This window comes from Pseudomonas sp. CBZ-4 (assembly GCF_000346755.1).
GTDB lineage: Bacteria > Pseudomonadota > Gammaproteobacteria > Pseudomonadales > Pseudomonadaceae > Aquipseudomonas.
Genome location: NZ_ANNV01000167.1, coordinates 1 through 54786 on the forward strand (window position 1 = coordinate 1; position 54786 = coordinate 54786).

At 62.6% G+C, this 54786-nt stretch carries 62 protein-coding genes and 1 pseudogene (1 of these 63 only partly in view); 27 read left to right on the forward strand and 36 right to left on the reverse strand.

All coding sequences use genetic code 11. The features are described from left to right. Positions 1 to 217: 217 nt before the first annotated feature. Entirely contained in the window at positions 218 to 1393 is a 1176-nt protein-coding gene (locus tag B348_RS0125700; RefSeq protein ID WP_017738900.1) for an NnrS family protein, read from the reverse strand. A 134-nt stretch (positions 1394 to 1527) separates the two neighbouring features. Between B348_RS0125700 and B348_RS0125705 the strand changes: the two genes are divergently transcribed. Then, the gene (locus B348_RS0125705) at positions 1528 to 2211 is read left to right on the forward strand and encodes a Crp/Fnr family transcriptional regulator (RefSeq protein WP_017738901.1); all 684 of its coding nucleotides are present in this window, start codon (positions 1528 to 1530) and stop codon (positions 2209 to 2211) included. Further along, positions 2208 to 2399 (forward strand): hypothetical protein, encoded by a 192-nt coding sequence (locus B348_RS0125710; protein WP_017738902.1) that lies wholly within the window; start codon positions 2208 to 2210, stop codon positions 2397 to 2399. Before B348_RS0125705 ends, B348_RS0125710 begins: the two co-directional genes overlap by 4 nt. On the opposite strand, the gene B348_RS0125715 is transcribed toward B348_RS0125710, so the two are convergent. From B348_RS0125715 to B348_RS0125745, 6 genes are all read right to left on the reverse strand, one after another. Then, a complete protein-coding gene (locus B348_RS0125715; protein WP_017738903.1) occupies positions 2393 to 4234 on the reverse strand; it encodes a nitric oxide reductase activation protein NorD in 1842 nt (613 codons plus the stop codon). The genes B348_RS0125710 and B348_RS0125715 overlap by 7 nt on opposite strands. A 65-nt stretch (positions 4235 to 4299) precedes the next feature. Beyond that, complete coding sequence (locus B348_RS0125720; RefSeq protein WP_017738904.1) at positions 4300 to 5721, reverse strand: cbb3-type cytochrome c oxidase subunit I; 1422 nt, start codon at positions 5719 to 5721, stop codon at positions 4300 to 4302. A 3-nt stretch (positions 5722 to 5724) separates the two neighbouring features. After that, positions 5725 to 6165 (reverse strand): cytochrome c, encoded by a 441-nt coding sequence (locus tag B348_RS0125725; RefSeq protein WP_017738905.1) that lies wholly within the window; start codon positions 6163 to 6165, stop codon positions 5725 to 5727. Positions 6166 to 7147: 982 nt separating this feature from the next. Continuing rightward, positions 7148 to 7381 carry a cytochrome C oxidase subunit IV family protein gene (locus B348_RS0125735; RefSeq protein WP_017738907.1) on the reverse strand — a complete coding sequence of 78 codons (234 nt, stop codon included), beginning with the start codon at positions 7379 to 7381 and terminating at the stop codon, positions 7148 to 7150. Positions 7382 to 7387: 6 nt separating this feature from the next. After that, complete coding sequence (locus tag B348_RS0125740) at positions 7388 to 7951, reverse strand: cytochrome c oxidase subunit 3 (protein ID WP_017738908.1); 564 nt, start codon at positions 7949 to 7951, stop codon at positions 7388 to 7390. Next, positions 7935 to 8711 carry a CbbQ/NirQ/NorQ/GpvN family protein gene (locus B348_RS0125745; protein ID WP_017738909.1) on the reverse strand — a complete coding sequence of 259 codons (777 nt, stop codon included), beginning with the start codon at positions 8709 to 8711 and terminating at the stop codon, positions 7935 to 7937. The genes B348_RS0125740 and B348_RS0125745 overlap by 17 nt, the downstream gene beginning before the upstream one ends. A 193-nt stretch (positions 8712 to 8904) precedes the next feature. Between B348_RS0125745 and B348_RS0125750 the strand changes: the two genes are divergently transcribed. The 11 genes from B348_RS0125750 to B348_RS0125800 are packed head-to-tail and all read left to right on the forward strand — an operon-like array spanning position 8905 to position 17807. Then, a complete protein-coding gene (locus tag B348_RS0125750) occupies positions 8905 to 10578 on the forward strand; it encodes a cytochrome D1 domain-containing protein (RefSeq protein ID WP_017738910.1) in 1674 nt (557 codons plus the stop codon). Positions 10579 to 10602: 24 nt separating this feature from the next. Next, complete coding sequence (locus B348_RS0125755; RefSeq protein ID WP_017738911.1) at positions 10603 to 10917, forward strand: c-type cytochrome; 315 nt, start codon at positions 10603 to 10605, stop codon at positions 10915 to 10917. 16 nt (positions 10918 to 10933) lie between these two features. After that, complete coding sequence (locus tag B348_RS0125760; RefSeq protein ID WP_017738912.1) at positions 10934 to 11251, forward strand: cytochrome c; 318 nt, start codon at positions 10934 to 10936, stop codon at positions 11249 to 11251. Beyond that, positions 11248 to 12417 (forward strand): cytochrome D1 domain-containing protein, encoded by a 1170-nt coding sequence (locus tag B348_RS0125765; protein WP_017738913.1) that lies wholly within the window; start codon positions 11248 to 11250, stop codon positions 12415 to 12417. The genes B348_RS0125760 and B348_RS0125765 overlap by 4 nt, the downstream gene beginning before the upstream one ends. A 1-nt stretch (position 12418) precedes the next feature. Further along, complete coding sequence (locus B348_RS0125770; protein WP_017738914.1) at positions 12419 to 12877, forward strand: Lrp/AsnC family transcriptional regulator; 459 nt, start codon at positions 12419 to 12421, stop codon at positions 12875 to 12877. A 23-nt stretch (positions 12878 to 12900) separates the two neighbouring features. Further along, positions 12901 to 13389 (forward strand): Lrp/AsnC family transcriptional regulator, encoded by a 489-nt coding sequence (locus B348_RS0125775; RefSeq protein ID WP_032865208.1) that lies wholly within the window; start codon positions 12901 to 12903, stop codon positions 13387 to 13389. Then, positions 13382 to 13825: an Lrp/AsnC family transcriptional regulator gene (locus B348_RS0125780; protein ID WP_017738916.1), complete on the forward strand. Its 444-nt coding sequence runs from the start codon at positions 13382 to 13384 to the stop codon at positions 13823 to 13825. Before B348_RS0125775 ends, B348_RS0125780 begins: the two co-directional genes overlap by 8 nt. Beyond that, a complete protein-coding gene (locus B348_RS0125785) occupies positions 13800 to 14300 on the forward strand; it encodes an Lrp/AsnC family transcriptional regulator (protein ID WP_017738917.1) in 501 nt (166 codons plus the stop codon). Before B348_RS0125780 ends, B348_RS0125785 begins: the two co-directional genes overlap by 26 nt. Before the next feature lie 9 nt (positions 14301 to 14309). Next, positions 14310 to 15488, forward strand: coding sequence for a heme d1 biosynthesis radical SAM protein NirJ (gene nirJ, locus B348_RS0125790; protein ID WP_017738918.1), 1179 nt, complete (start codon positions 14310 to 14312; stop codon positions 15486 to 15488). A gap of 43 nt (positions 15489 to 15531) precedes the next feature. After that, positions 15532 to 16356, forward strand: a complete 825-nt coding sequence (gene cobA / locus B348_RS0125795) for a uroporphyrinogen-III C-methyltransferase (protein ID WP_017738919.1) — start codon at positions 15532 to 15534, stop codon at positions 16354 to 16356. Further along, positions 16353 to 17807 carry a nitrite reductase gene (locus tag B348_RS0125800; RefSeq protein ID WP_017738920.1) on the forward strand — a complete coding sequence of 485 codons (1455 nt, stop codon included), beginning with the start codon at positions 16353 to 16355 and terminating at the stop codon, positions 17805 to 17807. Before cobA ends, B348_RS0125800 begins: the two co-directional genes overlap by 4 nt. Before the next feature lie 7 nt (positions 17808 to 17814). Here the strand turns inward: B348_RS0125800 and B348_RS01000000130325 are convergent, their stop codons facing one another. The 5 genes from B348_RS01000000130325 to B348_RS0125825 form a co-directional block, all read right to left on the reverse strand. Continuing rightward, positions 17815 to 18504 carry a hypothetical protein gene (locus B348_RS01000000130325; RefSeq protein ID WP_017738921.1) on the reverse strand — a complete coding sequence of 230 codons (690 nt, stop codon included), beginning with the start codon at positions 18502 to 18504 and terminating at the stop codon, positions 17815 to 17817. 196 nt (positions 18505 to 18700) lie between these two features. Further along, the gene (locus tag B348_RS0125810) at positions 18701 to 19144 is read right to left on the reverse strand and encodes a CopD family copper resistance protein (protein ID WP_017738922.1); all 444 of its coding nucleotides are present in this window, start codon (positions 19142 to 19144) and stop codon (positions 18701 to 18703) included. Between the two features lie 75 nt (positions 19145 to 19219). Next, positions 19220 to 20536, reverse strand: a complete 1317-nt coding sequence (locus B348_RS0125815; RefSeq protein WP_017738923.1) for an OprD family porin — start codon at positions 20534 to 20536, stop codon at positions 19220 to 19222. A 162-nt stretch (positions 20537 to 20698) separates the two neighbouring features. Continuing rightward, entirely contained in the window at positions 20699 to 21244 is a 546-nt protein-coding gene (locus tag B348_RS0125820; RefSeq protein WP_026137068.1) for a putative natural product biosynthesis protein, read from the reverse strand. 62 nt (positions 21245 to 21306) lie between these two features. Further along, on the reverse strand, positions 21307 to 21687 hold the full coding sequence (locus B348_RS0125825) for a DUF2946 domain-containing protein (RefSeq protein ID WP_017738925.1): 381 nt from the start codon (positions 21685 to 21687) through the stop codon (positions 21307 to 21309). A gap of 181 nt (positions 21688 to 21868) precedes the next feature. On the opposite strand from B348_RS0125825, the gene B348_RS0125835 reads away from it, so the two are divergent. Beyond that, positions 21869 to 22477 (forward strand): SCO family protein, encoded by a 609-nt coding sequence (locus B348_RS0125835; protein WP_016976099.1) that lies wholly within the window; start codon positions 21869 to 21871, stop codon positions 22475 to 22477. Then, complete coding sequence (locus tag B348_RS0125840; RefSeq protein ID WP_017738927.1) at positions 22477 to 22944, forward strand: copper chaperone PCu(A)C; 468 nt, start codon at positions 22477 to 22479, stop codon at positions 22942 to 22944. Before B348_RS0125835 ends, B348_RS0125840 begins: the two co-directional genes overlap by 1 nt. A 103-nt stretch (positions 22945 to 23047) precedes the next feature. On the opposite strand, the gene B348_RS0125845 is transcribed toward B348_RS0125840, so the two are convergent. The 3 genes from B348_RS0125845 to B348_RS0125855 all read right to left on the reverse strand — a co-directional run bounded on the left by B348_RS0125845 (position 23048) and on the right by B348_RS0125855 (position 24512). Further along, entirely contained in the window at positions 23048 to 23440 is a 393-nt protein-coding gene (locus B348_RS0125845) for a hypothetical protein (RefSeq protein WP_017738928.1), read from the reverse strand. A gap of 82 nt (positions 23441 to 23522) precedes the next feature. Continuing rightward, on the reverse strand, positions 23523 to 23909 hold the full coding sequence (locus B348_RS0125850; protein ID WP_157356558.1) for a hypothetical protein: 387 nt from the start codon (positions 23907 to 23909) through the stop codon (positions 23523 to 23525). A 132-nt stretch (positions 23910 to 24041) separates the two neighbouring features. Next, complete coding sequence (locus B348_RS0125855) at positions 24042 to 24512, reverse strand: GNAT family N-acetyltransferase (RefSeq protein WP_026137069.1); 471 nt, start codon at positions 24510 to 24512, stop codon at positions 24042 to 24044. Between the two features lie 544 nt (positions 24513 to 25056). On the opposite strand from B348_RS0125855, the gene B348_RS0125860 reads away from it, so the two are divergent. The 3 genes from B348_RS0125860 to B348_RS0125870 all read left to right on the forward strand — a co-directional run bounded on the left by B348_RS0125860 (position 25057) and on the right by B348_RS0125870 (position 26627). Then, positions 25057 to 25452 carry a hypothetical protein gene (locus B348_RS0125860; protein ID WP_017738931.1) on the forward strand — a complete coding sequence of 132 codons (396 nt, stop codon included), beginning with the start codon at positions 25057 to 25059 and terminating at the stop codon, positions 25450 to 25452. A 230-nt stretch (positions 25453 to 25682) separates the two neighbouring features. Then, positions 25683 to 26171: a GNAT family N-acetyltransferase gene (locus B348_RS0125865; RefSeq protein WP_017738932.1), complete on the forward strand. Its 489-nt coding sequence runs from the start codon at positions 25683 to 25685 to the stop codon at positions 26169 to 26171. A 27-nt stretch (positions 26172 to 26198) separates the two neighbouring features. After that, entirely contained in the window at positions 26199 to 26627 is a 429-nt protein-coding gene (locus B348_RS0125870) for a MerR family transcriptional regulator (protein ID WP_026137070.1), read from the forward strand. Here B348_RS0125870 and B348_RS0125875 read toward each other — a convergent pair. The 3 genes from B348_RS0125875 to B348_RS0125885 all read right to left on the reverse strand — a co-directional run bounded on the left by B348_RS0125875 (position 26545) and on the right by B348_RS0125885 (position 29343). After that, positions 26545 to 27525 (reverse strand): NAD-dependent epimerase/dehydratase family protein, encoded by a 981-nt coding sequence (locus B348_RS0125875; protein WP_017738934.1) that lies wholly within the window; start codon positions 27523 to 27525, stop codon positions 26545 to 26547. The two genes, B348_RS0125870 and B348_RS0125875, sit on opposite strands and share 83 nt — an antisense overlap. Before the next feature lie 81 nt (positions 27526 to 27606). Continuing rightward, a complete protein-coding gene (locus B348_RS0125880) occupies positions 27607 to 28128 on the reverse strand; it encodes a GNAT family N-acetyltransferase (protein ID WP_017738935.1) in 522 nt (173 codons plus the stop codon). A gap of 18 nt (positions 28129 to 28146) precedes the next feature. Continuing rightward, complete coding sequence (locus B348_RS0125885; protein WP_017738936.1) at positions 28147 to 29343, reverse strand: YgcG family protein; 1197 nt, start codon at positions 29341 to 29343, stop codon at positions 28147 to 28149. Positions 29344 to 29470: 127 nt separating this feature from the next. Between B348_RS0125885 and B348_RS0125890 the strand changes: the two genes are divergently transcribed. Together B348_RS0125890 and B348_RS0125895 are read left to right on the forward strand one after the other, a co-directional pair. After that, positions 29471 to 30286, forward strand: coding sequence for an alpha/beta fold hydrolase (locus B348_RS0125890; RefSeq protein ID WP_017738937.1), 816 nt, complete (start codon positions 29471 to 29473; stop codon positions 30284 to 30286). Further along, complete coding sequence (locus B348_RS0125895; RefSeq protein ID WP_017738938.1) at positions 30276 to 31424, forward strand: PAS domain-containing sensor histidine kinase; 1149 nt, start codon at positions 30276 to 30278, stop codon at positions 31422 to 31424. The genes B348_RS0125890 and B348_RS0125895 overlap by 11 nt, the downstream gene beginning before the upstream one ends. 150 nt (positions 31425 to 31574) lie before the next feature. Here the strand turns inward: B348_RS0125895 and dapF are convergent, their stop codons facing one another. Beyond that, on the reverse strand, positions 31575 to 32381 hold the full coding sequence (gene dapF, locus B348_RS0125900; RefSeq protein ID WP_017738939.1) for a diaminopimelate epimerase: 807 nt from the start codon (positions 32379 to 32381) through the stop codon (positions 31575 to 31577). Between the two features lie 74 nt (positions 32382 to 32455). Between dapF and B348_RS0125905 the strand changes: the two genes are divergently transcribed. Then, complete coding sequence (locus tag B348_RS0125905; protein WP_017738940.1) at positions 32456 to 32959, forward strand: AAA family ATPase; 504 nt, start codon at positions 32456 to 32458, stop codon at positions 32957 to 32959. On the opposite strand, the gene B348_RS0125910 is transcribed toward B348_RS0125905, so the two are convergent. Further along, complete coding sequence (locus tag B348_RS0125910; RefSeq protein WP_017738941.1) at positions 32956 to 34533, reverse strand: murein L,D-transpeptidase; 1578 nt, start codon at positions 34531 to 34533, stop codon at positions 32956 to 32958. The two genes, B348_RS0125905 and B348_RS0125910, sit on opposite strands and share 4 nt — an antisense overlap. A 39-nt stretch (positions 34534 to 34572) precedes the next feature. Here B348_RS0125910 and B348_RS0125915 point away from each other — a divergent pair, with 39 nt between their 5' ends. Next, positions 34573 to 35286: a murein L,D-transpeptidase catalytic domain family protein gene (locus tag B348_RS0125915; RefSeq protein WP_017738942.1), complete on the forward strand. Its 714-nt coding sequence runs from the start codon at positions 34573 to 34575 to the stop codon at positions 35284 to 35286. A gap of 30 nt (positions 35287 to 35316) precedes the next feature. Further along, entirely contained in the window at positions 35317 to 36063 is a 747-nt protein-coding gene (locus B348_RS0125920) for a creatininase family protein (RefSeq protein WP_017738943.1), read from the forward strand. A 131-nt stretch (positions 36064 to 36194) separates the two neighbouring features. On the opposite strand, the gene B348_RS0125925 is transcribed toward B348_RS0125920, so the two are convergent. After that, a complete protein-coding gene (locus tag B348_RS0125925; protein WP_017738944.1) occupies positions 36195 to 36536 on the reverse strand; it encodes a hypothetical protein in 342 nt (113 codons plus the stop codon). A 32-nt stretch (positions 36537 to 36568) separates the two neighbouring features. Further along, entirely contained in the window at positions 36569 to 37213 is a 645-nt protein-coding gene (locus B348_RS0125930; protein ID WP_017738945.1) for a hypothetical protein, read from the reverse strand. Positions 37214 to 37345: 132 nt separating this feature from the next. Between B348_RS0125930 and B348_RS0125935 the strand changes: the two genes are divergently transcribed. Then, positions 37346 to 37591 carry a hypothetical protein gene (locus B348_RS0125935; RefSeq protein WP_017738946.1) on the forward strand — a complete coding sequence of 82 codons (246 nt, stop codon included), beginning with the start codon at positions 37346 to 37348 and terminating at the stop codon, positions 37589 to 37591. Between the two features lie 3 nt (positions 37592 to 37594). Here the strand turns inward: B348_RS0125935 and yfcF are convergent, their stop codons facing one another. Both yfcF and B348_RS0125945 read right to left on the reverse strand, forming a co-directional pair. Beyond that, on the reverse strand, positions 37595 to 38227 hold the full coding sequence (yfcF, locus tag B348_RS0125940; protein WP_017738947.1) for a glutathione transferase: 633 nt from the start codon (positions 38225 to 38227) through the stop codon (positions 37595 to 37597). 93 nt (positions 38228 to 38320) lie between these two features. Next, the gene (locus tag B348_RS0125945; RefSeq protein ID WP_017738948.1) at positions 38321 to 38857 is read right to left on the reverse strand and encodes a DUF924 family protein; all 537 of its coding nucleotides are present in this window, start codon (positions 38855 to 38857) and stop codon (positions 38321 to 38323) included. Between the two features lie 246 nt (positions 38858 to 39103). On the opposite strand from B348_RS0125945, the gene B348_RS0125950 reads away from it, so the two are divergent. Then, a complete protein-coding gene (locus B348_RS0125950; protein ID WP_017738949.1) occupies positions 39104 to 40258 on the forward strand; it encodes a DUF1624 domain-containing protein in 1155 nt (384 codons plus the stop codon). A gap of 133 nt (positions 40259 to 40391) precedes the next feature. Here the strand turns inward: B348_RS0125950 and metE are convergent, their stop codons facing one another. The 5 genes and pseudogenes from metE to B348_RS0125975 all read right to left on the reverse strand — a co-directional run. Further along, on the reverse strand, positions 40392 to 42680 hold the full coding sequence (gene metE / locus B348_RS0125955; RefSeq protein WP_017738950.1) for a 5-methyltetrahydropteroyltriglutamate--homocysteine S-methyltransferase: 2289 nt from the start codon (positions 42678 to 42680) through the stop codon (positions 40392 to 40394). A gap of 97 nt (positions 42681 to 42777) precedes the next feature. Further along, entirely contained in the window at positions 42778 to 43386 is a 609-nt protein-coding gene (locus tag B348_RS0125960; protein WP_017738951.1) for a LysE family translocator, read from the reverse strand. Positions 43387 to 43526: 140 nt separating this feature from the next. Further along, entirely contained in the window at positions 43527 to 44333 is an 807-nt protein-coding gene (locus B348_RS1000000131670) for a hypothetical protein (RefSeq protein WP_157356559.1), read from the reverse strand. 3 nt (positions 44334 to 44336) lie between these two features. Then, a complete protein-coding gene (locus B348_RS0125970) occupies positions 44337 to 46010 on the reverse strand; it encodes an AAA family ATPase (protein ID WP_157356560.1) in 1674 nt (557 codons plus the stop codon). Positions 46011 to 46329: 319 nt separating this feature from the next. Beyond that, positions 46330 to 46602 (reverse strand): annotated as a pseudogene (locus tag B348_RS0125975) (LysR family transcriptional regulator); the annotation flags it as partial. A 96-nt stretch (positions 46603 to 46698) separates the two neighbouring features. Here B348_RS0125975 and B348_RS0125980 point away from each other — a divergent pair. Next, positions 46699 to 47073, forward strand: a complete 375-nt coding sequence (locus B348_RS0125980; RefSeq protein WP_017738955.1) for a GFA family protein — start codon at positions 46699 to 46701, stop codon at positions 47071 to 47073. A 232-nt stretch (positions 47074 to 47305) separates the two neighbouring features. Here B348_RS0125980 and B348_RS0125985 read toward each other — a convergent pair whose 3' ends face one another. From B348_RS0125985 to B348_RS0126015, 7 genes are read right to left on the reverse strand one after another with little or no spacing between them, the layout of a single operon-like run. Beyond that, a complete protein-coding gene (locus B348_RS0125985; protein WP_017738956.1) occupies positions 47306 to 48625 on the reverse strand; it encodes an OprD family porin in 1320 nt (439 codons plus the stop codon). Between the two features lie 7 nt (positions 48626 to 48632). After that, a complete protein-coding gene (locus B348_RS0125990; protein WP_026137073.1) occupies positions 48633 to 49466 on the reverse strand; it encodes a phosphodiesterase in 834 nt (277 codons plus the stop codon). A 9-nt stretch (positions 49467 to 49475) separates the two neighbouring features. Beyond that, the gene (locus B348_RS0125995) at positions 49476 to 50507 is read right to left on the reverse strand and encodes an ABC transporter ATP-binding protein (RefSeq protein ID WP_017738958.1); all 1032 of its coding nucleotides are present in this window, start codon (positions 50505 to 50507) and stop codon (positions 49476 to 49478) included. Continuing rightward, a complete protein-coding gene (locus B348_RS0126000) occupies positions 50504 to 51298 on the reverse strand; it encodes an ABC transporter permease (RefSeq protein ID WP_017738959.1) in 795 nt (264 codons plus the stop codon). Before B348_RS0126000 ends, B348_RS0125995 begins: the two co-directional genes overlap by 4 nt. Beyond that, positions 51295 to 52113, reverse strand: a complete 819-nt coding sequence (locus B348_RS0126005; protein WP_017738960.1) for an iron ABC transporter permease — start codon at positions 52111 to 52113, stop codon at positions 51295 to 51297. The genes B348_RS0126000 and B348_RS0126005 overlap by 4 nt, the downstream gene beginning before the upstream one ends. Then, the gene (locus B348_RS0126010) at positions 52114 to 53118 is read right to left on the reverse strand and encodes an ABC transporter substrate-binding protein (protein ID WP_017738961.1); all 1005 of its coding nucleotides are present in this window, start codon (positions 53116 to 53118) and stop codon (positions 52114 to 52116) included. It lies immediately after the preceding gene. Next, positions 53102 to 54121 carry a LacI family DNA-binding transcriptional regulator gene (locus tag B348_RS0126015; protein WP_017738962.1) on the reverse strand — a complete coding sequence of 340 codons (1020 nt, stop codon included), beginning with the start codon at positions 54119 to 54121 and terminating at the stop codon, positions 53102 to 53104. Before B348_RS0126015 ends, B348_RS0126010 begins: the two co-directional genes overlap by 17 nt. 366 nt (positions 54122 to 54487) lie before the next feature. Here B348_RS0126015 and B348_RS0126020 point away from each other — a divergent pair, with 366 nt between their 5' ends. Continuing rightward, a protein-coding gene (locus B348_RS0126020; protein ID WP_017738963.1) for a carboxynorspermidine decarboxylase crosses the window boundary here: on the forward strand, positions 54488 to 54786 show its 5' end (the start). It continues 799 nt past the right edge of the window; 299 of the gene's 1098 nt are visible here — the first part of the coding sequence; it begins with the start codon at positions 54488 to 54490; the stop codon falls past the right edge of the window.

Genomic DNA, 54786 nt, shown 5'->3' on the forward strand with positions numbered 1-54786 from the left:
CGCAGGCAAGCCAGCTCCCACAGTTGCCGGTTCCCACAGTTGAAGAGTGGACACCATGAGAAATACCGGTCGGCTCTAAGGCCGCCGCGCTCTGGCTTTTGATCTGGGGTCCCTCCAAAAGTGACCCGCTGTAAGAGCGGAACCCTAAGTGGCCGTTACCTAAATAATGGATATGTACACAGACAGACCGCCATCGCAGGCAAGCCAGCTCCCACACTTACCCCGGATGCCCATCCACCCGCGCCCGCCACAACATCGGCCCATACCGCCACAAGTACAGCCCAAATCCGCAACACCAACACACCCCCGCCAACCACAACGCCGCCACAGGCCACACCAGCACCAGCAACACCCGGCACACACAGGCCAGATTCAGCAGCACAAAAGCCAGCCCCATCCCCCGTGGCGGTTGCAACGGCCGGCCGGTATGGCCAAGGGTGACCCGGGCGATCATCGCCAGGATCAGGCCGCCCATGGCCCCCACCGTCAGCGCATGCACCGCCAAACTAGGATTCAACGGCGCGCCGGAATGCCACAGCGCCATGCCCAGGCAGGCCAGCGCAAGCCAGGCGTACGCCAGGTGCAATGACCACAGCAATGGCACCTGCCACAGCTCACGATCCTGCCAGCGCACCAAACGCAGCAGGTGCCCCAGGCCCAGCACGGCGAACAGCGCGCCAAGCCACAGGCTGGGGAACAGCGCCACCCCGGTGGCGTAGCACAACGCAACCAGGATCGACCCACCGAGCAACAGATAATCCAACCACGGCCAAGGCTTGACCGCCTCAACCCGCCCCAAACCACGCTGGGTAAAAAACGGAATCACCCGCCCACCAATCAACCCCATCATCGCCGCCACCAGCCACAACCCGGCCAGCACCGCCTGGCGTTGCAGACTCGCGTCAACCAACGACACCCCATCCACCACCGCCAGCAGCACCAACACCAGCACAATCGGGTAGTTGCGCGTCTGCCGTACCTTCCACAGCGTCCAGCCCATCACCCCGGCCACGGCCAACGGAAAGCTCAGTTCCAGCAACGCCAGCAACGGCCACGGGACGTTCAGCAACCAACCCAAGCGCGCCGCCAGCCACAACGCCACCAGTACGGCCAAGGGCGCACCGCTGAGGCCCGGGCGCCCGGTCCAGGTCTGCACCGCCGTCAGCAGGAAGCCAGCGATGATCGCCACGCCAAAACCGAACAACAGCTCATGCCGATGCCACGCCAGCCAGCCGCCCGCCGGTTGCCAACCGCCGGTCATGCCGCCCAGCGCCAGCAGCCACAGGGGAATCGCCAGCGCCGCCAACAGGCACGCACCGAGAAAAAAAGGCCGGAAGGCCAGGCGAAACAACGGGGTAATCGACAATGCCTTGCGCCGATCCAGTACGTGCATGTTGCGGCTCCTCAACTCAGTTCTGTGGTGATGGTGCGCCTGTGCCCGCGTCTTGCCCTTGTCGCAGATCAAGCTGTGCCAAGGGCAGTCGGATTAGCCTTGAGCCCCCTTCCCCTTTGTGTCCCGAGGTATTGATGGTGCTCCATCGTGTCCATCACCAGATCCTGCGCAGTCACCACCTGTTCGAGCCCATGGACGAGGCCCAACTGAGTGAGTTGATGAGCAACAGCCAATTGCTCAATGTCGACAAGGGCGAGCCGCTGTTTCGCCAGGGCGAACCGGCCGATGCGTTTTACTTCGTGATTGCCGGCGCGGTGAAAATCTACCGCCTGACCCCGGATGGCCAGGAGAAAGTGTTCGAGGTGATCGGCGAGCGCCAGACCTTTGCCGAAGCGATGATGCTGATGGACACGCCCAACTATGTGGCGTGCGCCGAAGCGGTGTGCCCGACCCAGGTGTATCGCCTGTCCAACGCCACCTATATGCGCCTGTTGCAGAGCAACAGCCGCCTGACCTTCGCCTTGCTCGGCACGTTGTGCGTGCGTTTGCACCAGCGGGTCAACGAGATCGAGACGTTGTCGCTGAAAAACGCCACCCACCGCGTGGTGCGCTACCTGCTCACGCAACTGGTGCGCCTGCACAGCAGCGAGACGCGCTTTGAACTGCCCATGGCCAAGCAGTTGATCGCCGGGCACTTGTCGATTCAGCCGGAGACGTTCTCGCGGATTATCCGGCGCCTGATCGATGAAAAGATCATCACCCAGGACGGTCGCCACATCGCCATTCTCGACCGTTCGCGCCTGGAGCAATTCGAGTGAAAACCTGCCTCTACTGCCAGCATCCCAATGCCGTGGAGCGCGACACCTGCGAGCACTGCGCCATGCCGCTGCCGGCGTCCGAGGCCAGCCACCAGGCCCGGCGGCTGAGCCGCTTCCAGTGGTTTTGCCTGGGCCTGCTGCTGTTTTGCCTCGCGATGTTCTTCTGGTTGCCCAGGGGTATTTACTGACCTTCGGTCAACTGCCGGTACAGCTGCGGCAAGCGTTGGGGCAACTGCTGCGGCTGGCGGATCAGGGTGAAGCCATTCGCGCCGAACATGTACGGCAGGTAGTCGCCGGCCTGTTTGTCGATGGTGATGCAGAACGGGATCAAGCCCGCGCGTCGCGCCTGCAACACCGCGTGGCGGGTGTCTTCGACGCCATAGCGGCCCTCGTACAGGTCCAGGTCATTGGGCTTGCCATCGGTGAGCAGCAACAGCAGCTTGCGCCGCTGCGGGCAGGCGCCCAACAGCTGGGTGGCCTGGCGGATGGCGGCGCCCATGCGCGTGTAATAGCCCGGCTTGAGGCCCTGGATCGCGCCGCGTATGCGGTCGTCGTAGGGTTGCTGGAAGGACTTGAGCACCTGCAAGCGCACCTGATGCCGGCGCAGGGACGAAAACCCATACAGCGCAAACCGATCCCCGGCCCCGGTCAGGCTTTCACCGAACAGCAGCAAGCTGTCGCGGATCACGTCGATGACTTTTTGCGTGTCGTTCAGATGGGCGTCGGTGGACATCGACAGGTCCGCCAGCAGCAGGCACGCGAGGTCGCGCTGGCGGTGACGCTGCTCCATGAACAGGCCGCGCTCGGCACAGGCCGCGTGCTGGCGCTGCACATGGAAATCCAGCCAGGCTTGCAGGTCGAGTTCGCTGCCCTGGGGTTGCTGGCGCTGCCATTGGCGGTCGGTGCGCAGTCGCTGGAACTGGCGCCGCAGGCGCTGGGCCTGGGCTTGCAGGCGTGGGGGCAAGGGTTGCGGCGCCGCGTCGCGTGGCTGCATCAGTTGCAGGTTGACGAAGGCGTCTTGCAGGCGTTGTTGGCGATAGTCCCATTCGGGCAGCTTGATGCCTGCGCCGAGGGGGATGTCATCGACATCGGCGGGCGGCAGGTCGAGGTGCAGTTTCAGGCCACCGCTCTTGCGCACGCGTTGGCGCGACAGGCTCAACTGGTCGAGGTCTTCGGCGACGCGCGCGGCGTCCGGGTCGTGGCCGTCGTCGGTCCAGCGGTCGAGGTCGACGTGTTCGGTCCAGCTGAACAGGTTTTCCAGGCGGACCACCAGCAGGCCACCGTCGCGACGCTGGTCGTCCAGGCGTGTGGCGCGTTTGCGCGCGCCGTGTTGCTCGCCGGGATGGGCGGCGAGGTCGTCGCCTTCATCAAAGAGGTCGGCGCTTTGCGGCGTGTCCAGGTGCAACGGCGGGTACAGCCATAACGGCAGCGGCCAGGGCGCACATTGGCTGCGCGGCAAGTGGCGCACGCTGCCGGGTTCGCGCAGGGCCTTGCGCAAGGCTTTCTCCAACGCCGCTTCGTCGGGGCGCAGGCTGGCCGGGTCGGGGCGCAGGGCGATATGCGCGTCCACCAGGCGCCGGTAGCTGGGGCGCATGGCGGGATAGCGTTGCAGCAGCAGCCAGGTCCAGCGCTGGTTGTCCCGCGCCCAGTGGGTCATCGGGCCGGACTGTGCGGCGAGCAGGGCCAGCCAGCGGTAGAGTTCCAGGTTGAGCGCGGCGTGGGGGAACACCGCCAGGCGCGATGGCAGGCGCAAGCGGTTGCCGTCGCAGCACGCCAGCGGCGCCTGTTTGCAGGTGCCGGCGATGCGCATCAGCAGGTTGCGGCGCAGCAGCAGGTCGCGCTCGCCGGCAGCCTCCAGGGCGATGCCGCCGGCGCCGCCAAGGGCGCGAAACAGTAGCGCCAGACTGCGCTGGCGGTCGCGCAGGTGCACCTGCGCGGCGGGGAAATCCACGCTTGCACGGCGCGTGATAAAGCGGTGCCAGGCACTGCCGACCCACTCTTCCAACTCCAGGGTAAAGGCCATGGGCATTGCTCCAAACGTAAAACGGCCCGCTGTACCAGCCGGGCCGCCCTCTTGGGGATTAACGATCAGTGCACACTCGGCACCGGTTCACCGACCACCGCGCGCCGTTGCCGGAAGCTGTACAGGTAGCAGAGCAGCCCCAGCAGGAACACCACGCCGCTGGCCAAGCGCGCCCAGAACAAGGTGTTCAGATGCTCCACCGTGGCCATGAAGGGCAGTGCCACGCCGTCCACCGGCCAACGCTGCAACCACACCTGCACCGCGCCGGCGGCGGTGAGGAACAGGGTGATCATCACCATCGACAACACCATCAACCAGAAGCCCCAGACCTCAATGGTCTGCGCGCGTGCATCCGGCGCTTCACCAAGGCCACGCAGGCGCGGCATGGCGTAGCTGATCAAGGTCATCACGATCATGGCGTAGGCCCCGAAGAACGCCAGGTGCCCGTGGGCCGCCGTGAGCTGGGTGCCGTGGGTGTAGAAGTTGACCGGTGCCAAGGTGTGCAGGAAACCCCAGACCCCGGCGCCGAAGAATGCCGTCACCGTGGTGCCCTTGGCCCACAGCGTTGCGGCGCGGTTGGGGTGCTCGCGGCGCCGGCGTTTGACCATGGTAAAGGCGAACATCACCATCGCCAGGAACGGCAGCGGTTCCAGCGCCGAGAAGATCGAGCCGACCCACAGCCACACCTGCGGCGCGCCGATCCAGAAGAAGTGGTGACCGGTGCCGATGATCCCGGTGATCAAGGCCATGGCGATGATCACGTACAGCCACTTCTCCACCACTTCGCGGTCGACACCGGTGACCTTGATCAGCACGAACGCCAGCATCGAGCCCATGATCAATTCCCACACGCCTTCGACCCACAGGTGCACCACCCACCACCAATAGAACTTGTCCCGCGCCAGGTTGCCGGGGTTGTAGAAGGAGAACAGGAAGAACACCGCGAGGCCGATCAGCCCGGTCATCATCACCATGCTCACCGTGGTCTTGCGGCCCTTGAGCAGGGTCATGCCGATGTTGTAGAGAAAGCCCAGGCAGACCACCACGATGCCCATCTTGGTGATGGTCGGTTGCTCAAGGAACTCGCGGCCCATGGTGGGCAGCAGCTCGTTGTGGGTGAGCTTGGCCAGCGCCGCATAGGGCACCAGCAGGTAGCCGAGGATGGTCAGCACCCCGGCCACGGCAAACACCCAGAACAACAGGATCGCCAGTTTCGGACTGTGCAACTCGCGGTCCGCCTCCTCGGGCACCAGGTAATAGGCGGCGCCCATGAAGCCGAACAGCAGCCAGACGATCAGCAGGTTGGTGTGGACCATCCGCGCCACGTTGAACGGGATCAACGGGAAGAGGAAGTCACCCACCACGTATTGCAGGCCCATGATCAGGCCGAACAGCACCTGGCCGACAAACAGCATCAGGGCAAACACAAAGTAAGGTTTGGCCACGGCCTGGGATTGGAATTTCAGATAGGGGTTGGCGCTGCGCATGGCTCAGCCCTCCTTGTTCGGTGGCCAGTTATTGGTGTCGATCTTCGAGCTCCACTTGAGGAACTCGGCCAGATCACCCACTTCCTGGTCACTGAGATTGAATTGCGGCATGGCCCGGCGCCCGGGCACGCCCAGGGGTTGCATCTTCATCCAGGCGTGCAGGAACGGCTTGAACCCTTCGTCACCGCCCCGGCGCTTGAACACATTGCCCAGCTCCGGCGCAAAGTACGCGCCCTCGCCCAACAGGGTGTGGCAGCCGACGCAGTTATTGCGCTCCCACACCCCCTTGCCGCGCACAACCGATTCAGTGAGCTGGTCGACGTTGCTGCGGGTGGGAAAGGCCTGTTCGGTGTGGTAGGTCAGGGCCAGGAAAATCAGGAAGAAGAACACGCTCCCTCCGAAGTAGATATTCCTGGCCATGCCCTTGGTGAAGGTCTCTGACATGGTCGTCTTCCTCATGGCTTGGCGGGGGCCATGATAGGAAGGCGGGGGGTGAAAAGTGATTGATGGCGATCAAGAAGTGGGGATTGCGGGTGGGATGGGCCTACCCCCGATGGCCATAGGTATCTACACAACTACCGGACCTGACAAAACCCGAAGCGTTGGCTCTTGATCTGGCTTGTGATCTTGATCTTAGGCGCCCCGTTAACCACGCTGGCCGAACGCAGGCTTGAATCCGTGGGTAACCCGGCAGGACGCCGGGTTAGCCGTCCTGGGCCAAGGATGGCCCATGACGGCGGCCCACGGATTCAAGCCGGAGAGAGGGCACACCGAGCCAAGGCGAGGTGCCGAGTGGTGGGGCGAGGACCTTTTGCTTACTTTTGGGTCCTTCCAAAAGTGAGCCGCTGTAAGAGCGGAACCGTCAGTGGCCGTGACCGCAGCAATGGATATGTACTCCGACCCAAAAGCTCCGGCGCCATGCACATAGTAATCGCAGCGATGCGGCGACCCGACAAGCCAGCTCCCACCTCAGAGCGGTGTGCAACCAACAAAACTCAACCGCCTGACAGGCCGTCTTCGCGAGCAAGCCCGCTCCCGCAGTAGAGCCGGTTTACACCCGGTAAAAATCGCCCGACTGCCAGGCAGTCACGGGAGCAAGCTCCCTCGCCACAGGTCCAGCAGCCGCCCTCCGCCCCCATGCCTATGTACTCAACGCTCATCGCTTACTCCGTTAGTTTTCATAGGGATAAGTGCCCACGCGCGCTCCAAGCTTACTGCCCTCCGTACCTCCCAATAGGGTTGCGGTCGTTCATTGATAAATGCGTAGGGTCCTTGCATCGCGTGCACCTCCAAGACTGTGGCGCACGACTGTAGGAAGGCACTGCCGAGGGGGTGAGTCATCGTCCGGGGCGAAACTCATGTTTCGGAAGCGAACGACAAGTGAGCAGGCAATTGCCTACATAAACGAGCCACTGACTTAACGCTGTCAGCAGATAACACCGATCAGCAGCACCAGCACCACAGCCCATCCCAACAACATCAGGCGCCACCCCCAGGGCGCATGCCGCAACTCCATAAACCCGTCCGCAATCAGCCACGCCTTGGAGGCCGCCAACAACAGCACCACCAACCACAACCCCGCTGCGCCCGCCAGCACCGTCCCGGCACTCAGCGACACCAGCAGCGCCCAACACACCAGCAACCCCTGCGACGCACTCATCGGCCCTCACCCCATCACGTAGACCACCGGAAACAACACCACCCACACCAGGTCCACCATGTGCCAGTACAGCACCCCCGACTCCACCCCGCTCACTGCCACCCTTCCGCGCCAGCAGGCCATGGCCAGCCAGCCGAGGATCAGCTTGCCCAGCAGCACATGCAAAAAATGAAACCCCGTGAGCATCCAGTACAAGGTAAAGAACCGGCTGTACTCCAAGCCCAGTCCAACACCGGCAAGGTGGCTGTATTCGCCGAGCTTGATCGCGACGTACACCAGCGCTACCAGCAAGGCCGCCCCAAACAAGGCGGCGCCACGCCGTGACCGTTGCACGCGCACCTGTTGCACTGCCAACGCCGCGAGCAAGCCCGCGGTCAGCAGGCTCACCGTCATCGCCAGCCCGGTGGAGCTGTCCAGCTGGCTGCGGCCTGCGGCAAATACTTCAGGTTCAAGGCGCTGCGTGACGACAAATGCGAGGATCAAAATCGCAAACACCGTCAGCTCGGCAAGGATGAAAAACCACATCGCCAAGTCACCCGGCAGGCGGCGCGGTTCAGGCAAAGTGCACATCCACCACGTCCATCAATGCCGCGACGGTTTGCGGGTCGTCGCTCAGGGCCTGGGCCAGGCAGGCCAGGCAGGCTTCGCGCGGTGGCATGCCGGCGGCGATCAGGCGGGCGGTGAAGATCAGCAGGCGCGTGGAGGCGACTTCCTCCAGGTCGTGTTGATCGAGACGGCGCAACGCCTGGCCCAGGCGCACCACTTCAGCCGCCAGCGCACTGTCCACCTGGGCCTCCTGGGCGACGATGCGCGCTTCGTCCGCCGCCGCCGGATAGTCGAAGCGCATGGCCACAAAGCGCTGGCGGGTGCTGGGTTTCATGCCCTTGAGCAGGTTCTGGTAACCGGGGTTGTACGACACCACCAGCATGAACGACGGCGGCGCCTTGACCACTTCCCCCGTGCGTTCCAGGTACAACTCGCGGCGGTCGTCGGCCACCGGGTGCAGGACCACCGCCGTGTCCTGGCGGGCCTCGACCACTTCATCCAGGTAACAGATGCCACCTTCGCGCACGGCGCGGGACAGCGGGCCGTCCTGCCACCAGGTGCCCTGGGCGCCGATCAAGTGGCGGCCAATCAGGTCGGCGGCGCTGAGGTCGTCGTGACAGGCCACGGTGTACAGCGGCAACTGCAGGCGGTGCGCCATATGCTGCACAAAACGAGTCTTGCCGCAGCCCGTGGGGCCCTTGATCAGCACCGGCATGCGGTGGTGCCAGGCGTGTTCGAACAGCAGGCATTCATTGTCGACGGGTTGATAGAACGGCTCGGTCATCACACACATCCAAAGCAGGTTTGCGGCCACGCTAAGGGCGCCTGCGACAACCTGGCAAGCGCTACCCAAGGCAAACTTGATCGCCGTCAAGCGAGCATTGCAACACCTCGCCATAGTCTGGCCAGGCACTAAGAACCTGCGCCCGCACCCCGTTGCGCGGCACCGCAAAGGTCTCGCCTGAGGAGTAAATGGAATGCTGACTCGCCACACAAAAACCTTCACCCTGAGCCTCGCCAGCCTGAGCTGCGCGCTGGCCCTCGTCCTGCCCTTGAGCGCCCATGGCGCCGCCACGCCCGCCGTGGTGAAAACCGCCGGTGCGCCGGACATCAGCCAGGCCGACTTCGACGCCTCCAAGCAGATTTACTTCGAACGCTGCGCCGGCTGCCACGGTGTGCTGCGTAAGGGCGCCACCGGCAAACCGCTGACCCCGGACATCACCCAGTCCCGTGGCCAGGCGTATCTCGAAGCGCTGATCACCTACGGTTCCCCCGCCGGCATGCCGAACTGGGGCACCTCCAATGCGCTGACCAAAGCCCAGATCAGCAGCATGGCCACCTTCATCCAGCACACCGCGCCCACCCCGCCGGAATGGGGCATGGCCGAGACGCTCAAGACCTGGAAAGTGCTGGTCAAGCCTGAAGACCGGCCGAAGCGCCAGCTGAATAAACTCAACCTGGACAACCTGTTCTCCGTGACCCTGCGCGACGACGGCAAGATCGCCCTGATCGATGGCGACACCAAGCAGATCGTCAAGCTGATCGACACCGGCTACGCCGTGCACATCTCGCGGATTTCCGCCTCGGGCCGCTACCTGCTGGTGATCGGCCGCGATGCCAAGATCGACATGATCGACCTGTGGCCCGCCGAGCCGACCAAGGTCGCCGAGATCAAGGTCGGCATCGAAGCGCGCTCGGTGGAGACCTCCAAGTTCAAGGGCTTCGAGGACAAATACACCATCGCCGGCTCCTACTGGCCGCCGCAGTTCACCATCATGGACGGCGAAACCCTGGAGCCCAGGCAGATCGTCTCGACCCGCGGCATGACCGTGGACAAGCAGGAGTACCACCCCGAACCGCGCGTGGCGGCGATCATTGCCTCCCACGAATGGCCGGAGTTCATCGTCAACGTCAAGGAAACCGGCAAGGTCATGCTGGTCAACTACCAGGACATCAAGAACCTCACCATCACCACTATCGACGCTGCGCCGTTCCTGCATGACGGCGGTTGGGACAGCACCCACCGCTACTTCCTCACGGCAGCCAACAACTCGAACAAGGTCGCGGTGATCGACTCCAAGCAGCGCACCCTCACCGCCCTGGTAGACGTCGGCAAGACCCCGCACCCCGGGCGTGGCGCCAACTTCGTGCACCCGCAATACGGGCCGGTGTGGGCCACCAGCCACTTGGGCGATGGCGGCATCTCGGTGATCGGCACCGACCCGATCAAGCACGCGCAATACGCCTGGAAACAGGTGGCATCCCTCAGCGGCCAAGGGGGCGGCTCGCTGTTTATCAAGACCCACCCCAACTCCCATCACCTCTACGTCGACACCACCCTCAACCCCGACGCCAAGCTCAGCCAGTCGGTGGCGGTATTCGACATCAACCAACTCGACAAGGGCTACAGCGTGCTGCCGATCGCCGAGTACTCGGGCATCAAGCAAGGCGCACTGCGTGTGGTGCAACCGGAATACAACAAGGCCGGTGACGAGGTGTGGTTCTCGGTGTGGAACGGCCAGACCGAGGAGTCGGCGCTGGTGGTGATCGACGACAAGACCCTCAAGCTCAAGCAGGTGATCAAGGACAAACGGCTGATCACACCGACCGGCAAGTTCAACGTGTTCAACACCCAACACGACATTTATTGAGCCGCATCAACAAGAGAACCCGCCATGAAAAATATGCTCCTCGCATTGCTCGCCAGCACCGCCTTTATCGGCCTGCAACCGGCCCTCGCGGAGGACGGCCCGGCGCTGTTCAAGAGCAAACCTTGCGCGGCCTGCCACAGCATCGACAGCAAAGTGGTCGGGCCGTCGCTCAAGGAGGTCGCCGCCAGGAACGCCGCGGTCAAAGACGCGGCCACCACCCTCGCCAGCCATATCAAGAACGGTACCCAGGGCAACTGGGGACCGATCCCGATGCCGCCGAACCCGGTGACGGATGACGAAGCGAAGACGTTGGCCACCTGGATCCTGACCTTGAAATGACCCCAAGGAGCACGCCATGCAAGTTTCGATGATCGGTTCGGCCGCGGCGCTGCTCCTACTTATTCCCGCGCCCGTCAACGCGGCCGTGGATGCCCCGCGCCTGGAGCATCTGCTGACCCAGGACTGCGGCGCCTGCCACGGCCTGTACCTGACCGGCGGCCTTGGCCCGCCTCTGACGCCCCAGGCCCTGGCCGGGCAAAGCCGTGACAGCCTGATCGCCACCGTGACCCATGGCCGCCCGACCCGCGCGATGCCTGGCTGGGCGCCGCTGCTCAGCGCCAGCGAGATCGCCTGGCTGGTCGACCGTCTCTTGCAAGGAAGCCTCGCGCCATGATCCGTCCCCTGTGTTTATCCCTGTGCCTGTTGCTCGGCGCCTGCACCCAGCCGACGTTGCGCGGCACCGGCGACCTCGGCGTGGTGATCGAACGCGCCAGCGCCAGTGTGCAAATCATTGAAACCAGCGGCATGACCGCCCTGGCGCGCCTCGACGGCCTGGGCGACCTGTCCCACGCCTCGGTGGTGTTTTCCCGCGACCAGCGCTACGCCTATGTGTTTGGCCGCGACGGCGGGCTGACCAAGGTGGACCTGCTGGGCCAGCGCATTGAAAAACGCATCCTCCAGGGCGGCAACAGCATCGGCGGCGCGATCAGCCAGGATGGGCGCCTGATTGCCGTGTCCAATTACCTGCCCGGCGGGGTCAAGGTGTTCGATGCCGCCACCCTCGCCCAGGTCGCAGACATCCCCGCCACCTTGTTGCCCGATGGCAAGCGCTCGCGGGTGGTGGGCCTGGTGGACGCGCCCGGCCAGCGTTTCGTGTTCAGCCTGTTCGACACCGGCGAGATCTGGAGCGCGGACTTCAGCCACGGCACCCCGCCCACCATTACCCGCTTCAGCAACATCGGCGAGCAACCCTACGACGCCCTGATCACCGCCGATGGCCGCTACTACATGGCCGGGCTGTTCGGCGAAGACGGCATGGCCCAGCTCGACCTGTGGCACCCGGAACAAGGCGTCAAGGGGGTGCTCGCCGACTACGGCCGCGGCCAGGCCAAACTGCCGGTGTACAAGATGCCCCACCTCGAAGGCTGGGCCGTGGCCGATCACCAGGCCTTCGTGCCTGCCGTGGGCCGCCACCAAGTCCTGGTGATGGACGCACGCAGCTGGCAGCAGACCGCGGCCATCGCCGTGGCCGGCCAGCCGATCTTCGTCACCGCGCGGCCGGACGGGCGCCAGCTGTGGGTCAACTTCGCCTACCCGGACAACGACCGCGTACAGGTGCTCGACACCCAAACCCACCAGATCGTCGCCGACCTGCGCCCCGGTCCCGGCGTGCTGCACATGGAGTTCACCGGGCGTGGCGAGCAGCTGTGGCTGTCGGTGCGCGACGGTGAGCAGGTGCAGGTCTGGGACCCGTATCGCCTGACCTTGCTCAAGACCTTGCCGGCCTTGAGCCCCAGTGGAATTTTCTTCAGCAGCCGCGCGCAAAAAATGGGGTATTGAGATGGACCTTGACCTGCTCAGCCAGCAATTGATCGAACGCTACCAGCACGGCATGCCGCTGTGCGCCGAGCCCTATCGGGAAATGGCCGAGGTGCTGGGCTGCCGCGAAGCCGAGGTGATGGCCTGCCTGCAACGCCTGGAACTGGCCGGCGCCCTCTCGCGCATCGGCCCGGTGTTCGAGCACACCCGCGCCGGCGCCAGCACCCTGGCCGCCCTGGCGGTGCCGCTGGAACGCCTGGAACAAGTGGCCCGGCGGGTCAGCCAGTACCCGGAGGTCAATCACAACTATGCCCGCGAGCACCATTACAACCTGTGGTTCGTGCTCACCGGGCCGCACCGCCAGCACTTGGAACAGGTCCTCGACGAGTTGGAGAAAGACACCGGCCTGCGCCCCCTGGATTTGCCAATGCTCACCGCCTACCGCATCGACCTCGGGTTCTCCCTGGGAGCCCATCCGTGATCACGCCCCTGAACCACGAACAAATGCTCGACCTGCGCCAGTGCCTGGAACGCGGTTTGCCGGTGGTAAAGCGGCCCTATGACGACCTCGCGGAACGCATCGGCGCCCATCACGACCAGGTGTTGCAGCAGATGCAGCAGTGGCAGGAGCAAGGCCTGTTCCGCCGTGTCGGCCTGGTGCTCAACCACCGCGCCCTGGGCTTTGTCGCCAATGCCATGCTGGTGCTCGACGTGCCGGATGCGCTGGTGGATGAAGTCGGTACGCGCCTGGGCCGCGCACCGCGCGTCAACCTGTGTTACCAGCGCCCGCGCCGCCTGCCGCTGTGGCGCTACAACCTGTTCTGCATGGTGCATGGTCGTGAGCGCGATGAGGTCACCGCGCATATCCGCGCAGTGCTGGAGCAGCAACAGCTGAGTGACCTGCCCCACCACCTGCTGTTCAGTACCTGCGCCTACAAACAATGCGGCGGGCGTTTTGCGCCGCCACCGTCCCAGGTATGGGCCCATGGATGACCTCGACCGCCGCCTGATCAACCGCCTGCAACACGGCCTGCCGCTGGTGCGCCAACCCTGGCAGCAACTGGCGCAGGAGTTGGCCAGCCGCCCCTGCGAACTGCTCGACCGCCTGCATGATCTGCTGGAAGACGGCGTGCTGACGCGCTTCGGCCCGATGTTTGACATCGAACAGCTCGGCGGCGCCTTTACCCTCGCCGCCCTGGCCGTCCCCGAAGGGCGCTTCGAGACGGTGGCCGCGCAACTCAATGACCTGCCGCAAGTGGCCCACAACTACCGCCGCGAGCACCACTGGAACATGTGGTTCGTACTGGCCTGCGCCAGCGCCGCGGAGCTGGCACAGGCCCTGTCCCGCATCGAAGCCCTCACGGGGCTGGCGGTGCTCAACCTGCCGAAGGAGCACACCTACCATGTCGGTCTGTATTTCCCGGTCTGACAACGCCCTGGCCCTGCGCCTGATCGCCCTGACCCAAAGCGGCCTGCCGCTGGTGGAGGATCCCTGGGCGTGGCTTGCCGAGCAATTGGGCGTCAGCGTCGAATCGACCCTGGACCTGCTCAAGCGCCTGCAAGCCGAAGGTGCGATCCGCCGCATCGCCGCCGTGCCCAATCACTACCGCCTGGGTTATCGGCACAACGGCATGACCGTGTGGGACGTGGCCGACGCGCAGCTGCCGCGCCTGGGCGAACTGCTGGGCGCGCAGCCCTTCGTCAGCCATTGCTACCGCCGCCCGCGCCGCGCGGATTGGCCGTACAACCTGTTCGCCATGGTGCATGGGCGCAGCCGCGAAGAGATCGACAGCTACCGCGAACACCTGCGCTACCTGCTGGGCGATGCCTGCCGTGCCGACGAGATGCTGGTGAGCAGCCGCATCCTGAAAAAAACCGGCCTGCGCCTGCCCCCCTCGCACTAAGGAGTTGCCATGCTGCGGATCAGTCAGTACTTGCGCACAGTGGCCGGCCAATGCCCGCCACCCCGCACCTCGACGCCGGGCAGTGAGCGCCCGCCGGTGGTGATCTGGAACCTGTTGCGCCGCTGCAACCTCACCTGCAAACACTGTTACGCCACCAGCGCCGACAGCGTGTTTCGCGATGAGTTGGACACTGCCACGGCGCTGCGGGTGATCGACGATCTGCACGACGCCGGGGTGCGCGTGTTGATCCTGTCCGGCGGCGAACCCTTGCTGCGCGAGGACCTGTTCCAGCTCAGCGCCTACGCCCGGCAAAAAGGCTTTTTCGTCGCGCTGTCCACCAACGGCACGCTGATCGACGAGCACAACATCCAGCAGATCGCCGACGCCCGCTACGACTACGTGGGCATCAGCATCGATGGGCTGGAGGCCACCCACGATGCGTTTCGGCAAATGCACGGCAGTTTCCGGCGCTCGCTGCACGCCATCCGCCTGTGCCGCGAAGCCGGGATTCGCGTGGGCCTGCGCACCACGCTGACCCAGGAAAACCATGCCCAGTTGCCACAACTGCTGGCGCTGATGCGCAGCTACGACGTGCAGAAGTTCTACCTGTCGCACCTCAACTACAGCGGGCGCGGCAAACGCAGTCGCCTGCTGGACGCCCACCGCCAGATGGGTCGCGAGGCCATGACGCTGATTTTCCAGCAGGCCTGGGATGACATCGAACAGGGCGTGGCCAGCGACTTTGTCAGCGGCAACAACGACGCCGACGCCATCCTTTTGCTGCAATGGGTGCACCGCCACCTGCCCGAGCACTACCCGCAACTGGAACACCTGCTGCACGGCTGGGGCGGCAATGCGTCGGGCAGTGGCATCGCGAATATCGACAACACCGGCGAAGTGCACCCGGACACCTACTGGTGGCAGCACTCGGTGGGCAACGTGCGCAACACCCGCTTCCGCCACCTCTGGCTGGACCAGCCCGACCCGTTGCTGCTGCGCCTGCGCGAGCACCCGCGACAGATCGGCGGGCGCTGTACCGAGTGCCGCTGGCTGGCGATCTGCAACGGCAACACGCGGACCCGCGCCTGGGCCGATGGCGACCTCTGGGGCCCGGACCCCGGTTGTTATCTGAGCGACACCGAGATCGCACGCCACCCCCTCGACCTGATCCCGTGCGCTACCCGGTGACACAACCGCGGGCGCCTTCCTGATGATGAACCAAGGACGTCACATGCACCTTCCGACCGCCATACCCGCCAGTTTGCACAGCCCCTTCCACCCCGGCGAAGTCGCGTTGGTGGGCGCCGGCCCCGGCGACCCACGCCTGCTGACGCTGCGCGCCTGGGGCCTGTTGATGCAGGCCGACGCGGTGGTGTTCGACCGCCTGATCAGCGCCGAACTGCTGAGCCTGATCCCCCTCAGCTGCGCGCGTCACTACGTGGGCAAGGCCAGCGGCTACCACAGCCTGCCCCAGGAGCAACTCAACGCACTGCTGGCGGAGTTGGCCGAGCAGGGTCAACGCGTGGTACGCCTCAAGGGCGGCGACCCGTTTATCTTCGGGCGCGGCGCCGAGGAGCTGGAATACCTGCTCGCGCGCGACATTCCCTGCCAGGTGGTGCCGGGCATCACCGCCGCGTCCGGGTGCAGCGCCTATGCGGGGATCCCGTTGACCCACCGCGACCTCGTCAACTCCTGCCGCTTCGTCACCGGGCATTTGCAGCGCGACGGCGCCTTGAAACTGCCGTGGGCCAGCCTCGCCGAGCCCAGCCAGACCCTGGTGTTCTACATGGGCCTGGCGAACCTGGCGCTGATCGCCGAACACCTGGTGGCCGCCGGCTTGCCGGGCGATACGCCGGCGGCGCTGATCTACAACGGTGCGCGGGCCGACCAGCACGTAGCCCGTGGCACCTTGCGCCAGTTGCCGACCCTGGCCGCCGACTGCGAACCCGGTGTGCCGACCCTGACGGTGATTGGCGCAGTGGTCGACCTGTTTGCCGACGCCGCCCTGCACTACCCGGCCAGCCTGTCGGCGCGCCGCGCAGCGGTGGCGCCATGAAACGCCTGTGGCTGCTGCCGCTGCTGTGGGCCAGCGCCGCCCATGGCACGCCGGCCGAGGACTACCAGCAGTATTGCGCAAGTTGCCATGGCCTCAATCGCATCGGCGCCAGCGGCCCGGCACTGCTGCCGGAAAGCCTCGGGCGGATCAAGCCGGACGAGGTGCGCAAGGTCATCACACACGGGCGTCCCGCCAGCCAGATGGCCGCCTTCGCGCCGCAACTGAGCGCAGCACAGATCGACGCCCTGGCGGACTTCCTGCAACAGCCACCGGTCACGCCTGTCAGCTGGGAGGCGCAAGACATCCGCAACAGCCACCACCTGCTGGCCGACCTGGGCCAATTGCCGACGACCCCGCAACACCACGCCGACCCGCTCAACCTGTTTGTGGTGGTGGAGTCCGGCGACCATCACATCGACATCCTCGACGGTGATCGCTTCACCGTGCTGGACCGTTTCGCCAGCCACTTTGCCGTGCACGGCGGGCCCAAGTTCTCGCCGGACGGACGCTTCGTGTATTTCGCCTCGCGGGATGGCTGGATCAGCCTCTACGACCTGCACAACCTCACCCTGATCGCCGAGATCCGCGCCGGGCTCAACACCCGCAACCTCGCGGTGAGCAAGGATGGGCGCTGGGTGCTGGTGGGCAACTACCTGCCGGGCAACCTGGTGGTGCTCGATGCGCGGGATTTGTCGCTGGTCAAGACGCTGTCCACCGGCTCACGGGTCAGCGCCGTGTACACCGCACCGCCGCGCAACAGTTTTGTCGTGGCGCTCAAGGACGTGAACGAGGTGTGGGAGCTGTCCTATGCCGCCCCCGACCCCGGCTTCGAACCCCGGCGCATCGCGGCCCGCGACGTGCTGGATGACTTCTCGTTCACCCCGGATTACCGCCAGTTGCTCGCCACGTCACGCAAGGCCGGCGGCGGCCAGGTGATCGACCTGGATTCCGGTGCCGTGGTCACGGACATCCCGCTGGCGGGCATGCCGCACCTGGGCTCCGGCACCTATTGGCGGCGCAATGGCCAGTGGGTGTTCGCCACGCCGAATATCAGCCAGGGGCAAATCAGCGTGCTCGACCCCGTCACCTGGAAATTGATCAAACAGATCCCCACCCTGGGCCCGGGGTTTTTCATGCGCAGCCATGTCAACTCGCGCTATGTGTGGAGCGATGTGTTCTTCGGCCCGGACAACGATGCCATCCACTTGATCGACAAACAGACCCTGGAAATCGCCCACACCCTGCGCCCGGTACCGGGCAAGACCGCCGCCCATGTGGAATTCACCCGCGATGGGCGCTACGTGCTGCTGAGCATCTGGGCCAGCGACGGCGCACTGATCGTGTACGACAGCCAGACGCTTGAAGAGATCAAGCGCCTGCCGATGAACAAGCCGTCGGGCAAGTACAACGTGGGCAACAAGATTGAGTTTGCCGAGGGTACATCGCACTGAGGCCCGCTCACCACAACAGTGTGTCGCCCAGGCTGATATGGTCACAGTCACCGTGCACCGTGAACCCTTCGCCGGTACGGAGCAGGTCGCCGCGCTCCTGGGCCTGGGTGAAGTCATCGTCACTGCGAGCAAACTGCCCCTGGCCGATGTAGTGGTAACCCGCCGCGGCCAGGCGTTCGAAACTCAGCTGGCGCATGGCGCCGCTATGGGCTTGCGTCGGTTGCGCGCGGTACCGCCGAGGTGGCCGGGCGTAGTCGAACAGGTGCAAGCGATCCGGCGCCAGGGTGATCAGGCTGTCGAGCTTGGACTCGAAACTGGCCAGGGTCTGCCAGGCGGCGCCGTAGCCGAGGTCGACACTCACTGAACGAAAATCGAAGGTGCGCGCCGCATCGATCAACGACTGGATCGGTGCGGGGTTGCGGTAGCACAACGGCGAGGGTTCGACCCCGGCGCAGGCATCGGGCGCGCTGATGCAGACGTGGTTGAACCCCAGCTCGCGCAGCAGGCCGACGCTCGCCCAATCGGTGTGCCGGGGAGCGAGGTCAATGGCGTAGTCGCCGCGGTCGCGCTCGAAGAAATTGAAGCGTGCATGCAGGGTGCCCATCATCGCCTGCACCTCGGCGACGGCCGCTGCGCCGCGCCACTGGAAATGCGCCACGGGTTGGCGCTGGTCGAGGTGGCGGCCGATCCATTGCACCTCCTCGTCCAGGCTGCGCCGGCACGCGTCGTTCGCCGAACCGGCCGGCCAGTGCAGGGACGCTGGCGTTGGCGGCTGCTGCGTAGGGTACGCACCACATCGAGAGAAATGACACTGCGCATGACGGGCTCCTCCATGGACGGTGAGCCATTGTCCGGTGCGACACCAGGGCACCCCTTGATATGCATCAAGGGCTTTACCAACTGAGGTAAAACATGCTCTTGGCCAACAGCACAATCGCCACCATGTGCGCGAACAGGCTGAGGTGGATAAAGCGCAGGTACCGCGCACTGACACGGCCACGGCGCATGCGCAGCATCGTCAGCACAAAGTGCAGCAGCACGCTGCCCGCGAGAATCAGCTTGAGGCTCAGCAATGTGCCGAAAGCGCTTGCCAGCGGTGCCGCCAATATCGGCCGATAACGCAGCCAGACCATGCCGATGCCCGCGCCGAACAGCACCAGCAACACCCACGGCATCAACGCCCGCGCACGTTGGCCGACGCCTTGTTCGACCTGCACCATCACCCGCGCCGGCAGGTGCCGATGCAGGTGGGCGAGGATCAGCACTTCGAAAAACACCGTGCCGATAAAGATCAGCGCAGCGAACAGATGGGCCAGGAGAAACAGCAGGTAGAGCATGGAGGCCTCGCAGGTCGCGCCGGGCCTCCAGTGTCGCGCCCTGCACGGGGCCACGCCTTGATGCCGGTCAAGCCGTTACAGCAGCGGGATGCTGTAGCTGACGATCAGGCGCGTTTCGTCCTTGTCCGTCGTGTCGTTGCCGCGCAGGACCGCGCTGCGCCAGGTCAGGCCGAGGCCCTTGAAGGTGCCGGTGGGAATCACGTAGTCCACGCGCAGGTCGCGCTCCCATTCACTGTTGTCACGGCTGGCCGTGCGGATGTGGCTGCCGTGGATATAGGTGACGCTGGAACGCAGGCCCGGTACGCCGAGGCCGGCAAAGTCATAGGCATAGCTGCCGACGGTGGCTTGCTCGCCGGCATTGACGAATTTCAGCGACTGCGAGTTGGTGATCAGGTAGAGCGAGCGGCCCTGGCCCTGGTTGATATGGGGGAAGTCACTTTCACCCGTGGTTTTCTGGTAGCCGAGGCTGACCGAATGCCCGCTCAAGGCGTAGGTAAACAGCGCACTCCACAGGCGGTTGTCGACCTTGCCGGTGTTCGCGCCGGGGCCGTAGTAACCCGCGCTGACGTAGCCTTCATCGCGCCCGGCCGCGCTGGCGTTCTTGCCGTCGGCGGTGCTGTAGAAGTAGCGCAGGTCGCTTTTGAACTGGCCCACCGGCAGTTGCCAGTTGTGCACCAGGCCGAGGAAATGCTGCTGGTAGAAGTTCTCCAGGCTGGCGTAGTAGTACTGCACTTGCAGTTGCTTGCTGACCGCGTAGTCCACGCCGCCGTAGTAGAACTGGTTGCTGGACTTGCCCTTGACGGGGTCGTTTGCACCGGCAATCGACAGGCCCTGGCCGTTGCTGGAGTTGCGGTCGACGACCTGCTCCAGCTTGCCGGCGATCAGGTTGAAGTCCTTGAAGTCTTTGGAGTCGAGTTGGTAACCGCGAAAGGTCTGGGGCAACAGGCGGCCGTCTTCAGTGGTCAGCACCGGCAGCTTGGGTTGCAGGTTGCCGACCTTGAGCTGAGTCTGGGCGATGCGCATCTTGCCGGTGACGCCGGTCTTGCTGAAGTCATGGGCGGCCTTGCCATCGTCCAGCGGGAAGACGCTGCCGGGGGTGTTGTCGGCACCGGCCTTGCCGGCCCGGCCCGAGGCGTCCAGGCGCAGGCCGATCATCTGCTGCAGGTCCAGGCCGAAGCCGACGGTGCCTTGGGTGAAGCCGGACTGGTAGTTGAACATGAACGCCTGGCCCCACTCCTTGTCCGACGCGCCCCGGGCGTTGCGGGTGTCCTGGTTGTAGTAGAAGTTGCGCAGGTCGAGGCTGGCTTTGCTGTCGTCGATAAAGCCGGACGCAGCAGCGTGTTGCGCGGCCCCCAGGGAAACGGCGAGGGCCAGGCAAGTCTTGTGATTCATGAAGGCTCCGTAGAATAAATGAGGCGATCCCGTCGCAGCCCAGCCCTGTTCTTTGTCGGTCGGGTGGTGCTGCATTCAACGGGAGCGCGCACGGTATAGCCTGGGCCGCGCGGGAAACAGCCGGGGAAACCGTCATTCACTTTTACCGGTTGCGTAACAATCTCAGGGTATTGAGTGCCATCGGCTGAACGCTCCCTGCGCGTCTAGTGGGCACCAGGCGAAGTCCCATTCGGTGCCTGGCAAGGCTTGGTGTTCTGAATCCGCCCGGCGCGCGTCCTTCCAGTCGAACACGGTCGAGCCTTGCCAGGTCAGGACCACGCCACTGTCTTGACTGGTGTCGGCGTTGATCCAGCACGCCGCCGCAGCCGCCATGAAGGCTTCGATCGGCTCATCGTCAATCTGCGTCCGATACGGCGAGCCGAGCAGCCAGCGGCAGACGTTGACGTGGTAGGTCCAATCCAGCGGTGGCCGGTGGCGATAGGCCCAGGTCATGAAGCTGCGGAACAGGTTCAAGCCCTCGGGCGGGTCAAGCTTGAGCAACGCCGGGCAGATGTCGAACAGGGTGTGCCAATGGGGCAACAGGCGTGCATCGAGGTGCACGAAGCAGCGGGAATTGCTCGGGTAGTCGGGCAGCGCCGGCTCCAGGCGCAGGCGCCGGGACGCCTTGCTGACCAGGCGGTTGGCGCCGGCAGGCAATAGAGGGTTCATGAAACGCACTCACAGTCGTGACGATAGAACGCCGCCTGATCACAGGCGGCCCAAGGCACACGTCAGAAAGCGGGGGAAGCGCGGGGGTTGGCCGAGGGCCAGGAATAGCGCGGCGGCGCCTTGTTGCGCCGTTCATGGGCCGGGCGCGGGGTTTGCCCCAGGCCCAGCAGCCAGGCCAGACCGATCAGGAACACCAGGGCGACGGTCAACGCGTTGCACACCGGGCAGGCAAAGTAGTTCGAGATGTTGCTGGAAGCCGGGCTACCCAACCCTTTGTCGGAAATCGGCTGGCTGCCTTCCACCGAACAGAACTGCCCGCCGATGCCGTTGAGCTCCAGGCCCATCATCTGCCCATGGCCCAAACCGCACACGAACAGGTTCATCAGCACGCAGAAGTACAGGGTCCAGGCGATCAGCGAGCGGTCGGGAGGGCGCAATTTCATGGCGGCGACTCTACCACCCCAGGCGCACCGAGATGAAGCACGGCGCGCCCCTGTGGCAGAACGTCGCACATTACGCGGGCCGGCCGGGGTTGGTAGACTTGGCGCTCTCCTCCCTTACTCCTTTTCAAAGCCTGATGTGTAGATCCAGAGCAATGCAGGCGTTTCACAGGATGCGCAGTTGATGAGTACGTTATTCACCCGCCGCAAAGTGCTGACCGGCATGGGCCTGTTGGGCCTGGGCAGCCTGCTGGGCGGCTGTGACTACAGCCCCAAGCTGAACTTCAAGTACGGCAAGGACCTCAGTGACAAGATCATGGGCCGCACCTTCAAGCTCAAGAACACCGACGGCGAGACCGTCACCCTGAGCTCGTTCCGTGGCCTGATGCCGGTGGTGTTCTTCGGCTTCACCCAGTGCCCGGCCGTGTGCCCGACCACCCTGGCCCGCGCCGCCCAGGCCAAGAAGTTGATGGGCCGCGACGGCGAGATCATGCAAGTGGTGTTCATCACCCTCGACCCCGAGCGCGACACGCCGGAGATCCTCGACAAGTACGTCAAGGCCTTCGACCCCAGCTTCGAAGCGCTGTACGGCACCCCGGAAGAAATCGCCGTGGCCGCCAAGGAGTTCGGGATCTTTTATGAAAAGATCCCCGCCGGCGACACCTACACCCTGTCCCACACCGCCACCAGTTTTGTCTTCGACACCCGTGGCAACCTGCGCCTGGGGCTGCAGGCATCCCTTACCGCTAAAGAGTGCGCAGAAGACCTGCTCACCGTCATGGAGGTCTGCTAATGACTGCCGTTCAACACCTCAAGCGCCTGACATTCGGCCTTACCCTGCTGACCCTCGCCGCCCACGCCAGTGCCCAGGTACAAGTGAGCGACGCCTGGGTGCGCGCCACCGTGCCGGGCCAGCCGTCGAGCGGCGCGTTCATGACCGTCACCGCCGACAGCGACAGCAAGCTGCTGAGCGTGGCGACGCCAGCGGCCAAGGACGTGCAGATCCATGAGATGAGCATGAAGGACGACGTGATGCACATGGGCCCGGTGGACTCGGTCGCACTGCCCGCCGGCAAGGCCGTCACCCTCGACCCCAACGGCTACCACGTGATGCTGATGGGCCTGACCGGGCAGATCAAGGAAGGCGACCAGGTGCCGCTGACCCTGACCGTCGAGAACGCCAAGGGCGAGAAACAGACGATTGAAGTGAAGGCCCCGGCGCGTGGCCTGGACGGCATGGACCACAGCAAGATGCACTAAGGGCGGGAGCTGAGTGGCGCCTGGAGGGGAACGAGGGCGACCTGATAGACAGACATCGCCCTTGCGCCACGGGCTCGCCGGCCGCGCACTCAAATGGCCGCAATCAAGTGAACATGTCCGGCCCGAAGTCCTCGATGCCTTCGTGACGCAGCGTCTGCGGGAGCTGCTCCCTGAAGCGGCTTATCTTCTGCTGAAGCTCGGCGCTGTAGGTGCCGTCCGGGTTGTCGGGGGGGAAACTGAACTTGATTGGATATACATTCTCCGAGGAAAGGTAAGGGGCTTTCATCGGCCCCTCCACTTCCGATTGCAGAGGCTGTAAACCGAGGGTCTCGGCGATGTTGAAGGCGATATCCAGGGTCTTATCCACCTTGCTCGCTGCGACCAGCACCTGGTTTTTTTCTCTGGGTGGCGTGACTGCACTGGATGCTGGGGGGAGCGCTTGAGTTTGATGGACCGGGGGCTGCGCTGATAACGACAGAGAATTGATACTGGACATGCTCGGTTCTCATGATGGAAGGGTGCGGTGACAGGCCTGCGGCCTTCCTGATGGTGTGCGCACAAACGCCGCACGATCAGGCTCATCGGGCGTGGTTGGAAATGCCCGCCTCGTGCAGCTTCGCTTGGAACGCCTGACGCAACTCGCCGATCTTTTTCTGCAATTCAGGGCTGTAGCTGCCGTCGCGTCGATCGGGTAGAACGCTGAAATTGCTGGTGATGTACTGAGCATTGCCATCGCCGAAGTCTTTAAGCCCGCGCACGCCAAAGTTGTACTGGAGGTTGAGGCCTTTTGACTGGGCGAGGTCATCGAGCAACTGGCGCGCCTTGGGATGGTCGTCGCGTTTCACCGTGAATTCGAGGTCAGGGTTTACACCGTCGCTCCTGCGGGAACCTGCCTGCGTTGCGTGAGCCGCCGACTGAAGCGTCATCGGGTTGGACACAGATGCATTGACTTGAAAATTCTGCATGAAAATACCCACATGTTGACGGCCGGGACTGACCAATCCCTCTGTGGCGACAGAGACTCCTTTGGTTCCCGGCAACCCTCTGCCACCCGGCCTACCTCCATCGCCGCCCCGCCATAGCTCGACAGCACCCGCTCAACCCGCCAGTCGCTTGGTCATCGGTATACACGCCAATACCAGCCCCGACGGTGAATGGTAGACCGCCTGTTCATCCCCCACGTATCCATGGCTCCGATAGAAACTCGCGGCATTCAACGTCGCATCCAGCACCACCGTTTCAATCGCCATTTGCCGAGCCAGATGTTCCAGGTGATCGAGCATGGCCTTGCCATACCCGCGCCCGGTGAATGCGGGCAGCACAAATAGCGCGCCCACTTCATTGTTGTCCAGGTCAAGCATCCCGGTGACGACCGGCTCGCCCTGCAACCACCCCAGGTAAAAGGGTTTGTCCATGAGCGCGCTGTAGCCATCCTCTGCCGAGCCCCGGGTCCAAAGCGCCATTTGCTCAGCCGTGTAGGCACCGATGCATTGGTTGCGAATGGCTTGGAGGCGGATGTCAAAGGCGGTGCAGGCGTCTTGTGGTGTCGCCCGCTTGATCTCGAGCATGGTGTTCTCCCTTTTTACATAACGGTCTATCGCCATCCTTCGGGCAACAAACAGCATCACTCATCGACCAACCTTTGGGAACTCAACCCCGCTGAATACTCACGTAAGGAGATTGGGCGGCCTTTTCAATCGGACAATACAAATCCGCCCGGTTTGGTGACGACGCTCACTGTGAGCTTCTACCCCGACCGCCCCGACGGGACTTACAGCCCTAAACACTTGGAAAACGTGAACCGTTTTGGCGAGCAAGTCAAAGCATGGCTGGATGCGCTAGGTATCGTGAATGCAGGCCCGGTCGATTGATCTGCAACGTTCGAGGTTGCCTGAGCTGCCGCAATCGCGGCAGCTCCACGACCAGCAACGCTGTCCATGAGCACACGCCTGCTTCCGGCCACAATGTCAGGTCACACCCTCTTCGCTTGAGCCACGAAACTATTTGTTTCAGTCAATGACCCGTCCTACGGAACCAGAGACGTTGCATATTCCACTCAATGGCACGATCAGTTCGATGGTCAATACACAGATCAACCCATGGAAATTAACGATGTCCACTATTCAGCCGTTCCAGCCCGTGTACAACTCGCAGGCATTGCAAGCCGCCCCCGAAGAATTGCGCATCGGCTCGGGGCAGAATGAGAAAAGCGAGAAAACAGTCCGATTCACAGTGCGTTCGAAGGACGATTATGAAAAGGCCATCAACCTTTTCTATGAACTCGCCAAAGAAAAAGATGTACAAATCCGAAACCAATCCACTTACGCCGAAACCAGCGACTATGGCGGCGGAAAAGGGGCTTATTACACGGTGACGTTCGAATACCGACCAAACCTTCCTCACATCAACGAAAGCAAGGAGGAGTGGAACAAAAGGACTGATCTTAACCCTGAGTTCCAGCAAAAACTTCGTGAGGCGAACATTCGCAATTACGCCCCTGAAGAGTAAAGGACTGCCCCCCGGACAATCCAAACCGTACCTGCAGCCCTGAACTTCAGCAGAAGATCAGCCGATTCAAAGAGCAGTTTCACCAGACACGGCGCCGGAAGGCGTTGAAGATATAGGGCCAGATATATTCACCTGATCACCAGCGTTTGAGCCGGCACGGGAATCACCCCGTGCCGTGAGTGCGATGTTTCTCTATCATGTCGCCTTTCACTCGCCCCCGGGAACGCACCATGCCCCTCACCCTGCGCAACGCCCTCCCCGCCGACGCCGCCCGCTGCTTTGCAATCGAAACAGGCGCCTACGAAGGCGACGAAGCCGCCACCCTGGAAAAGATCGCCACGCGCATCAGGCTATACCCGGAAGGTTTTCTGATCCTCGAGGCCGATGGCGAGGTAGTGGGATTCATCAACGGCGGCTGCGCCCACGACGTGGTGATGTCGGACGAGGCGTTCAAGGAACTGGTGGGGCATTCGGCCGACGCGCCGAATGTGGTGATCATGTCCGTGGTGGTTGACCCGGCGCACCAGGGCAAGGGCTATTCCACGACGCTGATGAACGCGTTTGTACAACGCATGCAAGCGTTGGGGAAAAACACCATCCATCTGATGTGCAAAGACCGCCATGTGCCGCTGTACCAGCGCATGGGCTATCGCTATGTACAGCCGTCGGCGTCGGAACACGGCGGCATGGTGTGGCATGAGATGGTCATGGATCTCTGATCGCCCACCCGGTAAAGGACTACCACGATGTTCATCGGACGCCTCGCCCAACTCACCCACTGCACGCCAAAAGCCATCCGCCTGTACGAACAGCTGGGGTTGATCAACGAACCCCAGCGCAGCGGCCGTTACCGCGTGTACAACGCACACCATGTGCAGATGGTGCAACTGATCCGCAAGGCGCAGGTGGCGGGTTTCAAGCTCGCGGAAATGGGCCCGTTGATTGCCGCAAAAAATGCGCTACAGGCCTTTCCGTTGGACTTGGCCAATGCGGCGGTCGATGCCAAGCGCCTGGATGTGAGGGCAAGAATCAGCGAACTGCAAGCATTGGACGTCCACCTCGCCGGGCTCAAGTGCCAGATGAATGAGCTGTTCACCCCTCATACGGCTGCCCCCCGCGCCTGTCCAGATACGCAAACGCCTCGCGCAACGCCTGCTGCGGCGGGCGCGGATTGAATCCCAACTCGGCCTTGGCTTTGTCAATGTTGTATTCCTGGCGCACACCATGGAACAAACGCACCTGACTTCGCATCAGCTGGGCGGGATGCCCAGTGAGGCGGGCCCAGCGCTCTTGCAGCCAAGCGATGGCCAGCAGCAACCGACGCGGCGCCTGTGGCGGCGCTCGCACACCCAATACATCGGCCAGTTCAGCCAGCGATGACGAGCGCTCATTGGCGAGGATATACCGCTGGCCTGCACGGCCCTTCTGCGCGGCGAGCAGCATGCCGTTGGCGACATCGCGCACATCGACAAAATTGAAGTGAAAGCCTGGGTCCAGCGGCACCTTGCGATCCTTCACCGCCTGCAAAAAACCCAAGGTATCGGTCAAGCGCCCGGCGTTGGGGCCGATCATCGCCGAAGGCAATACCGAGACCATCCACAACCCCAACGCATTCGCGGTTTGCCACGCGAGCTGTTCGCTGAGGATTTTCGAACGGTAGTAGGCATTCTCAGCCTCCTCACACCACCGGGTTTCATCCAACGCGCTACCGTCATGCCCCACCGCTGCCACGGAACTGACATACACCACGCGCTTGACCCCTGCACGGCTGGCGGCCTGCAACACACACCGTGTGCCCTGCACATTGGGCTCGACGATCTCGGCCTCGGGATTTTTCGCCCAATGCTTGAACACCGCCGCCACTTGAAACAATACCTCGACGCCGTCGAGGGCCTTGCCTAGTGCTGCCTCATCCAGCAGCTCGGCGTAGACCACCTCACACGCGAGCCCTACGAACGCGGCCTGCTGATGGATATCGCGCACCCCGGCACGGACGGTGTGACCTTGCCTGAGCAGCGCCCTGACCAGCGTATTGCCCAGGTGCCCATTGGCCCCCGTCACCAGACACAACATGCTTATCGTCCTTTTTTCGCTTAAAAAACCCTGCGCTATGCGCAGCGAAAAAAAGCATACAGTCTGTCCCGTGGGGCAGAGTCAAGCGGGCGTCAGGCCCAGGGCTTTGCCAAACAGCCGATTGCCGTGGGTCTCGCCCTGGAAGGTGTAGGTCGGCGCGCCCAACAGCGCGTAGCCGCGCCGAGGGTAGAACGCCAGCGCGCGCTCATTGCCGTCCCATACGGTGGCCCACAGCAATGAGGCACCCTCCAGTGCAGCGCGTTGTTCGGCGGCTTGCAGCAGGCGGTAGCCCATGCCCAACCCGGTAAAACGCTCCTGGATATACAGGCGCTGCAGCTCGGCAACATCCGCCGCCTCAATCATCGCGTGACCGGTGTTGAGTTTGACCTGGGCGAAGCCAACCAGGTGGTGGTTGCACTCGGCAACCAGCAACGCAATGCCAGGCTCAGCCAGCAGCCGCGTGATGGCCTGCGGCGAGAACGCTTGCAGCGCCTCATTGGCGATCGCATTGCGGATGCCTTCGGTGGCGTAGGTGTCGAGGAAGACCTGCATGCCCAGCACGCCAATACACAGCGCGTCCTCAGCCGTTGCGGGACGAATCATGATGTCTCTGGACATGGTTTACCAACTCCCCGAAGCGCCACCGCCACCACTCGAACCACCACCGCCCGACGAGCTGCTGCTGGAGCGGCTGGAACCCGAGCTTGACCCACCGGCAGAACCCGACCCCGACCCCGTGCCGACCTTGCCAAAAATACACAACGCCGCAAACGAGGCGATGGGGAACGCGAACAACCAGCCGTTACGGCCCATGTCCAGCACATACACGGCCGCGCCATACACCGCCACGGCCGCCAGCAAACGTGCGACAAAACCTGCGCGGCTGTGTTTCCAGGCGTCTTTCATGAGCACCAACAGGATCAGGTACAACCCCAGCACAGCCAGCGCCGCCAGCGGATACACCAGCCAGTGGATGAAGTTGACGTCGGCATGGTGTTGATCAACCACCACCAGCCCGAGGATGTAGGCCAGCAACCCGAGCACGCAGTAGAACACCGTGCGCGCCAGCCACAACGCACCAAAGGTGGCGCCGCCGATCAGCATCGTCAGCGGCATGAGCAGCAGGGACAACGGCCAGGCCTGCCCACCGCTGAAAATCGTCAGCAGCACCGTGGCCGCCACGGTCGCGATCAGGGCGCGACGCCAATGCAGCTTCCCAGCGGCGAGTAGCACGCCGCCAAGGGCGCCCAGAACAAACGCCAGCAACACCGCCAGCGCCCGCGGCCCGGTCGCCGGCCCCGCCACATCTGGCAAGTCGCCGCCGTCCACCAGCACGATCAAGTCATTGACGGCGAGGCTCACACCGCCCGCGTAGTCGCCCTGGCGAAACGCCGGGGTGATGTGTTCTTCGATGATGCGATGGCTCAGCAAGTCGGTGACGGTGCCTTCAAGACCGTAGCCCACTTCGATGCGCACCTTGCGGTCATCCTTGGCCACCAGCAGCAGGATGCCGTCATTGATGTCCTTGCGCCCCAGCTTCCAGGCACGGAACAGTTGGTTCGCATAGTCTTCGAGGCTGGCGCCGCCGAGGCTGGGCACCAGCAGCACGGCGACCTGCGCGCCTTTGCGCTGCTCGAGGGCGGCGAGCTGTTCTTTCAGACGGGTGGTGGTGCCGGCGTCCAGGGTGTTGGTGAGGTCGATCACCCGCTGATCAAGGGCCACGCCAATCGGCGAAGTGTCCGCCTGGGCGGCGCCCGACAGGCCTATGCAGACCAACGCCAGCAAGCTGAAAACGGATTGCCGCACAATCAACCACATACTTGTTACCTGAAGTTTCTTCCTGAAGGCGCCGACTTTACCCTATCGGCGCTATAACGCGTGACCCCGTGCCGTTGACTATCTAAACTCCGCCCACGCATAGCAAAACGCCATAACCGGGAAGCCCATGGACCTACGCCACCGCAACAACGTCAGTGTGATGGGCAATGGCGCCTCGACCCTGGTGTTCTCCCACGGTTTCGGTTGCAACCAGGCCATGTGGAACTACCTGGCGCCGCAGTTTGGCGCACGCTTTCGCGTGGTGATGTATGACCTGGTCGGCGCCGGCCTGTCGGACCTCAATGCGTTCGACAAGGCCAAGTACAGCACGCTGGAAGGTTACGCCCGCGACTTGAACGAGATCATCCAGGCCTTTGCGGTGGGCCCGGTGATTCTGGTCAGCCACTCGGTCAGCGCCATGATCGCCACCCTCGCCGACCGCCAGGCCCCCGGGCGTATCGCCGCCCATGTGATGATCGGCCCGTCGCCGCGCTATATCGATGCCGAGGGTTATGTCGGCGGCTTCAAGCGCAGCGATATCGACGACCTGCTCGATACCCTCGACAGCAACTACCTCGGCTGGTCCAGCGCGATGGCGCCAGTGATCATGGGCGCGCCCGGGCAACCGGCGTTGAGCGACGAACTGGCCAACAGCTTCTGCCGCACTGAACCGGAGATCGCCAAGCAATTTGCGCGGGTAACGTTCATGTCGGACAACCGCCAGGACGTCGCAGGCCTGAGCACCCCGGTACTGATCCTGCAATCGAGCGACGACCTGATCGCTCCGGTTGTCGTCGGTGAATACCTGCACAGCGTGCTGCCCAACAGCACCTATTGCCTGGTCGACAACGTCGGCCATTGCCCGCACATGAGTGCGCCACAGGCGTGTACCGCCGCGATGGACACCTTCCTTGCGCCGTGGGCCGCCCTCCATGCCGGCTAAGCTGTTCGACAGCGCCGCCTGCGCTCTCGCCGTCACCGCGCAAGACGGTGCGATCCTGCAAGCCAACGCGCGGTTCTGTGAATGGCTGGGGTTCAGCGCCGCCGAACTCTACGGCCGGCGCTTCCAGGACCTGCTGACCATGGGCGGACGAATCTTCCACCAGACCCACCTGGCACCGATGCTGCGCCTGCGCGGCAGTGTGACCGAAGTGAAGCTGGAGATGCTGCACCGCGACGGGCACAAGGTGACCGTGCTGCTCAATGGCCTCAAGCGCGAGCATGCGGATGGCGTGGTCTACGACCTGGCCCTGTTCGGCACCACCGACCGCGACAAGTACGAGCGTGAACTGCTCAACGCCCGCAACCTGGCCGAAGCGCTCTTGCAGGAAAAGACCGCCACCGAACTCGCCCTCAAGAGCGCCCAGGCCGAACTGAGCGAGGCCTATGCCATCGCCCAGCGCCGCGCGCTGTTTGCCGAGCAGATGGTGGCGATCGTCAGCCATGACTTGAAGAACCCGCTCACGGCAATCCGCATGGCTTCGGACTTCCTCAGCCGAGGCGAACGCAGTGCCAAGGAGCGCCAGTTGCTGGGGCATATCGCCCAGTCCTCCGAACGTGCCCAACGCATGATCGCCGACCTGCTGGACTTCACCCAGGCCCGCGTCGGCCACGGCATCAGCATCAAGGTGGCGCCACTCGACCTGCACGCCGTAACCCAGCAGGCCGTGGATGAATTGCGCGTAGCCTTCCCCAAGGCCACCCTGGAACATCACGCCGTGGGCAGTGGCGACGCCAGCCTGGACGCCGACCGCGTGCAGCAGATCATCGGCAACCTGGTGGCCAACAGCGTGGCGTATGGCGACCTGCAACGGCCCATCACCGTGACTTCGCAATTGGGCGATGGCGGTTGCACCGTGTCCGTGCACAACCATGGCGCGGTGATTCCCGAGACACTGTTGGACGGGCTGTTCGAGCCCATGACCCGCGGCACTGAACAAGGCAGCGACGTGCGCAGCGTGGGCCTGGGGCTGTATATCGTGCGGGAGTTGGCCAGGGTGCATGGCGGCGATGTGGCGGTGAGGTCTACCGTGCAAGACGGCACGTTGTTCAGTGTGCGTTTTGTGCCTGGCGGGCTTTAGGTTTCGCCTGTACCGCCGTCATCGCAGGCAAGCCAGCTCCCACAGGGGATTGGGTTTGCACGCCAGATCAGGTTTGCACCGATCAAACTGTGGGAGCTGGCTTGCCTGCGATGACGGCCGCCCAGCCACCACAGTTTCAACTGCCTACCTTCATCCGATGCCAAACACACTACCCTGCATCACCGGCTCCACACTCCCCGTCAACACCACACCCCCCTCGCCCGCCCACTCCACCGTCACCCTACCGCCATCGCAGTGCACCTGAACCCTGGCATCCAGCAAGCCACGGCGGATGCCATTGACCACTGCCCCACAACAACACGACCCCGATCCCAGCGGCACACCCCCGCCGCGCTCCCAGATGCGCAGGCGGATGTGCCCACGGTCCAGCACCTGCACGAAATGCACATTGGTCTTGGCCGGAAACAATGGATGCTGTTCCAGCGCCGGCCCCACCGCCGCCACGTCGACAGCCGTTATGTCGTCGACAAAAAACGTGCAATGCGGATTGCCCATGCTGCACGCCGCCGGCTCACCTTCGAGCGGCAAGGTGCGGGTATCCATGGCCTCGGCCAGCGGCACGGCCGCCCAGTCCAGCGACGGCTCGCCCATGTTGACCGACACCTGGCGCCCCGACGCCCGCACGCAGGTCAACAAGCCGCGGTCGGTGCGCAGCACAATCGAGTCGCTGCCGGTTTCCTGCATCAGGCGATCCGCCACGCCACGGGTGGCACTGCCGCAGGTTTGCAGCGGCGTGCCGTTGGGGTTCCAGAACTTGACCCGCGCCGCCGCATCGTCGCAATCGAGGACCACGGCCAGCTGGTTGAAGCCGATACCGGTATGGCGGTTGCCCAGGCGGCGGGCGATTTGCGCGGTGATCGGGTCGGCCTGGCCACGGCGGTCGATGATGATGAAGTCGTCGCCGTGGGCGTGCATTTTTACGAACGGCAAGGGCATGGGTTGTCCTTTAGTCGACCAATGGGGGAAGTGAAGGATACTCTGAACCGGCCAGACCTAATCGAGAGCACAGCATGCTTATTGTTTTCAGTGGCCTTCCCGGCACCGGCAAAACCACCATTGCGCAGGCGCTGGTCCGCCAGGCTGGAGCGGTTTACCTGCGTGTAGACGTGATCGAACAAGCGCTTCGCAACGCCCGTGTGCTGGTCACCGATGTAGGTGCCAGCGGCTACGGCGTGGCCAATGCGCTGGCACTGAGCAATCTGCAGCTGGGTCATACGGTGGTTGCCGATTGCGTCAACCCGGTCAAGGAAAGCCGCGAAGCGTGGCAACAAATCGCGGCGACTGCAGGTGTGGCGCTGCTGGATATTCAGGTGATCTGCAGCGACCCGCACGAACATCAACGCCGTGTCGAAACCCGTACGGGTGATATTGCCGGATTGACGCCGCCCACCTGGCAATCCGTACTGGCCCATGAATACGAGCCCTGGGATGTATGGACATTCGACACCGCCTTGATCAACCCGGCGCAGGCGGTCGAAGCGCTGCTCGCAAGAATGAGTGCCCCCTACAGCTAAAGCGTCGCGCCCATCGCCTTCATCAGCACCAGGTCCCGCGAGTAGATATCCGGCGCATACACCAAGCCACCCTGGCGATCCACTTCCACCGTCCAATACCCCAGCAACACCGGCACCGGCGTGGCCAGCCTGAATTCATGGGTCACACCGCTGGCCAGCAGTTCATCGGTGCGCGCGCGCTCGGCCGGGGTCACCAGCAGGTCGCGCAGCATCAACGGCTGTTCGACCCGCACACAGCCCGAGCTGAATGCCCGCGGGCCCTTGCTGAACAGGGGCTGGCTGGGGGTGTCGTGCAGGTACACCGAATACGGGTTGGGAAAGCGCATCACGATCTTGCCCAACGGGTTGCGCGGGCCGGCTTCCTGGCGCAGGAGGATGTTGCCGGGGCGTGCCCAGTCGATCTGTTCGGGCGCCAGCGGGCGGCCTTCGGGGTCGAGTACTTGCAGGTTTTGCTGGCGCAGGTATTCGGGGTTGAGGCGGATCGCCGGCAGTTTGTCCTCGCGCATGATGGTGGGCGGGATGGTCCAGGTGGGGTTGAGGGTCAGCCGGGTGATGCGCGACTTGAGCAGCGGCGTCTGGCGTTCGGCGCGGCCGACTTGCAGGCGGGTTTGCCACACCGGGATGCCGCTCTGGTACACGCTCAGTTGCGCGGCGGCGACGTTGACCAGCACGCCTTCGGGCTCCAGGTCCTGGGCCAGCCAGCGGAAGCGTTCGAGGTTGATGCGCAGTTGCTCGCGGCGGATCGCCGGGCTGATATTCAACTCGGTCACCGTGCCGGCGCCGATCACGCCATCGGCTTGCAGGGAATGGCTGAGCTGGAAGGCCTTGACCGCCTTGACCAGCTCATCGCGATAGAGTTTGCCGCTCGGCGCGCTGGCCAGGTAGCCGCCGCTGACCAGGCGCCGCGCCAGGTCAGGCACGCGGGCGTCTTCCGTGCCGGGGCGCAGCAAAGGGCCGCTGGCGATCGGGTCCCAGTGCGGCAACGGTTGCAGGCGCACAGTGGAATAGGTGTTGCGCAGGCTGCGGTACAAATCGGCGCTGGGGCGAGCCTGGTCAAACCCTTGGGGCATGTCTTGCAGGCCGGCGGCGGCGAAGGCCAGCACTTCGGTGTTCGCGTCACGAGTCGGCGGCTGGGAGTGCCACAGCGGTTCGAAGCGCGATTGTTGCAGGCGGCCGTAGTGCAGATCCTGCAGGGCTTGCAGGTACTGGCGGCTGCTGTCGATATCGCTGCACAGCACGTTGGCCGTGGCGTCCGGCGCAGGCAGGCTATAGTGGGTGGGGTCCAGGCCGTCGTCGGCAAGCAGCAACAGTTGGGCCTGCAATGCCTGCCGGCGTTCGGCGGACCACAGCGCTATATCGCCCTGCTGCTGGTAGAACGCTTGCAGACGCGATTGGCTGGCGGCATCGATGTGCGGCGCCAGATGGGGGCACACCGCAGGCAGTGCCGCCAGCGCTTGTTGCAGCGGGCTGGCGGAAACAATGGGTACGGCTTCCACCGGCAGCTCGTCGGCTGTCGCGACCAATGGTGCAACGAGCAGGCAAATGCTCAAGTAACATGCGTGTTTTTTGAACAATGGCTTTGCTCCAATCCACAGCGGGGGGATGTACTGTAGATGCTGACTTTTTTGTGCCGCCTCGGCTTGATTACCGTGAGCCTGGCCGCGTTGAGCAATATTGCGCTCGCCGCCAATGGCAACCCTCCTACCTTGTATAGCAGCCTGGCGCGCTCGGCTCCAGAACTCAATCCCACTGTATTGAAAAGCGCCCTGAGCGCCATGCAGTGTGCGGTCAATAATGGCGAGGAACGCTCCGAACGCCTGGCCGTGATTGACTACTCCCAGCCTTCGACCGCCCGTCGGCTGTGGATCTTCGACCTGCGCAAAAAGACCCTGGTGCTGCGCGACCTGGTGGCCCATGGCGCCAAGTCCGGGGAAAACTTCGCCACCCAGTTCTCCAATCGCGAGGGCAGCCATCAGTCCAGCCTGGGCTTGTTCCGCACCCAGGAGAGTTACCTGGGCACCCACGGTTATTCGTTGCGCATGGACGGCCTGGAGCCGGGCTTCAATGATCAGGCCCGCGACCGCGCCATCGTGATCCACGCTGCCGACTATGTCAGCCCGCTGTGGAGCAAGCGCGAAGGCCGTATCGGCCGCAGCCAGGGTTGCCCGGCCGTGCGCCCGCAGGTGGCGCGCCAGGTGGTGGACAAGCTCAAGGATGGCCAGTTCATGTTTTCCTGGTACCCGGACCAGCATTGGCTGAAGTCCTCGACGTACCTCAACTGCAAACCCCAACAGGTGGCGAGTAGTCGTACAATCCGTGGCGGATAGCCTGTCCCCATAGATAAAAGAGAGCAACCCATGCTTCTACACCAATCCACCTGGATCGAAATCGGGCAGTTCCTGGAGCGCAGCCGTACGGTGGTGATCCCCATCGGCTCCAATGAACAACACGGCCCGACCGGCCTGCTGGGCACCGACTGGATGTGCCCGGAGATCATCGCCCATGAGGCGCAGAAGAACGCCGACATCCTGATCGGCCCGACTTTCAATATCGGCATGGCCCAGCATCACCTGGGTTTCCCCGGCACCATCTCGCTGCGCCCTTCCACCTTTATTGCCGCGATTGGCGACTGGGTGCGCTCGCTGGCCGGGCACGGTTTCGACAAGATCCTGTTCCTGAACGGCCACGGCGGCAACATCGCCACGATTGAAGCGGCGTTTTCCGAGCTGTACGCCGAAGCGAGCTTCGCCCGCCGTCCGGCCGGGTTTGCCTTGAAGCTGGTGAACTGGTGGGACCTGGAAGGCGTCAACGCCCTGGCCCAGCAGCAATTCCCGGTGGGCCACGGCAGCCACGCCACGCCGTCGGAGATTGCGGTCACGCAGTGGGCCTACCCGGCGTCGATCAAATCGGCCGAGTACTCGCCGCAGATCGCCAATACCGGGCCGATTCGCGAAGCGCTGGACTTCCGTGCACGCTTCCCCGACGGGCGCATGGGCTCGGATCCGGCGCTGGCGACGGTGGAGAAAGGCGGGGCGTTGGTGGCGTTGGCGGCGAAGGGGTTGATCGCGACGGTCAACACGTTCAGCAACGAAGCCAAGCCCTAGGCCACACACAGATCAAAAAATGTGGGAGCGGGCTTGCCCGCGATGAGGGTGTGTCAGCCCAAGCATTTGTTGGTTGATACACCGCTATCGCGGGCAAGCCCGCTCCCACAGGGTTTGTGTGTGTGTGCAGACTACTTGCACTCCTGCGCCACCAACTCCAACCGCGACGGCGTCAGGGTCGATGCCAACGGCTTGCGCTCATACAGGAACACCTTGGTGCCATCCTGGCTCTTGTACGCCTCCAACACATCATCCGCCGCAATCTTGCTGGTCAACACCACCTTGGCGTGGCGCGAGTTCTGCGTGACCGTCGAGGTGATGCCGTGCTTTTCCAGCTTGGGCAGGACGCATTGGGTATAGCCTTCGGGTGTCTTGGTGGTTTGCAGAGTCAGCGTCGGAGCATTGGGAGCAGACACACACCCGGCCAGCCACAACGAAGCAAAGGCCAGGGCCGGGACGAAAAAAGAGCGCATAGAAATTCCTGGAAAATAATCAAAAAATCACATCAACCGGCTTGGACCAACGCCTTGAGCGATGCGTCAAACTGGCGCAAGGCCGCTTGCTGTACATCCCGCTGCTGCTCGATCTGCGCGGCAATTTCGGGCGCCGCCTTGTCATGCACCCACACCGACGGCACTTGCTTGTACACCGAGCCTTCGGCCTTGGCGATGTATTGCAGGCTCGCGTTATAGAACCGCGCAATAAACCGCGCCTCGACCCGGTCGTTTCGCTGGGTCAGCAGTTGATTATGGGTGTCGAGCATCACCACCACATCCGGGTGCGCCTGCACCAGGGCATCCAGCGTGTCGTAGACCGTCACCGAGACAAAGGCGCCTTGCAGCGACCCCATCAGCCAATCGATGGCCAGTTCCGGATCGGAGCTATTGACGAACGCCTGGCGGATACGCTCGTCGAGGGCATCCTTGGCGCCGTTCATGGCCATGTCGTGGTAGCGTTCAAGGTAGCTGAGGTTGTCGCGGGTGCTATCACTCAACAACACACCGACCGATTGCGCGTGCTGCAGGGAGTCTACGCTAGCGTCGATGGGTAGCAAATGGCCTGTTCGCAGTTCATCGGCAATGGCGGCGTTGTTTACGGCCACAGTGCCCAGCATCAGGGCCATCAATGCCAGCTGGATAATCGTCCTCATCGCGCATTTCCTTGAACAGCGTTTCGATGGGGCAATTTTGCGCTTTTGCGCAAAAAACAGAACTTGCAATCGGTGATGGTGACTATTATCTGAACCGATAGTGCCTACATAAAAATAGATAAGGACCCGACCATGAAGCCCCACCAGAAAACCTTCGACCGCATCCGCGAAGCCGTTCTACCGGAGTTTCGCGAGCGGGTCGCCGATTACCTGGTCGACTATGAAAGCGTCTTGCAGGACGAAACCGCCGACGCCGATCAGCGCTGCGCCAGTGCCCAGCAATTGCGCGGCTACCTGCGCGGCTTGAACACCATGCGCGTGCTGGGCATGGCCGACTGGGAAGACCTGGACCGCCGCGTCGCCCAGGAATGGCTGTAACCCCTAGAGCGCAGGGCGCGGCAGGTTGACCCAGGCCTGCACCGACGGCCGTTGCCACTGGCGTTGCGCATAGGCGACCAACTCGGCGGGCACGCTGTCACCGTTCAGGATCAGGCGATTGAGCATCACCGCCAGATCCACGTCGACAATCGACCAGGTGCCGAACAGGTAGTCCGGGTTACCTGCCAACAATGCTTGCGCCGCAGCGATCAACTTCTGCGCTGCCGCCTGGGCCACGGGCGATAACGGCGGCATCTTCTGCCCGCAGAACACCACCAGCGTCGAACGTTCCTGGCGAATCGGCAGCAAATCGCTGCGCAGCCACGCCTGCACCTGCCGCGCCCGCGCGCGTTGCTTGGGGTCGGCCGGGTAGAGCGCTGGCTCGGGATAGGTCTCTTCCAGGTACTCAGTGATCGCCGACGATTCCGACAGTGCAAAATCGCCCTCCTCCAGGGTCGGCACGCGCTGGGTCAGGGACAGCCTGGCAAAGTCGGCCGTCTGGTTTTGCGCGGCGTCCAGGTCCAGGGTCACGGTCTCGAAGGCCAGGCCTTTTTCCCGCAGGGCCACAAACACAGACATTGCATAGGGGCTGGTGAAAAGATTATCGACGTACAGGCGCAGCGAACGTGGGTGCATGGCAGGGCTCCTCGGGTGAAAGCCCACGCTACGAGATCTGCGGCGGGAAAGACAATGGCAGGTTTTTATAGGGGTATTCCTGGCGGGAATGACCTACCCGGCGAACCCGCCCTTGTCCAAAAATGCTTGCTCCTCCTCAGTACTGGCGCGAGCCAACACCTGATTGCGATGAGGAAACCGCCCAAAGCGCTGGATAATCTCGGCGTGCTCCTTGGCCCAGTGGTAGGTGTTGGCGTCCAGCGTCTGGTTGAGGGCCAGGGAACGCTGCTGGTCCGCCGGGTCTTCCGAATGCTCGAACGGCAGGTAGCAGAACGCACGCAACGCAGGCACGATCAACTGATCCCACCCGGCCTCGACCATGCGCCCGGCATACAGGCGGGCCAACGGGTCGGTGGCGAACATATGGGCCGTGCCGCGAAAGGCATTGCGCGGGTATTGGTCGAGCAGGATCAGCAGGGCCAGGGCGCCTTCTGCCGAGTCCAGCCAGCTTTCCAGCTCGCGGCGGGCGGCTTGCAGGTGGGCGCTGTGGAAGGTGTCGCGAAAGCTGGCGTCGAAGGCCTCGTCCTTGGCGAACCAGCGTTTGGGGCCGGCGTTTTGCCAGAAGTCGATGACGGATTGTGGGGTGGTCATGGTGAGGGCCTGTGAAAACGATTTGGCAGACGTTAGCAGAGTCGAGCAGACGACGCGGCCCAATGTGGGAGCTGGCTTGCCTGCGATAGCGGTGGATCAGCCAGCATTTGTGGCGATTGACACGACGCCTTCGCGGGCAAGCCCGCTCCCACAGTTTTGATCGGTGCACGGCGCAGAAACCGGCAACAGGCAGATTAATGTTATACGATAACACCCGACTTTCACCCTACCCTGCGACCCTTGCCCATGCCCGACGCTGCTCCCCTACGCCAACGCCTGCTTTCCATCGACGCCCTGCGCGGCCTGGTGATCCTGTTCATGCTGCTGGACCACGTGCGCGAAACCTTCCTGCTGCACCGCCAGGTCAGCGACCCGATGAGCATCGACAGCACCGAGCCTGCGCTGTTTATCAGCCGCACCCTCGCCCACCTGTGCGCCCCGGTGTTTGTCTTGCTCACCGGCTTGTCGGCATGGCTCTACGGCCAGAAATACCAAGGCCGCCGCGACGTGTCGGCGTTCCTGTTCAAGCGCGGCTTGTTCCTGGTGCTGCTGGAATTCACCCTGGTCAACTTCGCCTGGACCTTCCAACTGCCGCCCAGCGTGATCTACCTGCAAGTGATCTGGGCGATTGGCGTGAGCATGCTCGCCCTTGCCGCACTGGTATGGCTACCGCGTCCGCTGCTGATCGCCGTGGCGATTGCGCTGATTGCCGGGCACAACCTGCTGGATGGCCTGCACTTCGCGCCAGGTTCGATGTTGCAAAATGGCTGGGCGATCCTGCATGAACGCAGCTGGATCGACGTGGGCGACAGCCTGCGCCTGCGCATCACCTACCCGGTGTTGCCGTGGATTGGCGTGATTGCCTTGGGCTATGGCCTGGGCCCGTGGTTTGCCAATGGCGTGCAGCCGGCGTCGCGTCAGCGCTACCTGGCGCTGGCGGGCGTGGGGGCGTTGGTTGGGTTTGTGCTGTTGCGTGCGCTCAATGGCTACGGCGAGAAGCCTTGGCAGGCGTATGAGAGTGGTGTGCAGACGCTGATGAGTTTTTTCAACGTGACCAAGTATCCGCCGTCGCTGTTGTTCCTGGCGTTGACGCTGGGGATGGGGTTGCTGCTGTTGCTGGCGTTTGAGCGTGCGGGGCATAAGCGGTGGATTGGCATGCTGGCGACGTTTGGGGCGGCGCCGATGTTCTTTTATCTGCTGCATCTGTATGTGTTGAAAGTGCTCTATGTTGCTTGTGTTGCGTTGTTAGGCCTCAATCATGGCAGCTATTTTGGCTTCGATGGCATTGGCGCGGTGTGGTTGATAGCGTTGCTGTTGCCGATTGCACTGTATCCGCCAGTGCGCTGGTTCGCCGGGCTCAAAGCAAGACGCCGCGACCTGGCTTGGCTCAAATACCTCTGAACACTCGGTTGCTCTTCTGTGGGAGCTGGCTTGCCTGCGATGCGGGCACCTCGGTCTTTCAGTCATACCCAGGTGATGCTATCGCAGGCAAGCCAGCTCCCACAGAAACCGGTGCCCACATGTTCAGGCGGTGTTATGCCAATTCGGCACGCAGTTGACGGGCTGCCGTGACCATATGAATCAACGCCGCCTCCGTCTCCGGCCAGCCACGGGTTTTCAAGCCGCAATCCGGGTTCACCCACAAGCGCTCAGCTGGAATCCGCTTGGCCGCCTTGCGCAACAGGTTGGCCATTTCCGACGCATCCGGCACCCGTGGGGAGTGGATGTCATACACCCCCGGGCCGATTTCGTTCGGGTAGGCGAAGGCTTCAAACGCGTCCAGCAACTCCATGTCCGAGCGTGAGGTCTCGATGGTGATCACGTCGGCGTCCATCGCCGCGATGCTTTCGATCACATCATTGAACTCGCTGTAGCACATGTGCGTGTGGATCTGGGTTTCATCGCGCACGCCCGAGGCACACAGGCGGAACACTTCGGTGGCCCAGTCCAGGTAGTGCTGCCACTGCGCCTGGCGCAACGGCAAGCCTTCGCGGAACGCCGCTTCGTCGATCTGCACGATCTTGATCCCGGCGGCTTCCAGGTCCACCACCTCGTCGCGGATCGCCAGGGCCAGTTGCCGCGCCTGTTTTTCGCGGCTCACGTCTTCGCGTGGGAAGGACCACATCAGCATGGTCACGGGGCCGGTCAGCATGCCCTTCATCACCTTGTGGGTGAGGCCTTGGGCGTAGCGGATCCACTCTACCGTCATGGCTTTCGGGCGGCTCAGGTCGCCGAAGATCAGCGCCGGTTTCACGCAGCGCGAACCGTAGCTCTGGACCCAGCCAAAGCGGGTGAAGACATAGCCGTCCAACTGCTCGGCGAAGTACTCGACCATGTCGTTGCGTTCGGCTTCACCGTGTACCAGCACGTCCAGGCCGAGGTTTTCCTGCACTTCGACGGCGTGCTTGATCTCGCTGTGCATGGCTTCGACGTATTCGGCTTCGCTCAACTTGCCGGCCTTGTACGACTGGCGTGCCAGGCGGATCGACGCGGTTTGCGGGAACGAACCGATGGTGGTGGTCGGGAACAGCGGCAGGTTGAGGCCGGCGCGCTGTTTCTCGATGCGCTGGGCGAACAGCGACTGGCGCTGGCTGTCATCTGCCGTGATCGCGGCGACGCGGGCTTGCACCGCAGGTTTGTGGATGCGCGGCGAAGCAGCACGGGAGGCTTGCACCGCGCGGCTTTGCGCCAAAGCGGCCAACACGTTGGAGGCTTGCGGCTCGTTGACCGCTTGTGCCAGCACCGCCACTTCGGCGCACTTCTGCACGGCGAACGCCAGCCAGCTTTTCAGCTCGGCATCCAGCTTGTCTTCGCGGGCCAGGTCGACCGGGCTGTGCAGCAAGGAGCAGGACGGCGCGACCCACAGGCGATCACCCAACTTGTCATGGGCGTGCTGCAAGGTAGCCAGGGCTTTCTCCAGGTCGCAGCGCCACACGTTACGGCCGTTGACCACGCCCAGGGACAGCACCTTATAGGCCGGCAGGCGGTCGAGAATGGTCGGGTACTGTTCCGGTGCGCGCACCAGGTCGATATGCAAACCATCGACGGGCAGGTTGGCGGCCAGGCCGAGGTTCTCTTCCAGCCCACCAAAATAGGTGGCCACAAGCTTTTTCAGCGGGTCGCGCTGGATCAGGTTGTAGGCACGCTCAAACGCGTTTTTCCAGTCTTGCGGCAAGTCCAGTACGAGGATCGGCTCGTCGATCTGCACCCACTCCACGCCCAGGTCGGCGAGGCGCTGGAAAATCTGGCCGTACAGCGGCAGCAGGCGATCGAGCAGGTCCAGCTTGTCGAAATCAGCGCCCTTGGCCTTGCCCAGCCACAGGTAGGTCAGCGGGCCGATTACCACCGGCTTGACGTTGTGCCCCAGTTCGCGGGCTTCCTGCACTTCTTCGAAGAGTTGATCCCAGCCGAGGTGGAACTGCTGGTCAGCGCTGAATTCAGGCACCAGGTAGTGATAGTTGGTGTCGAACCACTTGGTCATTTCCTGGGCGTGGGCGCCGCCGCAGCAGCTGTCGCTGACGCCACGGGCCATGCCGAACAGGGTGTGCAGGGTGGCTTGGCCATCGGCCGGGCGGAAGCGCTCGGGGATCACGCCAAACATCAGCGAGTGGGTCAGCACCTGGTCGTACCAGGCGAAATCCCCGGCGGGCAGCAACTCGATGCCGGCCTGTTTTTGCAGGTCCCAATGGGTCTTGCGCAGGTCGCGGCCAACGGCACGCAAGCCGGCTTCGTCAAGCTCGCCCTTCCAGAACGCTTCCTGCGCTTTTTTCAGTTCACGATCGCGTCCAATGCGCGGAAATCCCAGGGAATGAGCGACTGCCATGACTTACAACTCCGATGTCGTTATGTATGGCAGCTATTGTCGGCACACCGCGATAGTGAGACAAACTCATATTATTCTAGATCATCACAAGATCTACTCATGTTGCGATCCAGTGGATATAGAACGCGTGAAACATGAAATACGCACACACCGCCAGCGCCACCCCCATGCACCGGTTGAACAGCGTAAACGCCGACGTGCCGTTGATCCGCCGCCCCAGCAGCGCCCCGAGCAACGCGTAAAGCCACGGTGCACCGAACGCGCCAAAGGCCAGCACCGCCGAAACCAGCGCAATGGACACCCCGGTGATATGCGCTGCGGGGAGCATCACACTGGTGATCGGCAACACTGCCATGATGCCCTTGGGGTTGAGCAACTGGATCACCAGGCCGTTCCAGAACGTAAGGGTTTTGACAGGCGCGGTTGAAGCCGTTTCATCCACCACCGTGCGCGCCGTGAACACCTGATAGGCGAGGTACAGCGTGTACACGCCGCCAATCAGCGAGATATACGGCAACGCGGCCTGGGAAATGATCGCCTCGCCGGTGTAGCCGAACAGCACAAACAACAGCAGCATTGCGCTGCCCACGCCGATGAAAAAACCGGTGGAACGGCGGAACTGGCCGGTGAGGCCAGCGTTGAGGCCCATGAAATTCACTGGGCCAGGGCTGTACATGACGCTGAAGGCGTAGAGGAAGATGTCCATGGAGAACCTGCAGTAGAGGAAGTGGGGCGAGTCTACTGAGGGGGGTGGGGGGATTCTTGTACGTTTGTGGTTGACGTGTGACGAGTAGCGGGCCCAGCACAGAGCCCCACCACGCTGTCGCAGGACAGTTCACGAGCAAGTTACTTAAAAACAACACCCATGGCCATCTCAAGCCCGTCTTTTGGCATCAAGAGCAGCCCGCGAAAAAGCGCCGCTTTCCAGCTATTCCCAGAACGGGTCGCCTCAAGTATTTGAACTTCGTCCTGGAGCGAACGCGTAAAACCCGAGTAGGTTTGGAACAACTGTGCTCTTACCGAACACTCACTCAAATAACTCTGGCTCACCCCTTCAAACTCCTTGAGATCCAAGCACATTTTGAGGTGAAAACTAATTCTCCTTACTTCAGCATGGGTAAATGCACTGTCATTAAAAACCAGGTAAAACCCTGCAACCCCACCCCGAAAGTCCAGTTCAGTACAAAGGACAACCCTGGACAATATATCCTCATCAAAAAAAGGGTGCAGCAACTTATAGGCAATACCTTTTTTATGCCTGCTCCCACGCGTTGTATTACAGGACCCACAGGACGGAAACAAATTGTAGCTAAACACTGAAAATTCTGGATAAGGGCCTTTTGGCAAATAATGCTCAACGGTTCTTGCGCCCAATCCGCCGCACAGAGGGCATGTATTCAGTTTGTGCGCCGTTATACGCCCAATCCAATCAAGCCCAAACTTTTTCGACTTGTTTTTATAAGCGCTTGTAAAACACCTTGCCTGCGTCGGCGTCAGCCCAACCGATCCCATTTCAGGACTTCCCTGGGTTGCCACATATTGATCATACGCGGCCATTAGAGCCTCTGCCTTTCCAGCCAGAGAACCATATCGACGCACAAGTTCCTGCAAACTACTATCGTCATCCCTGCTCACATAGTCGAATGTATTCATCAGTCAGTCATCCTGCCGCCGTTCTAAACGCGACCTGATTTCGACCAACATGGAGGCACTAAAAATATCACCATAGGATTGAATGACTTGTTCAAAACTCAGCCCAGACCTCGAAACCTCTCTGCTGATTTTCTGATAATAGGCGGAAGCCGTGCTATCGCCGAATACCGCAAATGATAGTTCAGAGACGCTCGCCCCCAATGTTTTGGCATACACATGGCGTGACGTAATCCCCCCATCGAGCGCCTCTAGCAAATTCACGCAATGCGTAGGCGCCTCCCGCACAACATAAGCCGAATGCGTGGCGACAATCGCTACAGATCGTGTTTGTTCAAGGATACTGTAAAGCAGCATCATATAATCGCTGATCAGATTAGGGTGCAAGTAGGTTTCAGGCTCATCAATAATCAAGAGGGTGCCGAAACCCGCATGCGCAATAAAATGCAAAGCAAATCTAAATATACTCCGCTGCCCACTGCTCAACCTGATCGGCGCCTGCAACTGCGAAGGAAAAAAGCTTGGCTCTCTAAATTTATCAATGCTCCCGAACGTATCTAATATTTTTTGCTCCCCCGACAACCTGGATATGTACGCCCACTTCCCCCCGGCCAGATCGCTGAAACAGCAATACTCAGGGCAACTCTCGAGAACAGGGATAGCCAAGAATTGCATGCTTACAATCCCGCTCAGCGCATCGCTAAAGATTTGCCACTTGCTCAAGCTCAAACTCGGGTCATCAACCCTGAAAATCGATGCGAGCAAATAGGACAAATTGCCGACATGAGACTCTGTACTGGCTTCCCCCCCAAGATTGAAGAACTTAAAATCAAACCGGCCCACGTCCGACGCAACCGGCAACACGGTCGCCCAATCTGAACTGTATGCCACTATTCGTTTAAAGTTAAACCCTACACCGCCATAGTCTATAAAACACTCATCATCTTCGATGGCTTTACCATGGCGATCCCTCAGCACAGTCGCTGGGCCATTAGTGTGCAAGGCATCATGTGCACGGGCCGACGCAACTACTATGCCTCGCAGCAACTGAGTCTTTCCAACACCATTTTTACCGATAAGGCAATGAACCCTGTCTTGAAAATACTCATGCTCGACATACCTGAACTTCATGCTCAGTACGTCCAGCGCCCCAGGCACTTTCACATGAATACCAAACACTTGCCTGGCGTCATCGTCCGGCTCAAGCGTAAAGGAGCTTTCAACTCCATTCAGCAGTGAAATAAATGCTTTTGATGAACGAAGCACACCCAGCCGAAAGGGTTCCGAGCTAATAATTCCATCCACAAAAGAAACTCGTTCCCGAGCGACATACTTAACAGCCGACACCTCACTGAGGCAGCGAAGCAAAGACTCATAATCCTGCAGTTCAAGCGTGGCTGCCAATACCTTGTATGACTTGGGATTTGCCATAATCGATACAAAGCTGGCGAATCCATCAGCGAACGCATCAGACACAGTTTTAAACGCTCGGCCCACACTGTCGAAAGGGACCAGATAAAGTGGAAAAGAAATAATTTCGCCAGAGTACTTTATCTTGGCACCCACATTGTAAGCATACCCAAAGTCATTCCAGCGCGTGCCGCCTTGGGCGAGCACAATCACGCCTTCATCTACGGGAGACTCAAATGCAGCACCGACTCTAACTTTCCAGTTGACCATGACTCCCGCTCCCTCGGACGCGTCAAAAACCGCACCATAAAACATGCAAACACTAAGCGCCTATAACTTTCTATCGCATCACACCACAAGCGCTACATATCAGCCAGATAGTATCATAGCGCCACCACCCTGGTGAACCCAGTGCACATCTCGCACTTTTATCGAAAACCAAATATGCATTTAGTGCTCAGCCTCTACCTTCCAGGCTGACAGGCTTAGTTAAAAATCCTGTGAGGCAGCTCCAAGTTTGCATCACGGCCGGCAAACTCAAATCGCGACCGATCAAGCCATCCTTTGCGCACACCATTGATAGGCGCGCTTATGTATATAGGCCAAACCACTTCATCACCGTCTGACACCCCGGGTGTGACGCCGCCAACGGTTGCAGGCACAACGCATACACACCACCGGTTGCCAACGGTTCGCCCAAGGGCACCACCAGCACGCCGCGCGCAATGGACTCTGCCGCCAGCGTCAGGTCGGTCATTGCCACGCCCAGTCCGCGTGCAGCGGCGTCCAGCGCCAACTCATCGAGCTTGAACGGGATGTGGCGATAGTCGTCCAGCACACCAGCGTCGTTGGCGGCCAGCCAGACGCGCGGCTGGCGACACGGTTGTGGACCAAGCTCAAGACCAATACCTGAGCCATGGGTATAGTGTTGGCCGACCGTTTTTGGACAGGAAGCCACATGACTACCGATACCCGAGGCAGTTGCCTGTGTGGTGCAGTCACTTATCAAGTCACTGCAACGCTCAAGGCCGTCACCCACTGCCATTGCCGCAAATGCCAGAAAAGCCATGGCGCGGCGTTTGCCAGTTACGCCAGTGCGCCGCGATCGTCCGTCAGGATCCGGGTGGTTGCAGATGCCTTGAAAAGCTATGAGTCCTCACCGGGTGTCACTCGTCAGTTTTGTCTGGTGTGCGGGTCATCGCTGTTCTGGCAGGACGCCAAGGGGCTGTATCCAGAGTGGGTTTCGATTGCGCTGGGCACGCTCGACACGCCGTTTATCCCGCAGAAGCAGGCGCACAGCTGCATTGAATCGAAGGTGGCATGGGCTGAATAGAGATCAAAGGTGGGTCAGGTTACATCTCCACCAGCAGTGCCGCTGCCTTCGCAGGCAAGCCAGCTCCCACAGGGGATTGGGTTTGCACGTTTGTGCAGGTGAACACCGCTCAAAATGTGGGAGCTGGCTTGCCTGCGATGGCGGACTGTCAGTCAATACTGCTCTGACTGATCCACCGCTATCGCAGGCAAGCCAGCTCCCACAAGGATCAACAGTGTCTGGGGGTGCCTGGTTACATCAACGGGATCGTGTAGTTCACAAACACCCGATTCTGGTCCTGGTCCCGCGCCACTTCGCTGCGTGATACGCCATTGCGCCAGCCAAAGCCGACGTTCTTGAACGTGCCACTCTGCACCACGTAGTCCAAAGAAATATCCCGTTCCCACTCGCTGGCATCCTTGCCACTGGCGGTGCGGATGTTATCGCCCTTGAGGTAGATCATCGACGCCTTCAGACCCGGCATGCCCAGTGCCGCGAAGTCGTAGGCGTATTGGGCAAAGGCCGTGCGTTCACCGGCCTGGATGAAGGTCTGCACGGTACGGTCGGTGTAGAGGTACAGGCTGGAACCGCCCTCCCCTTTGCTCACCAGGCCACCCTGGTTGAGCTGGGCGAAGTTGCTGTCATCCGACACCTGCTGGTAACCGGCGGTGATGGCGTGCGGGCCCAGGGAATAGATGAACGCCGCGCTCCAGGTGTTGTTGTCGATTTCACCGTTGCCATGCTTGGTATAGCCACCGAGCTTGTAGCCCTCGGCACGCCCGGCGGCGGTGCTATTTTTACCGTCGGAGGTGGTCTTGAAGTAACGCAGGTCGGTCTTCAACGAGCCGTAGTCACCCAGCGGCAACACGTGGATCAGCCCGGCAAAGTGCTGCTGGTAATAGTCTTCAAGGTTGGCGTAGTAGTACTGGACCAGCAGGTCCTTGTTCACCTGGTAGTCGGCACCGGCATAGTTGAATTTGTTGCTTTCCTGGGTCCCGCCCGCCGCTGCCAGGCCGCTGCGGTCGCTGGAGCCGCGGCCGGTGGTGTGTTGCAGTTGGCCGCCGATCAGGGTCAGGTTGTCGATGTCTTTGCTGGTGATCTGCCCGCCCTCAAAGGATTGCGGCAACAGGCGGCCGTCGTTGCTGACCAGGATCGGCAGGTTCGGGCGCAGGTAGCCGTAGCGCAGTTCGCTCTTGGCAAAACGCGCCTTGGCCGTGGCGCCGCCACGGGCCCAGTTGTCGGTAGCCTTGCCGTCGTCGTTGGGGATCATCGAGCTGCCAACGTGGCGGCCGGCGCCGCTGTCGAGGGTGATGCCAAGCATGCCCACCGCGTCCAGGCCAAAGCCGACGGTGCCGTCGGTGAAGCCCGATTGGTAGTTGAGGATAAAGGCCTGGCCCCACTCTTCAGTCTTCGACGGTGCGGCGGCGCCGTCACGGTTGTCGTTGTTGAAGTAGAAGTTGCGCATGCTCAGGTTGGCTTTGCTGTCGCTCAGGAAATCCGCCGAGGCCAAGGGGCTCAAGGCAATGCCCAGGCCGCCGGTCAACAGGCTCAATACATTCAAAGTGGCTTTCATCACAACCTCAGTCAATTAATCCATGGGCGTCATAAAACGGGTACGGCCCCGGGTAGTCCCCGAATACGCCGTTGTGGCTGATCAAACCCTGTTGCGCCTGCCAGCGATGCAACAGATAGCCCGCCGGCTCCAAATTGAAATGCGCGGGCGCCGCTTCTTGTAGATCCAGGACGATCTGGTGCGAGGTGCCGGGGCACACACAACTCAGGCTGCCGCCGAAACGCCGCTGCATCGGCCGGTGCAAATGCCCGCACAACAGGCGCTCGACTTGCGGATGGCGGGCGACCACGTGCTCCAGCGCTGCCGCGTTGATGAACGGCTCGCGGTCCATATGGCCGATGCCGCTGATAAACGGCGGGTGATGCAGGATCAGCAAGGTTGGTGCGTCAGGCCGCAGCGCCAATTGCGCATCCAGCCAGTGCAGTTGGCTGTCCAGCAACTGCCCGCCGTGGCCACCGGGGATGGTGGAATCCAGGCCGATCAGGCGCAGCGGATGGTCGTCCACCACCCAATCCAGCGGACCGTCTGCCGAGGCCGGCAGGTAGCGGTGGTCACGAAACGCTTCGAGCAACGGCCCGCGCGTGTCGTGGTTGCCCGGCACCAGGTAGCACGGCATGTGCAGGCGCGCGAGTTCGGGGTGCAGCACGGCGTATTCATCGGCGCGGCCGAAGTCCACCAGGTCGCCGCTGATCACCACGATATCGGGGCGTGGCTGGCTGGCGTTGAGGTGGTCGACGGCACGGCGCAAGGCGCCCAGGGTGTCTACTACACCGTAGGTGAGGCGCTGGCCTGCTTTGAGGTGCAGGTCGCTGATCTGCGCAACGAGGAACGGACGATTCAACATAGATTCTCAAGCATTCAGGGTGAACAACATGTGCGGCGCAATCGCCAGGGCAATCGGCGCGCCGACGGCGTACAACTGGTTGTCGCTGCTGTCCACCAGCAGCGGTTGCGGGGCGCCGACATCCACCAGCAGGCGGCTTTGCGCGCCCTGGAAAAACTGCGCGACGAGATGGCCGTGCAGGTGCCCTTCGCTGTCCATCACCCGCAGGTGTTCCGGGCGGCAGTACAGGGTGTTGGGCAGGCTCGCTTCGTGCCACGGCAACTCGCCGCCGCAGACTTTCAAGCCATGGGCTGACGGCGCGATCACCGCAAAGGCATTGAGGTTGCCGACAAAGCCGGCGACGAAGGCGTTGGCCGGTTTCTGGTAGATGTCGCGCGGGCTCGCCAACTGCGCAACCCGGCCTCGCTCCATCACCAGGATGCGATCACCGAGGGCCATGGCTTCGCCCTGATCGTGGGTGACGAACACCGAGGTGATGCCCAGCCCGCGCAGCAACTCATTGAGTTCACTGCGCAGGCGTTCACGCAGTTGTGCATCGAGGGCCGCCAGCGGCTCATCCAGCAGCAACACCTTGGGGCGCGGCGCCAGGGCGCGGGCGAGTGCCACACGCTGGCGCTGGCCGCCGGACAATTCGTGGATGCTGCGCCGGCCGTGAGCCTGCAAGCCCACCAGTTCCAGCAATTCCTCGCAGCGCTGGTTGCGCTCCTGCACGGGCACGCCGCGAATCTTCAAGCCGTAGACGATATTCCCCGCCACATCCAGGTTGGGAAACAGCGCGTAGTTCTGGAACACCATGCCCACGTCGCGGCGCTCGATGGGCAGGCGTGTCACGTCCTGGTCGCCGAAAAACACCTGGCCCACATCCGGGCGTTCCAGGCCGGCGATCAGGCGCAAGGTGGTGGTCTTGCCACACCCGGACGGGCCGAGAATTGCCATGGTTTCGCCGCCTCTGACGGTGAGGTCCAGGTCATGCACGGCCACGGTGCCGTCGGCGAATGCCTTGCGACAGCCTTGCAGGCGGATAGTGATAGCGGTCATCGACGCTCTCCACGGGACAAACGGGCACTGATGGCCTGCAACGCAATCAGCAGCGGCACGATCATCAGCAAAAAGATAAGGGTGTAGGCGCTGGCGATTTCCAGGCGCGCCGAGGCGTAGCTGTCGGCCAGGCCCACGGGCAAGGTCTTGGTCATCGGCGTGTGGAGCATCCAGGTCAGGTTGAATTCACCCAGGGACAGGGTCACCACCATCAGCACGCCGGCGAGAATCCCGGCGCGACAGTTGGGCACCACCACGCTGAAAAAGCGCTTGATCGGCCCCGCACCGAGGCTGGCCGCGGCCTCTTCCAGCACCGGCAATTGCTGGCGTTGCATCACCGCCATCACCGGGCGCACCAGGAACGGCAAGGTGAACAGCACATGGCCAACGAGAATGAACAACCAGCTGCTGCGAAAGCCGCCGAACTGGCCGTAGGTCAGCAACAGCGCCAACGCACTGGCCAGGCCCGGCATCGCCACCGGCAGCACCATCAGTTCTTCAAAGGCGCGGCTGAAGCGATTGTTCATGCGCACCAGGGCGTAAGCCGCCGGCACGCCAATCACGCAGACGCACACCGCGCAGGCCAGGGCCAATTGCAGCGACAGCCACACCGTCGGCGAGTAGGCCTGCCACACCTGGATCAACCAGTCGGAGGTCAGGCCGCTGGACACGCCGACGAAGAAGTTGCGGGTCAGCCCAGCCAGCAGCGACATCAGCACCGGCACCAACATGAAGGCGCACACCAGCAAGGTGAACAGCAGTTGCAGCACAAACAACGATGAGCGCTTCACAGGACGGTCCCCGCGTTTTTCACCAGCCGCCGGGTGAGCAGCAACACTGCCCACGTCAGCGCGCCGAGCACCACCGACAGCGCGGCGGCGACGGCGAAGTTGGCGTAGTTGGTGAACACGTTGTAGATCGCCACCGGGGTGACGTTGAGCCGCGTGCCCAAGGTGAACGCCGTGCCAAAGGCGCCCATGGACGTGGCAAAACAGATCGCCCCGCAGGAGGCCAGCGCCGGCGCCAGGCCTGGCACGATCACGTCGCACACCACGCGCCAGTGCCCGGCACCGAGGGAGTGGGCGGCTTCTTCCAGGCTGCGGTCGAGGCTTTCACAGGCGGCCATCACGGTGAGGATCACCCGGGGGATCGAGAAGTACAGGTAGCCGACAAACAGCCCGGCCAGCGAGTAGGCGAAAATCCAGCGTTCACCGGCCAGTTGCAGGCCCAGCGACGCGAACAAGCCCTGGCGCCCCGCCAACAGAATCACCAGGAAGCCCACCACCACACCCGGGAATGCCAGGGGAAACGTCAGCAGCGCCACCAACGCCGAGCGCCCGAAAAACTGCTGACGCGCAAGGAACACCCCGCTGATACCCCCGACCAACAACGCGGCGAGCGTGACAAACATCGCCAGCGCGCAGGTTTGCGCGAGGCTGCCCAGGTACTGCGCGCTGCTGAGCACTTGCCAGTAGCCGCTGCCGTTGCTGTCGCGGCTCTCGGCACCGAGCAGCACCAGGTGCGCCAGCGGCAACAGCCAGAACGCGAGCAGCACCGCAAAGGCCGGGGCCAGCGCCCAGGCCGCCTGTTTTGCCGATGCAGCCACTTACTTGACCTCGTTCAGATAACGGGCGGCGAACGCTTCCTGCACGGCGGCCATCTTTTGATAATCCACCACACCGGCGCGGGCGTAGTCGCTGTCGGGGAGGAACTGTGCGGCGACCTCGGCCGGCATCGCTACCGGACGTACCGGACGCAGGTAGGCCTTGGCCCACAGCGCCTGGCCTTGATCCGAGAGGACGAAGTCGAGGACCTTCTCGGCGTTGGCGCGGTGCGGCGCGTTGGCCACGGCGCTCATCACGTAGGGCACGCTGATGCTGCCTTCCTTGGGGATCACGAAGGCGACGTTGGCGTTGTCCTTGTAGCGCGCGCGGTAGGCGTTGAAGTCGTAGTCCACGAGGATCGGCAACTCACCGGACAGCACCCGCGCATAGGCGGTTTGCTTGGGCACGATGGGGGCGTTTTTCGCCAGTTTCTGGAAGTAGTCGATGGCCGGGGCGAAGTTGTCCAGGTCGCCGCCCAGGGCGCGGTTGATCGCCACCGCAGAGACGTAGCCAACAAAGGCGCTGGACGGGTCGAGGTAGCCGACCATGCCTTTGTACTCAGGCTTGAGCAGGTCGGCCCAGCTTTGCGGCATTGGCAGGCCGCCGAGGGCATCGACGTTGACCATGATGCCCAAGGTCCCGGAGTGGATCGCGAACCAATGGCCGGCCGGGTCTTTCAAACCGGCGGGAATCTGTTCGAAACCTTTGGGCTTGTAGGTGCCGACCACCTCGGCTTTTTGCGCTTGCAGGCCGAAGGTCACGCCGTAGTAGACGACGTCGGCCACTGGCGCGGCTTTCTCGGCGACCAGTTGCGCCAGGGATTGGCCGGAGTTCTTGTTGTCCAGCGGCACCTGCACGCCGGTGCTGGCGGCGATGGCCTTGAGCTGGGTGCCCCAGTCGGCCCAGTCCGGCGGGCAGTTGTAGCAGATTGCGGTGTCGGCGGCCTGGGCCAGGCTGGCCGCGCCGCACAGCAGCACGGCGGCCAGGGTTTTACTGAATGCGCGCATCAGGGGTCTCCTCACGGGGTTGAGTACTTTCGCCGGGCCGGATGTGGCAAGGCAGGCAATGGGAAATCGGTGCGTGGCCGGCGATCTGCGCCAGCAGTTGGTCAATCACCGTGCTGGCGAGCAGCGCGATGGGTTGCACCACGCTGCACAGCGTCGGGTGCATCTGGGTGCCGAGGCTGATGCCGTCGAAGCCCATCACCGAGAGTTGCCCGGGGACATTCCAGGCGTTGCGGCGCAGCTCGGCGATCAGGCTGATGGCGAGGAAATCGTTGGAGCACACCAGCGCAGTGGGCGCGTCGGGGCCTTGCAGAGACGGCGCGATGGCGGCGAATTCGGCCTGGGTGTGCGCCGGCATTTCGATCACCGGGCGCGGTTCAAGGCCGTACTCGTGCATCGCATCGCAATAGCCGGCATAGCGCAGGCGCGCGCGGTCCGATTGCAACGCGGGCCCGGCGACCATGCTGATGCGCCGGTGGCCGGTGTCCAGCAGATAGCGGGTGGCCAAGGCCATGCCGGCGCGGTTGTCCACCGACACGGCGCTGTAGTTGGGGTTGCCCGGTTGGTGATAGGCCAGCACGAACGGCGTTTGCTCGGTGTTCAGGCTGCTCAGCACTGCGTTGCTTTCGGCATCGGTGACCGTCAGCACCAGGCCATCGACGCGTTGGCGCAGCAGCTCTTCCACCACAATGCTTTCGCGTTCGCTGTTGTAGTCGGTGGTGGCCAGCACCAGGCTGTAGCCCCGCGCACGCGCGGCGCGCTCCATGGCCTGGAACTGCTCGGCGAACACCGGGTTGAGCAGGTTGGGCACCACGACACCGATCAACTGGGTGGTTTGCAGGCGCAGTTGGCGGCCCAACAGATTGGGCCGGAACCCCAACTCTCGGGCGGCGGCGAACACCTGCTCGCGGGTCGTCGGGCGCACCTGGTCCGGCGAAGCAAAGGCCCGGGCGGCGGTGGCACGGGATACACCGGCCAGTCGGGCAACGTCTTTCAGGTCAGTCATTGGCACTCGCTTGAGATCGATCTCATTGGCGAGGACAGTAGCGGGGGAATGTGGCAGTTCGGTGCTGAACAGATGACGCTTTCATGGCAGTGCAGATCCCCCCTCTCCCGCCAAGTGGAGATCAAATGTGGGAGCTGGCTTGCCTGCGATAGCGGTGGGACAGGTACATCAGTGCTGGCTGATACACCGCTATCGCAGGCAAGCCAGCTCCCACATTGATCCGGGGTGTAGCTATGGATAGTCATACTCTGCAGTTATGCTGGAAAAGCTGGCGCAGCAAATTCCGCCCACTAACCTTCCGATTCGCCCCAAGTGCGGGCACAATGCGTGTCCTTTTTTGGCAGGCACCGCCGCAGGCTCTCAAAAATGATCAAAACGCCGTACTACCTCATCGATAAACAGAAGCTTCTGGTCAACATGCAGAAGATTGCTTACGTGCGCGAACAGTCCGGCGCCAAGGCCCTGCTGGCGCTCAAGTGCTTTGCCACCTGGTCGGTGTTCGACCTGATGCAGCAATACATGGACGGCACCACCTCGTCGTCGCTGTACGAGCTGAAGCTCGGTCGCCAGAAGTTCGCCGGTGAAGCGCACGCCTACAGCGTGGCCTGGGCCGACGATGAAATCGAAGAGATGCTGGAGAACTGCGACAAGATCATCTTCAACTC

Bases quoted from the DNA above. Each gene is read 5' to 3' on its own strand.
- B348_RS0125700 (WP_017738900.1), bottom strand. From the start codon at position 1,393: ATGCACGTACTGGATCGGCGCAAGGCATTGTCGATTACCCCGTTGTTT.
- B348_RS0125705 (WP_017738901.1), top strand. From the start codon at position 1,528: ATGGTGCTCCATCGTGTCCATCACCAGATCCTGCGCAGTCACCACCTG.
- B348_RS0125715 (WP_017738903.1), bottom strand. From the start codon at position 4,234: ATGGCCTTTACCCTGGAGTTGGAAGAGTGGGTCGGCAGTGCCTGGCAC.
- B348_RS0125720 (WP_017738904.1), bottom strand. From the start codon at position 5,721: ATGCGCAGCGCCAACCCCTATCTGAAATTCCAATCCCAGGCCGTGGCC.
- B348_RS0125725 (WP_017738905.1), bottom strand. From the start codon at position 6,165: ATGTCAGAGACCTTCACCAAGGGCATGGCCAGGAATATCTACTTCGGA.
- B348_RS0125735 (WP_017738907.1), bottom strand. From the start codon at position 7,381: ATGAGTGCGTCGCAGGGGTTGCTGGTGTGTTGGGCGCTGCTGGTGTCG.
- B348_RS0125740 (WP_017738908.1), bottom strand. From the start codon at position 7,951: ATGTGCACTTTGCCTGAACCGCGCCGCCTGCCGGGTGACTTGGCGATG.
- B348_RS0125745 (WP_017738909.1), bottom strand. From the start codon at position 8,711: ATGACCGAGCCGTTCTATCAACCCGTCGACAATGAATGCCTGCTGTTC.
- B348_RS0125750 (WP_017738910.1), top strand. From the start codon at position 8,905: ATGCTGACTCGCCACACAAAAACCTTCACCCTGAGCCTCGCCAGCCTG.
- B348_RS0125755 (WP_017738911.1), top strand. From the start codon at position 10,603: ATGAAAAATATGCTCCTCGCATTGCTCGCCAGCACCGCCTTTATCGGC.
- B348_RS0125760 (WP_017738912.1), top strand. From the start codon at position 10,934: ATGCAAGTTTCGATGATCGGTTCGGCCGCGGCGCTGCTCCTACTTATT.
- B348_RS0125765 (WP_017738913.1), top strand. From the start codon at position 11,248: ATGATCCGTCCCCTGTGTTTATCCCTGTGCCTGTTGCTCGGCGCCTGC.
- B348_RS0125770 (WP_017738914.1), top strand. From the start codon at position 12,419: ATGGACCTTGACCTGCTCAGCCAGCAATTGATCGAACGCTACCAGCAC.
- B348_RS0125775 (WP_032865208.1), top strand. From the start codon at position 12,901: ATGCTCGACCTGCGCCAGTGCCTGGAACGCGGTTTGCCGGTGGTAAAG.
- B348_RS0125780 (WP_017738916.1), top strand. From the start codon at position 13,382: ATGGATGACCTCGACCGCCGCCTGATCAACCGCCTGCAACACGGCCTG.
- B348_RS0125785 (WP_017738917.1), top strand. From the start codon at position 13,800: ATGTCGGTCTGTATTTCCCGGTCTGACAACGCCCTGGCCCTGCGCCTG.
- nirJ (WP_017738918.1), top strand. From the start codon at position 14,310: ATGCTGCGGATCAGTCAGTACTTGCGCACAGTGGCCGGCCAATGCCCG.
- cobA (WP_017738919.1), top strand. From the start codon at position 15,532: ATGCACCTTCCGACCGCCATACCCGCCAGTTTGCACAGCCCCTTCCAC.
- B348_RS0125800 (WP_017738920.1), top strand. From the start codon at position 16,353: ATGAAACGCCTGTGGCTGCTGCCGCTGCTGTGGGCCAGCGCCGCCCAT.
- B348_RS0125810 (WP_017738922.1), bottom strand. From the start codon at position 19,144: ATGCTCTACCTGCTGTTTCTCCTGGCCCATCTGTTCGCTGCGCTGATC.
- B348_RS0125815 (WP_017738923.1), bottom strand. From the start codon at position 20,536: ATGAATCACAAGACTTGCCTGGCCCTCGCCGTTTCCCTGGGGGCCGCG.
- B348_RS0125820 (WP_026137068.1), bottom strand. From the start codon at position 21,244: ATGAACCCTCTATTGCCTGCCGGCGCCAACCGCCTGGTCAGCAAGGCG.
- B348_RS0125825 (WP_017738925.1), bottom strand. From the start codon at position 21,687: ATGAAATTGCGCCCTCCCGACCGCTCGCTGATCGCCTGGACCCTGTAC.
- B348_RS0125835 (WP_016976099.1), top strand. From the start codon at position 21,869: ATGAGTACGTTATTCACCCGCCGCAAAGTGCTGACCGGCATGGGCCTG.
- B348_RS0125840 (WP_017738927.1), top strand. From the start codon at position 22,477: ATGACTGCCGTTCAACACCTCAAGCGCCTGACATTCGGCCTTACCCTG.
- B348_RS0125845 (WP_017738928.1), bottom strand. From the start codon at position 23,440: ATGTCCAGTATCAATTCTCTGTCGTTATCAGCGCAGCCCCCGGTCCAT.
- B348_RS0125850 (WP_157356558.1), bottom strand. From the start codon at position 23,909: ATGCAGAATTTTCAAGTCAATGCATCTGTGTCCAACCCGATGACGCTT.
- B348_RS0125855 (WP_026137069.1), bottom strand. From the start codon at position 24,512: ATGCTCGAGATCAAGCGGGCGACACCACAAGACGCCTGCACCGCCTTT.
- B348_RS0125860 (WP_017738931.1), top strand. From the start codon at position 25,057: ATGTCCACTATTCAGCCGTTCCAGCCCGTGTACAACTCGCAGGCATTG.
- B348_RS0125865 (WP_017738932.1), top strand. From the start codon at position 25,683: ATGCCCCTCACCCTGCGCAACGCCCTCCCCGCCGACGCCGCCCGCTGC.
- B348_RS0125870 (WP_026137070.1), top strand. From the start codon at position 26,199: ATGTTCATCGGACGCCTCGCCCAACTCACCCACTGCACGCCAAAAGCC.
- B348_RS0125875 (WP_017738934.1), bottom strand. From the start codon at position 27,525: ATGTTGTGTCTGGTGACGGGGGCCAATGGGCACCTGGGCAATACGCTG.
- B348_RS0125880 (WP_017738935.1), bottom strand. From the start codon at position 28,128: ATGATTCGTCCCGCAACGGCTGAGGACGCGCTGTGTATTGGCGTGCTG.
- B348_RS0125885 (WP_017738936.1), bottom strand. From the start codon at position 29,343: ATGTGGTTGATTGTGCGGCAATCCGTTTTCAGCTTGCTGGCGTTGGTC.
- B348_RS0125890 (WP_017738937.1), top strand. From the start codon at position 29,471: ATGGACCTACGCCACCGCAACAACGTCAGTGTGATGGGCAATGGCGCC.
- B348_RS0125895 (WP_017738938.1), top strand. From the start codon at position 30,276: ATGCCGGCTAAGCTGTTCGACAGCGCCGCCTGCGCTCTCGCCGTCACC.
- dapF (WP_017738939.1), bottom strand. From the start codon at position 32,381: ATGCCCTTGCCGTTCGTAAAAATGCACGCCCACGGCGACGACTTCATC.
- B348_RS0125905 (WP_017738940.1), top strand. From the start codon at position 32,456: ATGCTTATTGTTTTCAGTGGCCTTCCCGGCACCGGCAAAACCACCATT.
- B348_RS0125915 (WP_017738942.1), top strand. From the start codon at position 34,573: ATGCTGACTTTTTTGTGCCGCCTCGGCTTGATTACCGTGAGCCTGGCC.
- B348_RS0125920 (WP_017738943.1), top strand. From the start codon at position 35,317: ATGCTTCTACACCAATCCACCTGGATCGAAATCGGGCAGTTCCTGGAG.
- B348_RS0125925 (WP_017738944.1), bottom strand. From the start codon at position 36,536: ATGCGCTCTTTTTTCGTCCCGGCCCTGGCCTTTGCTTCGTTGTGGCTG.
- B348_RS0125930 (WP_017738945.1), bottom strand. From the start codon at position 37,213: ATGAGGACGATTATCCAGCTGGCATTGATGGCCCTGATGCTGGGCACT.
- B348_RS0125935 (WP_017738946.1), top strand. From the start codon at position 37,346: ATGAAGCCCCACCAGAAAACCTTCGACCGCATCCGCGAAGCCGTTCTA.
- yfcF (WP_017738947.1), bottom strand. From the start codon at position 38,227: ATGCACCCACGTTCGCTGCGCCTGTACGTCGATAATCTTTTCACCAGC.
- B348_RS0125945 (WP_017738948.1), bottom strand. From the start codon at position 38,857: ATGACCACCCCACAATCCGTCATCGACTTCTGGCAAAACGCCGGCCCC.
- B348_RS0125950 (WP_017738949.1), top strand. From the start codon at position 39,104: ATGCCCGACGCTGCTCCCCTACGCCAACGCCTGCTTTCCATCGACGCC.
- metE (WP_017738950.1), bottom strand. From the start codon at position 42,680: ATGGCAGTCGCTCATTCCCTGGGATTTCCGCGCATTGGACGCGATCGT.
- B348_RS0125960 (WP_017738951.1), bottom strand. From the start codon at position 43,386: ATGGACATCTTCCTCTACGCCTTCAGCGTCATGTACAGCCCTGGCCCA.
- B348_RS1000000131670 (WP_157356559.1), bottom strand. From the start codon at position 44,333: ATGAATACATTCGACTATGTGAGCAGGGATGACGATAGTAGTTTGCAG.
- B348_RS0125970 (WP_157356560.1), bottom strand. From the start codon at position 46,010: ATGGTCAACTGGAAAGTTAGAGTCGGTGCTGCATTTGAGTCTCCCGTA.
- B348_RS0125980 (WP_017738955.1), top strand. From the start codon at position 46,699: ATGACTACCGATACCCGAGGCAGTTGCCTGTGTGGTGCAGTCACTTAT.
- B348_RS0125985 (WP_017738956.1), bottom strand. From the start codon at position 48,625: ATGAAAGCCACTTTGAATGTATTGAGCCTGTTGACCGGCGGCCTGGGC.
- B348_RS0125995 (WP_017738958.1), bottom strand. From the start codon at position 50,507: ATGACCGCTATCACTATCCGCCTGCAAGGCTGTCGCAAGGCATTCGCC.
- B348_RS0126010 (WP_017738961.1), bottom strand. From the start codon at position 53,118: ATGCGCGCATTCAGTAAAACCCTGGCCGCCGTGCTGCTGTGCGGCGCG.
- B348_RS0126015 (WP_017738962.1), bottom strand. From the start codon at position 54,121: ATGACTGACCTGAAAGACGTTGCCCGACTGGCCGGTGTATCCCGTGCC.